Here is a 51272-nt window from a genome sequence, read left to right on the forward strand (position 1 = left end):
GCCCAGGCGCTGGGCTCGGACACCGACCCCGGCTGGTTCTTCGTCTTCGAGGAGCACGCCACCGCCCCGTCGTTCGGCCTCGACAACCCGCCGGACGGCGCCCGGCACGGACAGGCCCCGCAGACCTGGCAGGACGTCAGCTGGGCGTCCGTCACCCGCAGCGCCGACGACCTGGAGTCACTGATCCACCTGGGCGTCACCGTCCCCTTCGGCACCGGCGCCCGTCCGCTGTACCCCGGCGCCGACCGGCCCGAGGTGTCCTGGGGCCGCAACGCGGCGGCCGTCGCCCACATCACGCTCCAGCAGCCGGTCCGGGTCGCCCACCACGCCTCCGCGCTGCTGCCGGTGCACGGCCCCGGACTGCGGATCAGCCACGTCCGCACCCGGGTCCCCGGCGGCGACCGGTCCTTCGTCCGGGAGATCGCCGGACGGCACCCGGACGGGCGTTGGTGGCGGATGACCCGCGCGGAGGCGCTCACCGCCCTCGACGGCCGCCAGGCGCTCTACGTCGAGAGCACACCCGGCCACCGGGTCACGGTCACCGCCGTCGCCGACGGCCAGGGCGGACGGTACCTGCGGGCCGCGCCGGACGCGGAGCGCGACGACAATCTGCTCAGCCTGCCGGACATCCCGGACGAGGCGTACGCGACGGTGCCGGCGGCGCCGGGTGCCGCGCGGTCGGGCATGTAGGGGCGCGGCCGGGACCTGTATTCGGGGGCCCCATACCCGGAGCCCGTGGCCCGGCCTCGTAGCCGGACCCCGCGCTCGCGGCCCGCGCCCGCAGCTCGTGGCAGGCACCCGTCACCCGTGCCCCCCGCCGCATCCCTCCAGCCCGCCCGCTTCCTGACACCCGCTTCCTGACACCTGCCTCCTGATGTCCGCTTCCTGACGCTCGCTTCCTGACACCTGCGTCCCGCCACCCGCTTCCCGACCCCCGCCTCCTGGACGGACCACGATGACCACACCGCCGCCACCCGCCTGGACGCTCACCACCGCACTGCCCGTGGTGCTGCTGCCGGTCCGGCTGGAGACCCGCTTCACCGCCACCGAACTGCTCGTCCGGATCTATCCCGACGAACTCCACATCGACACCCACGAGCCCGAGCTGACCGCCGACGAGGAACTGCACGGCCGCCGCTACTGGCAGGGCGTGTGGGACGCCCGGGGTGACGGACCCGCCGAGGACGCCGCCTGGGCCGAACTCGCCGCCCGTTTCGGCCATGAACGCGCCGGCTGGATCGCCCGGGTACGGGAGCCGGTCAACCCGGCCCAGCAGCCCGCCCCCGGACGCCCGGCCGCCGCCCCGCAGTTCCCGCCGTCCGGGACGCCGCGCGCCGCGAGCTGGACCCGCCGTCCGCTGGCCCGCGCGCTGCCCACCCGCTGGTACGTCGTCGGCCGCCCCAAGGACCCGGCCGCCCCCGTCGTCACCCGGATCACCAGCCGCGTCGGCGGTCCGGCGGGCGGCCCGCTGCCGGTCGGCCCCGCGCCCACCGCCGACCTGGAGCACCTCGACCCCGCCGCACCGCCCACCGACGACGCCACCCGCTGGCTGATCGACTTCGCCGCCGCCGAGGCCGTCGGCATGGCCGTCCGGCTGCCGCGCGGCGACGGGTACGCCCAACTCCTCGTCCACGGAGTCCAGGAGACCGACCCCAAGGACGCCACCGCCGAACTCGGCGCCCTGATCGAGGCGCAGTACCACACCCGGGGCCTGGGATACGTGCCCGCGGGCGCCCCCACCAACAACACCTCCACCGCCACCTCCCGCTACAGCCGCAGCGACCCCGCCACCGGCGACAGCTACCGGGTCCGGCACAGCGACACCCAGCCCACCGACGCCGACACCAACGCCGTCACGCTCACCCGGGCGCTCGGTCTGCCGCTGACCGGCGCGGGACGCCCCGCACCGCTGGCCCGCGCCCGCGACGGCCGCCGCCGCGACCAGGCCGCCGTCCGCGACATGACGACCGCGCTGTGGGGCGCCACCTGGGGCTACTTCCTCAACCAGTTCGGCGAGGACCGCTTCTCCGAGAACAGCGTGCGCGGCGCCCGCGAACACGCCCGCCAGTACCTGCGCCCCGGCGGCCCGTTGCCCGCCCTGCGGATCGGCAGCCAGCCGTACGGACTGCTGCCGGTGCTGGACCTGGCCCGCTGGACCGACACCGAGGGCACCTCACTCGGCCTCCTGCGGCTCGACCCTGCCGTCCCCGGCTTCCTGCGCACCTTGCGCGCCCGGATCTGGTCGCCGTCCGCCGCCGACCCCCGGGCGGTACCCCGGATCACCCGGGGCGCCGCCGCCCAGGGCACCGTCGCCGAGATCCTCGCCATGGCGCCGACCGCCCGCCGCGTCCACGCCCGCAGCGCCCTCGGCACCGACTACGTCACCGCCCTGTGGCGCTTCGGCCCCCTGGAACTCAGCGACGAGTGGCGCACCGGACTGGCCGCCGAGATGCGCGGCCTCGCCGCCCGGCTCGGCCTGCCCGACTGGGAGTTCGGACCCGGCCGGGTCCTGTACGCCAAGGACGCCTGGCCCCTGGACCAGCCATGGGTCGTCGCCCCCGAGAACACCCCCGGCGGCACCCCCGCCGCCTATCTCGCCGCGCTCGGCGCCCCCCTGGAGCCGCCCGCCTGGGCCCATGTCCCCGGCCCCGCCGACCGGGGGAACCTGCCCTGGGCCCGCTGGTGGCACGACCTCGGCGGCGACCCCCGCACCACCCCGCTGCTCTACCGCCTCGCCCGGCACTCCCTGCTCGCCGAGTACGCCCGCGCCATCGACCTGGTCCTCAACACCCCGGCGGCCGAGCGGCGCGAGGCGGAGGTCGTCGACACCGACCGCCACGACGCCACACCGACCCTGTGGCGCCGCGCCGCCCGCCCGCGCCCCGGCACCACCATGACCGCGGCCGACTTCCTGTGGAGCCCGCAGGCCCGGACCCGACCCGAGGCGGGCCCCCTGCACCACACGGTGCAGGCCCTCCAGGACCTGGCCCCGCTGCCCGCCGAAGACCTGGAACGGCTCCTCGCCCAGCACCTGGACGCCACCTCCCACCGGCTCGACGCCTGGATCACCTCCCTCGCCACCCGCCGCCTCGCCTGGCTGCGCCGCCCCGGCACCCCCCAGGGCTGCCACGTCGGCGGCTACGGCTGGCTCCTGGACGTCACCCCCCGCCGCACCGCCCCGGCGGAGCTACCGCCCGAGCGGCGCCCCGAGGGCGAGCGCACCGACCCCCTGGCCCCGCCCGGCGCCACCACCCCCTGGAAGCTGTACGCCGCCACCGACACCGCCGGACCCGTCCACGCCCCCTCCCTCGCCCAGGCCACCACCGGCGCCGTGCTGCGCGCCGCCCAGCGCGCCCACGGCGACACCCCCGACGCGCCGACCGCCGTCGACCTGCCCTCCGCCCGCGCCCGCGCCGCCGTCTGGCTCCTCGACGGAGTCCGCCAGGGCCAACCACTCGGCGCGCTCCTCGGCTACCGCCTCGAACGGAGCCTCCAGGACCATCCGCTGCGCACCCTCGCCTCCTGGACGGACCGCTTCCGCGCCCTCGCCCCGACCACCGCGACCCAGGTCGGCCACGACGGCACGGTCAGCGAGAGCGATGTCTCCCACGAGATCACCGACGGCCTGCGCGTCCACCGGCTGCGGTCGGCGGGCCGACTCGACCTGGTGAAGGACCTGGGAGTCCCCGCCACCGCCACCGGTGAACTCGCCGCACTGAAGGCCGTACTGGACGAACTGGACGACCTGGTGGACGCGGTGGCGGACACGCTGCTGGTCGAAGGCGTCCACCAGGCCGCCCAGGGCAACCCGCTGCGCGCCGGAGCCACCCTCGACGCCATGGGCAACGGCGAGGCACCGCCACCGGAGCTGGAATCCCTGCGCACCCCGCGCAGCGGCGACGCGGTCACCCACCGGGTGATCGTCCTCCTGCCCGACTCCGCCCCCGAGGACACCGGCCCGCTTACCGGAACGCGTGCCCTTGCCGACTCCGCCCCCGAGGACACCGGCCCGCTCACCGGGACCCGGGCCCTTGCCGACTCCGCCCCAGTGGACACCGGCCCGCTCACCGGGACCCGCGCCCTCGCCGAACCCGCCCTCGACACCTGGCTCACCACCCTCCTCCCCGACCTGACCACCCTCGACTGCCGGTTCACCACCACCGACGGCACGACCCGCGCCGTCCCGCTCACCGGACTCCCGCTCACCCCACTGGACTGGCTCGCCCTGGCCCTGGACCCCGACACGCTCCCCGGCTCCGACCTCGAACGCCATCTGCTGCTGCACGCCGAGACCACCCTCACCCCCACCGACCCCCGCCTCACCGCAGTCGACCCCGGCGACGAGAACCTGACCCTCCTCCTCGAAACCGTCCGCGCCGCCCGTGACCTGCTGCGCTCCGCACGACCCCTGCGCACCCAGGACCTGGCCCTCCCCGAGACCGTCGACCCCGAAGCCACCGAACCGGCCGACCCACGACTCCCCGCCCGCGCCACCGCCGTACTGCACCGCACCCGGCGGATCGCCACCGACCTGGCCACGGGCACCGCGCCCCACCGCCACCACGCCCTGCTCGCCGCGAACCTGCTCGGCATCCCCGCAGCCGCCCCACCGCTGCCGCCCCGCCCCGGCGCCCCCGCCGTCGAGACCGAGGCGCACGCCCGTCACCTGGCCGACCTCGCCGACGCCGTCGCCCCTGAACTGACCCGCCGCCTCGACACCGCCGCCGCCCTCGACGCCGCCCGCTCGGCCGGTGACCTCACCGACCAGGACTGGGCCCGGCAGACCCTCACCGCCCTCCTCGGCACCGACCTCGTCCTGCTCCCGTCCTTCCCCGCCCCCGCGCCGGGCCCGCTGACCGACTCCCTCGCCCACGCCGACACCCTCTTCGCGGGCGACCCGCACGCCCCGGCGGGCTGGCTCACCCAAGTCGGCCGGGTACGCCGCGGCGTGGAACGGCTGGTCACCACCCTCGGCTACGCGGAAGCCCTGGAGACCGGCGACGCGCTGACCGCCGCCGTCGCCCAGACCCCCTACACCGCCCACCCCGAACCCGGCCGGGCACCGGACCGCTGGGCCGCCCTCCCGTCCGCCGACGGCGGCAGCCCCGGCCCACGCCTCTCCCTGGTCCTGCACCACCCCGGCGGCACCCCCGCCGACCTGCTCGACGGCACCCTGCGCGGACTGGTCGTCGACGAGTGGACCGAGGTGATCCCCCGCTCCCGGCAGACCACCGGAGTCGCCCTGCACATCGACGCCCCCGACGCCGCGCCCCCACAGGCGGTCCTCCTCGCCGTACCCCCCGACACATCACCACTCTGGACGCCCGAACTGCTGGGCGCCACCGTCGAGTCCGCCCTCGACCTCGCCCGGCTGCGCGCCGTCGACCACGAGGCCCTGCACCCCGACAACCCCACCGCCGTGGCCGACATCGGCCAGCTCGCCCCCGCCGCCCTCCTCGCCATGAACACGGTCGTCGAGGACGCGGTCGCCACCGACTTCACCCGCGGCCTGACGAGGTAACCACCATGTCTTCGATCACCAGTTGGACCCGGCTCGAACCCCGCGCCCGCACCGGCGACCTGCGCCCCTCCCTGGAGGGTCAGGTCCACGACCCCGCCTGGATGCTGGCCCGCCAGTGGCAGCTCGGCGAGTTCCTCGGCGACGACGCGGGCAGCCCCGTATGGGTCCGCGTCCGCGGCCACGCTGACCGGATCACCGCCTACCGCCCCGGCCCCGCCTCCGGCCCCGGCACCCCCTACGACGGCACGACACCACTGGAGGCCCTGGTGGAGGCCGAGCCCGGCGGCCCCCGCTCCACCACCGGCGACCTGCGCGCCGGGGCGGAGGCCGGACAGCACCTCCTGCGACTCCTGCGCGCCGCCGTCCCCGCCGACCGGGTCGCCGAGGCCCTGCCCCTGCTGCTGGACGACTACCCCCTCGGCCTGCTCGACACGGCCACCGCGGACCCGGCGACCCACCGCTACCTCTCCGTACTGCGCGGCCGGGTCCCCGACGGCCACGGCATCGCGTACTCCCTGCACGCCAGTCCCGTCCCGTCCGACGAACCCGGGTGGGGCCTGCCCCCCGAGGCCGGACCGGTCCTGTCGACATGGCTCGCCTGGTACGACGCCCGCCATCTCACCGCCCCCGAGGGCCCCCAGACCTGGGACCCGCAGCGCCTGGAACACCGCTTCTCGCTCGGTGTGAAGATCGGTGTGAAGGGAGACGGCCACGAGACCACGCTCATCGCCCCCGCCTACCAGGGCGGCACCCTGGACTGGACCGACTTCACGATGACCGGCCCCACCGGCCTCGCCCCCACCCCCGACCGCGAACCACTGCTCAGCACCACCTTCCCCGCCCCGGTGACCTTCCCCGGCATGCCCGCACGCCGCTACTGGGAGTTCGAGGACGCCCGGGTGGCCCTGGGCGGCGTCGAGGCCGCCCCGTCCGACCTGGCCCGCATGGTGGTCGCCGAGTTCGCCACGGTCTACGGCAACGACTGGTACCTGGTCCCGCTGGACGTCCCGGTGGGCTCGTTCACCACCCTCACCTCGGTGGTCGTCGGCGACACCTTCAGCTCGGCGCTCGGCGGCCCGACACTGCTACCGGCCCCCGGCACGGGCAGAGGCGACGCCCACTGGTCGCTGCACTGCCTGAGCACCGTCCACGGCACCCGGGGCGCGGGCCTGTTCGTCCCACCCATGACCGTCGGCACACTGGAGAGCGAACCCATCGAGGAGGTGCTCCTCGCCCGGGACGAGGACGCCAACCAGGCATGGGCGGTGGAACGCAGAGTCCCCACCCCGATCGGCACCCCTCTGGACCGCACACGCATCACACCGACCGCCCCCGCACCCCCCGAGGCCCTCACCTACCGCCTGCGGACCGACGTCCCCGACCACTGGCTGCCCCTCCTGCCCATCGAACTCCACCCCGGCGCCCACCGACTGCGCCTGGCCCACCTGGACACCCCCGACGGCATCCCCGTCCTCCCACTGGGCCGCTTCCTCAACCCCGGACCACCCACGCCCTACGACCTCTACACCGAGGAGGTCCCCCGCGAGGGCATCACCCTCACCCGCACCGTCCAGTACGCCCGCACCTCCGACGGCCGCACGGTCACCTGGACGTCCCGCCGCGCCCGCCCCGGCCGCGGCGGCACGTCCTCCGGCCTACGCTTCGACCAGATGGAAGGCTGAGCCATCTGGATAGATGGCTGGCTGACCGTCCCGCCCCCGTGTCACCCCCCGAGCTTGGCCTTGACGTCGGCGACCTCGGGACCGGTGTCCGTGCCCGGCAACTCCCACTCGTGCTCCGCCTCCGTACCGTCCGTGTAGACGAGCCTGCCGCCCTTCGCCTGCGCGGGGGTGAGGTCGAAGACCCGGGCGCGGACGGCGGTGTCGTCCGGCTGGATGGCACCGGAGGCGGGATACCCGTCGAGCGAGACCTGCCCGGCACTGCCCCCACCAGCGGCGACCACTGAACCATCCGCCCCGACCCACTGCCAGCCCCCGCCCGGCGCGGGCTCCTCGTCGGCCGGGTTCGCGCTCAACGACGTCTCGGTCAGCACGACGACCGCGAAGACCCCGTTCTGCGGCGCGACTCCACCGCCCTGCGCCCCGTACACGACGGTCGTCGGCGTGATCTCCAGAATGCCGATGGTCCCGGCTCCGACGGTACGCGCGGGCTCCCCCAGATCCCCGACGCCGGACGCGGCGCTGGCACTCGGCGTGGGGCTGGACGTGGACGTGGGCGAGGGCGAGGGCGAGGGCAGCGGGTGGCTGGCGGACGGAGACGGCTTGGTGTCTCCACCGTCACCGTCGTCCTCGAGCCCGGTCTCACAGGCGGTCAGGGCCAGACAGGCGGCGGTAACGAGACCGACGAGAAGCGGAGTTCTGCGCATGATGTCCCCCCAGGGATTCGTTGGGCAGGGGGACCGTAGCGCCCACAGGCACCGCACAGGAGCCCCGTGGCAGAGGCGGGACCCAACGGGTACGACGGTGACGGATCAGCCACATTCCGGACGGCGGGGGAGGGGTGGTGGCGAGTGGTCGAGGCGAAGGGCGGGTCAGGACGACGCCGACCGGGCCGCGGTGGAGCGCGGGCTCGACGCTACCCTTCCACCGCCCGCCGCTTCACTGATCCTGCGCGAGGAGTTCGGCGGTGCGCTCCACACAGCGCCGCCGGGCGGCCGACATGTCGTACGGCATCTTGCCGATCGCTTCGATCACGCTCATAGAGGCGTGCTCCTCCCCTCTCAGGTCGGCGTCGTACTCCTCGAAGAGCTGCTCCTCGGCCTGGTCGAGCCCGGCGGCCTCGGTGGCTTGGTCGACGGCCTTCTGGAAGGCGTATCGCTGGACGGCGATCTCTTCGACGCGTGGGTCGTCGGGGTCGACACTGTCGTCCAGGCCCGCCTCGGCCTCGTCGAGCCGGTCGGCCTCGGCGCGTAGCTCGGGGTCGTGGGCGAGCACGATGTACACACTCGCCTGGAGAGCGGCACCCAGCGGGCCGAAGATCCGTTCCGAGACCAGCAGGCTGTCCAGGTCGGACCGGCGCAAAGCACCCGTGGGGAGGTCGCGAAGCCGGTCGGTGACCAAGGGGGAGAGCAGGCCCAAGGGACTGCCCGCTTCCCGCAGTCGCCGCACGGTCTCACGGCGCTGCTGGAGGGCGGCCTGCTGGACGACCAGGTTCTCCTCCAACTGCTCCAGGGTCTCCTCGATGCCGCGGGTGCCGTCGAAGGCGGTCCGGATGTCCTCCAGACCGAAGCCCGCGTCCACCATCGTGCGGACCCACAACAGCCGGATCATGTCGTCATAGCCGTAGCGGCGCTTTCCGTCACCGCCCCGTTCGGGCTCCGGCAGAAGACCGATGGCGTGGTAGTGCCGGATCGCTCTGGGTGTGGTCCCGGCGAACAGGGCGGCGTCACCGATCCTGACACTGCGGGGGATCGCGAGGGGGAGTTCCATGAGAAGCCTTTCGTGCGGTGCTCCCTTCACGAGAACACATGACGCTGCGGCATGTGCAATGCCGCTGGTGGGACGGAGCCCATGTGCACCGGTCGCCAGGTGCTGACGTGTGACCCGTCCGGCTGGGATGGTCGAGCGGAATCGCATCCGGCCCGGCAACGCGGCAGTGCCCCCGCCGCGGGATCGGCGAGGGCACGTCCTGTCGTACCGGGCGACCGTCCCCGGCCAGCCGCATGAGCCGGGGACGTCGTCACAGTCCGGGAGGAAGGTTCTCCCGGATCATGCGGCCGACCCAGTACATCGCGGTCGTCACCGGTGCCAGCCACAGTCGGGTACGACGACGCACACCCCGCCAGTCGACCGGTGAGCATGGTGGTCGCTTCTTCATGATGTCCTCCACGGGACAAGGGGACCGGCCGAGTGCCGGACCCGGGGCCCCAGGGCCCGCCAGCCGGTCAGTCCCCCTGGTTGGGTTCATCAGCGGGAAGCATGAATGACCTTGTGCGCCGTCTGACGCACCCACCGGCCGTCCGTAGCGTCGGGCCTCGATCGGTCACTCACAGTCATGAGAGTTCCCTCGGCTCGCTGTTCCTGCCGTCAGCCTCGAACTGCCGCAGCCGGGACCGGCGATGCTGCTCCAGGACCAGGCGGCGCACCCGGCGGCGGACCTGTTCGCCGGTCGCGGCCGGGTCCGCCGCCCCGGCGTACCAGGCGGCGTCCGTCCAGGTCGCCACCCCGGGCCGGCTCCAGGCGAGGACGACCCGACGGTCGGCGGGAGGCAGGGCCCGCAGCAGGGCGGACAGACGCGCGTCGTCGGCGCGTGCGGTCTCGGCCGCGATGCGCAGGTCCGGGGAACTGGCGATCAGGTCGTAGAGGTTCACATTGTCACCGACCGGCCCCTCAGGAGCGGCGGAGCTGCCACTGAGGCCGAGCCGATGCCCTCGACGGGGTAGTCGGCGAGCCTCGCCCCGGCCCCACTACGAGAACGCGCCTCGCGTCACTCACCGAGCATGACCGCACAGTGACCTGACCGCATGTCCGCTACCGGAGAGGAATGAGGGAAGTGGCGTCGCCTGGATCGCCGGACAGGTCATCCCGGGCGAGTTCCTCCGCCACCCGTCGTCTGATGCCTTCGGGCGCGGTCTCGATGACAACCTCAACGCACTTCACAGGATTGCCCCGCCCGTATCCCCGCATCAGCCAGGCCAGGAGCAGAGCGCTGTCGTCACACTGGTAGAACCGGTGCAGCGCCGCTTCGTCTCCTGCCTCCGCATGTCGGGCTGCCCACCATCGGGACATGACTTCGGGGAGGTCGACCGCGCGATCCACGAGATCGAGATCGTCCTTCCTCATGTCCAACCGCAGGCGTCCGTCGTTCGTGACTCCCAGGACCAGGGCGCGCCTCTGCTCACCTACCCGGGGCCAGGCGCTCTCTGGCAACGGCACAGTGGAGAGGTATCCGCGATCGATGTATCCCGGCACCTCCCCGGCCACCCTGGTGATCAGTCCGTAGGGCCGATGCGCTGTCACGGTGCTGACGACGATCGAGTACCGGGGGAACCGCTGAGTGAGAATGAGAAGACCTTCGCCGTCCATTACGGCCTCCTGGGAACCGGCCGACTCCGTTGAGTTCTTCGAGCATCTCCCGAGCGATGCCGTACCCGATCCGACCGCCGGTCATTCCGGGCTATCCGTGGATCATCGAAGGCTGGGAGTTCGGTGCTCCCGGCTTCGTCTTCGAGCGGTGCGCCCAGGGCCACCAGATCACCGACAGTCGCATCCTGAGCGGAGACGCGGTGGCCCCTGCGGGCTACGGAAGATCCCCGTCGATCTCAACCAGGGAACCACCACGGACCCGCGCCTCTCTGCGGCATCGACCCGGCCCTCCCGTCCTGACGGACGACCCTGACGTATGTGGCCCTCCCAACGCGACGCGCGGACAACGACGGGTGACGGACGAGGACCGCCACGACGGGCTGTCACGTGAGGCAAGACATGGGCGCATATTCCCCTCACATAGGCGAATCTCCCTCTAAACCTGTCTTGACGCGGGCACTTCACCTCTAGCTGCTTCACCAGGAAGCCGCACGCGTGCCGTCGAGTGCGCACCCGCAACGGGGACGCGGACCGACGGCGACCGAGGGAAGGGACCAGCCATGAGCATGATCCAGACCGGCAGACTCCAACTCAGCTCCACCAGCCCGACGGAGGTGACCGGCGGCGTCACCTCGACCTTCACCCAGGTCACGTTCCCGTCGCCGTTCCCGAGCAACGCGGAGGTTGTCGTCTTCCCGTTCGTCCAGACGTTCAACGGGCCTGACACCCCGGGCCTGCGGATCGCCGATGTCACCCCGACGGGCTTCAAGATCCGTATGAATGAACTCGTCGGCACGGGCAGGCCGCTCTCCGACGGACTGCACACGGTGGAGACGGTCGGCTGGATCGCCAGCACGGTCTGAGTACCTGGGACATCCTGAGCCGGTCGCCGGTGTGGCCCGGCTCAGGATGCGCTGTCCTCGAAGCCACCGGGTGGGGCACCCCCGGTCACAGAGCGGACGATCGCCGGTACGGACTGCGATACGCGTGACCCCGTCTGGCTCTCCGGCGTCCGTGTCAGAGTGGTGGGGCACTGGTTTCCGCAGTTCAGGAGGCATACTCGGGGTGCTCCGCCGGGCGTCCGCCAGAGCGGCCCCGGGCACTATGCCGTCCCGTGTGTCCTGGGTGCTCCCGCCCGTCTCAGGCCGCTCCTGAAGCGGCGATGGTCGATTGTGTCCTCGGATCTCACATCCGGGCCCTCGCGAGCGTCTTCAGCGTGAGAGGGAAGGAAACGACATGAGGATGACGAAGACCACGAGGGCCACGGAGACGGCGGAGATCACGAAGACCATGGGAGCCATGGGCGTCACGGGGGCCACGGAGTCGAAGGCGACCCCGGGGACGACCAAGCACACCGTCGTCGCCACCCCGCTCGGCCCCGTCACAGTCGTTGCCTCGGGCGACGCGATCACGGGCCTGTACTTCGCCCACCACATCCGCCGCCCCGCGCAGGAGACGTTCGGCGTCGAGGTCCCGCCCGACGAGACGGACGGCCCGCTCGCGGAAGCCGTGGCGCAGCTGACCGACTACCTCGCAGGCAGGCGGCGCGGCTTCGACCTGCCCCTCGACGCCGCCGGCAACGCCTTCCAGCACCGAGTGTGGGCGAAGGTGGCGGCGATCCCGTTCGGGGAGACCACCACGTACGGCACGCTCGCTGAGCGGCTGGGGGACAGGTCGCTCGCGTACCAGGTCGGCCAGGCCGTGGGTGCCAACCCCCTGTGTGTCTTCGTGCCCTGCCACCGGGTCGTCGGCGCGAACGGCAGCCTCACCGGGTATGCCGGCGGTCTGCGGCGCAAACGGGCGCTGTTGGAGCTGGAGGAGCCCGTGCAGGCCGCCGCCGGTCGACTCTTCTGAGTCGACTCTGAGACGGTTCCTCCGAACCCTTCCGACCCCTCCGAACCCCTCCGAACGGATCTCACGACTGTGCCCCTTCCAGCGTCTTCAGCGAGATGAACATGAAGCAGCCGTTCGAATCAGTGGTGGCGTGCCACGGGGTCACCGTTCTGCGTGTCTGCCGTTCGCTTCTCGGAGCGGACGACGCGGACGACGCGTGGTCGGAGACGTTCCTCGCCGCGATGCGTGCCTACCCGGAGCTTCCGGAGACGGCGAACATCGAGGCGTGGCTGGTGACCATCGCGCGCCGCAAGGCCATCGACATCCACCGGGCCGCGCAGCGGAATCCGCTGGCGGTGCCGGAGCTGCCCGAGGGCCCGACCGACCTGGGCGTTCCCGGCGCCGGTGACACCGACCTGTGGGAGTTCGTCGCCCGGCTGCCCGAGAAACAGCGGCAGGCGATCACGTACCGCTATCTCGTCGGACTGCCGTACGCGGAGATCGCGGCGATCCTCGGCGGAAGCGTCGACGCGGCCCGCAGGGCGGCGGCCGACGGCATGAAGAGGCTCAGAGACATCTATCCGGGCGCGACCTCGAAAGGAGCAAGAACATGAGCGACACCCGCGACGACACCACCCGCGATCCCCGAGACCCCCGCGACACTGACGCCCCCCTCACTTCCCTCGCCGCCCTGTCGGCGCCCGTCGACCCGGAGAAGCTGGCCATGCTGCACCGCCGACTGGAGGCCGCCGCGCAGGCGGAGGGCCTCATGGACATCGCGTACACGACCGTCGACAGCCCGGTCGGGAAGCTGCTGCTCGCCGCGACCCCGCAGGGACTTGTCCGGGTCGCCTTCGCCAGCGAGAACCACGACCAGGTCCTCGAGGCGCTCGCCGCGAAGCTCAGCCCGCGCATCCTGCGCGCACCGCAGCAGCTCGACGCGGCGGCCCGCGAACTGGACGAGTACTTCGGTCACCGCAGGCAGCGGTTCGACCTGCCGCTGGACCTGTCGCTGTCGCGCGGGTTCCGCCAGCTCGTGCAGCGGCATCTGCCGGAGATCGGCTACGGGCAGACCCGCAGCTACAAGGAGATGGCCGAGATGGTCGGCAATCCGAAGGCCGTCCGCGCGGTCGGCACCGCCTGTGCCACCAACCCGCTCCCGGTCGTCGTGCCCTGCCACCGCGTGCTGCGCACGGACGGCACCCTCGGCGGCTACATCGGCGGCCTGGCGGCCAAGACGGCCCTCCTCGACCTGGAGGCGGCGGCATGAGCACCAGAACCAGCACCGGAACCAGCACCGGAACCAGCACCAGCACCAGCACCAGCACCAGCACCAGGACCACACGACCGGCCGACCTCTGGCGTGACCGCGTCGAGTCCGCCGACTGGCAGGCCGTGACCGACGAGATCGACGCGTACGGCGGGGCGCTCCTGCCCCGGCTGCTCGCACCGGAGGAGACCCGGGAGATCCGCGCCCTGTACGCGAACGACGACCTGTTCCGCAGCACCGTCGACATGGGTCGGCACCGGTTCGGGGAGGGGCAGTACAAGTACTTCCGGGCTCCGTACCCGGAACCGGTCGAGCGGCTGAAGCAGGCCCTGTACCCGAGGCTGCTGCCCATCGCCCGCGACTGGTGGACCAAGCTCGGGCGGCCCGCTCCCTGGCCGGACACGCTGGACGAGTGGCTGCGGATGTGCCATGACGCCGGGCAGAGCAAGTCCACCGCCATCCTGCTCAAGTACGGCGAGAAGGACTGGAACGCCCTGCACCGCGACCTCTACGGGGACCTCGTGTTCCCGCTCCAGGTCGTCATCAACCTGAACGAACCCGGCGTCGACCACACCGGCGGCGAGTTCCTCCTCCTGGAACAGCGCCCGCGGGCCCAGTCGCGCGGCACGGCGACGCTGCTGCCCCACGGACACGGCTATGTGTTCACCACCCGGGACCGCCCCGTGCGATCCGCACGCGGCTGGTCGGCCGCCCCCGTACGGCACGGCGTCTCCGCGATCCGGTCGGGCGAGCGGCACACCCTCGCCCTCGTCTTCCACGACGCCGCGTGAACCCCGTGGACGCGCCGCGCTACACGCTCACCGGGAGCGACGGGCGGCCCTACGTGTCGCCCGTCAAAGGCGCCTGGGGCGGTCACCGCGGCGCGAAGATCTACGGCCGCCTCGACTGCCCGGCCGCCCTGCGCACCCTCGCCCGCGGCGGCTATGTGAAGGACCGCGTCTTCTTCGCCGACGAACGAACCGCGCTCACGGCCGGCTACCGCCCGTGCGGAGCCTGCTGCCAGGACCACTACCAGGCATGGAAGAGCGCGCAGGAGAAGGGCCAGTCGTGGAATCCCTGACCAGTCCGCTTCTGCGCGGCACACGCCCAGCACCGGCCCCGGCCATGGTCACCGCGGCGGAGGTGGACGCACTCGTCGCCTCGGCCCGCTCCCGGGGCGCCCGGACGATCGCGCTGGGATCGGGCCGCGATCCGCTGACCCGCGCGTCCGTGCGCTTGGCGGCGAACGCGTGGCAGCGGTCCGGAGGCGAGGTGGCGCTGGAACTGACCTGGCCCGAGACAGCGGCCTCGTGGCTGCGCCAGGCCACCCGGTTCGCCGCCGCCGACACGGCACTGTGGATCATGCTGGGCCCGCCCCTCGGCTGGGCGCAGATGACCCGGCGCCTGCTGTGGTCCACACCGTGGCAGCCGGCCCGTACGCTCCTGACCGGAGCCCTCTCCGACCGCCCCGCACTCGACCTCGTGGGGCTCCACAACCTGCCCGGGATCGCCGGTGTCACCGCCGCGGGGGACACCTGGCAGCTCACGCCCGACAGCCGGATCATCCCCGTCACCACCACGAGGTCCTGACCCATGACGCTCTTCACCCCAGGGGGCATTCAGCGCCCCGGCCCCGGCGCGGCCCTCGTCCCCGCCTGGCTCACCCTTGACCAGCAGGCGTGGATCGTCGGCCAGTTCCACACCTGGGCGACAGGCCCCGTGCCGATCCGCGCGGCCAAGGTGCGGGGCCACGAGATGTCCGTCCGTACCGTCTGCCTGGGCTGGCACTGGCAGCCGTACCAGTACACACGCGAGGCCACCGACGTCAATGGTGCTCGTGTGCTGCCCTTTCCCGAGTGGATGGTGCGGCTGGGTCGCAGGGCGCTCGAGGAGACGGGGCACAGCGACGCCGAGGTGGCGGCGTACACCCCGGACACGGCGCTCGTGAACCACTACGACGCCGCCGCGCGCATGGGTATGCACCAGGACAAGGACGAACGCTCCCTCGCCCCCGTCGTGTCCCTGTCCATCGGCGACGCCTGCACCTTCCGCTTCGGGAACACCGAACACCGGAACCGGCCCTACACCGACCTCCGACTGGAGTCCGGCGATCTCTTCGTCTTCGGCGGTGCCTCCAGGCTCGCCTACCACGGTGTCACCCGCGTCCACCCGTCCACCGCTCCGGACGGCTGCGGCCTGGACGGCGGCCGGATCAACATCACCCTGCGCATGACCGGCCTCACCGACCGACAAGGACCCGCGACCCGATGACCCAACCCCTGCTCGCCGACCCCGGAGTCGTGCTCGGCGAGGACGGCCTCGCCCGACCCGCATGGGCGGCCTGCGACCCGCTCCTGCGGGACTACTACGACACCGAATGGGGCATGGCGGTCACCGATGAACAGGGTGTCTTCGAGCGTGTCTGCCTCGAAGGATTCCAGGCGGGCCTGTCCTGGGCGACGATCCTGCGCAAACGTCCCGCGTTCCGCGAGGCGTTCGACGACTTCGATCCCGACACCGTCGCCGGGTACGACGACCAGGACGTCGAACGGCTCCTCGCCGACACCGGCATCGTCCGCAACCGCCAGAAGATCCTCGCCACCGTCCGCAACGCGCGCGCCACGATCGAACTCCGGGCGGACAACGGACTCTCCGCGCTGATCTGGTCGTTCCAGCCCGGGACCACGCCCAGGCCCCGGCGCTTCGAGGACATCCCGACCACCTCACCGGAGTCGGTGGCCCTGTCGAAAGAACTGCGCCGACGCGGCTTCGCGTTCGTCGGACCGACCACGATGTTCGCCCTCATGGAGGCGATCGGGATCATCGACACCCACCTCCTCGGCTCCCATCGGCGCGGCACCTCGGGTGTCTGGCCGGAGTGAGCGGCGTACGCCGTCCGGAGCGGTGGTCGGCGACCGCCCGGTGGTGAGGCCCGGTCCGGCTGGTCCCGGACCGCCGGCCTCGTTCCCGGCGTCCTGACGAACGAACCGTCCGACGACCGGCCGCGCACCGCCCTCGCCTACGACCCGCGAGCGATGTCACCCACCGACGCCCCGGCACCCCGTGCGTGCAGTACATGCGCGTCCAGCGGGAGCGGGCTGTGGGACTGGAGTGTGAGGCCCGCGTCGGCCAGCAGTTCGGCGTAGTGGGCGGCCGTCCGTTCCCGTCCGCCGACGTTGCACATCATGTGGAGGTCCCAGGAGACGGCGAGGGAGGGGCTGCCGTCGGTGGGCAGCAGGCGTTCCACGATGAGCAGGTCCGCCTCGGGCGGCATCGCGCGAGCACAGTGCCGCAGGATCTCCCGGCACCGGTCGTCGTCCCAGTCGTGCAGTACGCGGGACAGGACATAGACATCGCCGTCCGGCGGTACGTCCCCGAAGTCACCGGCCAGAAACACGCACCGGTCGGCGCACCGCGCGGCGGCCAGCGTGCGGCGGGCCGCCTCGATGACATGGGGACGTTCGAGGAGGACGCCATGGAGGCGGGGGTGGGCGGGCAGGAGGTGGGCGAGGAGTTCGCCGTTGCCGCCCGCGATGTCGACGACCGTCGCCGGGGAGGCTGCCCCGGCCGCCGCGGCGATGACCGGGTGGGCCGCCAGCGGGGCGAACATCCGGCTGCTCGCGGCCATCGACCGGTCGAAGAGGTCGGCCAGGTCGGGACGGCGGGCGAAGTGGTCGAAGTGATGCGCGCCGAAGTGGTGGTCGAACGCGGTCCGCCCGGTCCGGACCGTATGGCCGAGCGCGGCGAACGACTCGTAGAAGGGACCGCCGTACAGCAGGGCCAAAGGGCGCAGGGAACCCGGGGTGTCGGAGCGCAGCAGGGCGCCCGCGGGGGTGAGGCGGTGGCCGTCGGGGGTCTCGGTCACGATGCCGAGCATGGCGAGATAGCGCAGCAGCCTGGTGAGGCTCTCCGGGTCGGTGCCGGTACGCCGGGCGAGCGGTCCGGCGGCGACGGGGGTCTCGGTGCTCATGGCGTCGGGGATGCCGAGGTGGGCGAAGGTGGCGAGGGCCTGGGTCGTCCAGGCGCCGGTGAGCTGGCGCAGGAGCGTTTCGGCGGGGGACGTCGGCGCTGCCGGCTGGGCCGCCTGGTCGTCGCCGCGCAGGTGACCCGCCAGCACATCCCGGTGGTCGCCGGGGACGTACAGCTCGATGCGCCGGTACCAGGTCTTCGCCTCGCTCGGCGCGGTGAAGTAGAACACCGTGCCGTCCTCGTGCGGGTTGTAGCCGCCCCCGTCCGGGCGCGCGCCCCGGTGGGCGAGGATCGCGCGCACGCCGTGCAGCACCAGCGGGTCAGGACGCTCCACCTCGAACGCCACATGCGCCTCGTGCTCCTCGGCGCGTTCCCGCGCGGCGAGCGCCGCGAGACCGCCCGCCGCCGCGTCGGCGCCCACCGTCAGCACGAACACCTCGACCATACGGTTCCTGCCGCACGGCCCCGGGACCGGTGGGCGCAGGATACGGACGTCCAGCGCGGCGGCGTCCAGCCGGTGGCGCGCGGCGAGCCGGTCGCGGACGACGACGCTGGGAGCCGGGGGCGTCGCCGGGTCGAGGGTCAGTCCGCAGGCGGCGAGTTGGGCGTGGAGCGCGGGCAGGTCGGGCGGGAAGACCAGCAGGGCGGCGTGCGCGAAGCGACAGTGGTCCACCAGGGCCCGCGTCTCGACGCCGTCGAGACCGGGGAGGAGTTGGGGGAGGAGGGTGGCGGTGTGCTGCTCGCGGACGAAGTCGGCAGCGGCGCGCAGCCGGGCCGGGTCGCTGGGGGCGGTGGTCGTGGCGGGCGTCGTCGTGGTCGGCGTCGTCGCGGTCATCGCAGGGGCGTCCTCAGAGTGAGTGGGGGGGGGAGGGGAGGTGACGGGTCTCAGCTGCCGACGTGCTGCTCGGCGGGGTTGGTGGGGGAGGGGAGGTGGCGGGTCTCAGACGCCGACGTACGGCGCGGCGGGGTTGGTGGGGGACGGGAGGCGGTGGTCTCAGATGCCGACGTACTGCGCGGTGAAGTTGGTGAGGGCAGGGAGGCGGCGACCTCAGACACCGACGTACTGCTCGGCGAACCAGTCCTGTTCCGCGCGTGAGGTACGCAGCGTGTCCAGGCAGGGGCGTCTCTGGAGCGGCGTGTGATAGGGCGACGGCTCGCTCCGGTCCCCGGAGTCGGAAACGGTGGTGGGGACGGTGTCGGTGGCGGGGGCGAGGTCTGGGACGTCGTGCAGGAGGCGGATCATCCACTGGGAGAATCGTTGCGCCTGACGGACATGGGTGAGGGCGCGCGCCGAGTAGCCGTCCAGAGCATCGGTGGAACCGTGCCGTAGCGCCGCGAACAGGGCGTCGGCGAGGAGTTCCGCCTCCAGCACCGCGAGGTTGGCGCCCTTGGCGGCGGACGGACTGAGCAGACTGGCGGCGTCGCCCGCGAGGAAGAGGGACCCATGGCGCAGGGGTTCCAGCACATCGGACTCCAGGTCGAACACCGCGCGCTGAAGGAAACGGCCCCGGTGCAGCGGCCCGTGGTCGGCGGCGCGCATCCGCAGCTCCAGCTCGTCCCAGAGCTGAGCGTCGGACCGGTCCACGGCGGCCGTGCCCCGGGCACACTGGAGGTAGTAGCGGGTGACCTGGGCGGTACGCGCCATGTGCCCGGCGAAACCCCGCGAGTGGACCGCGTATCCCACCGCGTCCAGACTCGGGGGCGCCTCGGCGAGCAGCCCGAGCCAGGAGACGCCGAGGTCGATCCGGTGGCGCCGGACCGCGCCCGGCGGGATCGAACGGCGGGCCGCGCCATGACGGCCGTCGCATCCGGCGACGTACCGGCCCTGCCAGCGGACGGGATCGCCGTCGCCGGTGCGGACGGTCACGGACGGCGGTGTGCGGCCCGCGTCGGCGTCCCGTACGGCGAGCGCCTCCGCCGCGAAGCGGATCCGCCCGCCCGCTCCCTCGTAGTGGGCGAGCAGATCGGCCACCAGGTACTGCTGGGGGTAGACGGTGTGCCCTTCGCCCCGGCCGAGACTGGCGTAGTCGAGCCGGAACCGGCCGCCGTCGGTGCGGAACTCGCAGGTGCTGTGCGGCTGGCCGTGCCGCCGCAGGCCGTCGGAGAGGTCGTGGCGGTCCAGGACCCGCACGGTGTTCGCGGCGAGGAATCCGGCGCGCGCCCGGGTACCGAGATCCGCGCGTGCGGCCCGCTCCAGGATCACGCAGTCGACCCCGGCCGCTCGGAGGATGTTGCCGAGCACCAGCCCTGCGGGGCCCGCACCCAGGATGATCACTTCCGCTGTGCCGTGCACGGCGCCCGCCCTCTGACTGTCCATCACAGCAGCGGATCGTATGCTTCCAAAGATCGCCGAATGCGCCAGGTTCACCCGTACGGCGGGAAAAGGGAGGGAAGGGGCGGACTCGGTTGCCGGGGGGTGGGGTGCTGGGGTAGTCGGGGGGTTCGCCGAGGGCCGACGGCCGTGGGGTGGTCATGGGCCGTGGGTCGTGGGGCGGTCGTGGGTCGTCGGGAGGTCGGCTCCTTCTGCCACCTGGCCTTGGCGAGGTCGGCCCGCATCTGCGCCTGCCGGGCTTTCGCCGTCGTGGTGATCCGACGCCGGGCGGGGGTGCCGTCGGTGCGTGTGCCGTGGTGCGTAGGTAGGGGTCTGGCGGTGTCTTCGCGGGACGGACGAGGCAGCCGCGGACGACGGTGACGGGCCGGGCGGAGGCTGTCGTCGGGGCCGAGCCCGTGCCGTCCCCGCCCTCCCGGTGTCCCGCTGGAGCCCCGCAATCCGACTCGGGTGCCCGCCGCCCTGAGAGGCGACGGGCACCCGAGTGGCCCCGATGCGGTGCGGTGGCTCAGGTGCGGCGGCGGAGCCGGGCCGCCGTCGCTCCGCACAGGGTGAGCGCGAGGACCGCGCCCGCGCCCGCGGTGACCGTGCCGATGCTCACCGGGCCGCGGTCCTCCCGCGCCACGGTCGCCCCAGTCGCCTCAGCCGACTTGGTCGCTTCGGCCGACTCGGCCGACTCGGACGTGGATTCCTGCCCGGCGTCGGCGGAGTAGCCACCGGCGAAGCCCTTCTTCGCGTAGCCGGAGCCCGGGAGTTTGTCGCCATACGCGTCCTGGACCCGAGCGCGGTAGGCGTCGAGGGTGGTGCCCTTGGCGCCGACCGCGCGCGCCGCGTCCTCGTCCAGCGGCAGCACCCTCGTCCCCTTGCTGACGAACCAGGCGTCGATCTGCGGCTCACGGAAGACCGTCCCGCCGGGGAGCAGGTCCGCGCCGCGCCGCGCGTAACGGAACTCGTCGTCGCCGGAGGCGATGTTGACGACCTGCCACCGGTCGTCCAGCGGTGCCGCCCACACGGACGCCTGCTGCCCGTCCGACGAGACCGCCTTGGTGGCCAGGAACTCCGTACGTGCCACGGCCGCGCCCGCCTTCCCGGCCACGAACTCCGGTGCGAGCGTCAGGACGGGCACCGTGGAGCCCTCGGCGCGGGGCTCGGCCGCGGACCTCGCGACCGCCCCGTCCCGGGCGAAGAACCGGGAGAGGGTCTCCAGCGTGGCGGGCGAGGTGGCGGCCTGTCTGGCGGCGGCCAGATCGGTGCTCGACGGCTTGCCCGTCGGCAGGACCGCCGTACCGCCGTCGTCGGCGGCGGCCGTGGACGCGGCGGTGAGGGTACCGAGCGCGCCGAGGGCGAGACAGGCCGCGAAGGCGGCGGCGACGGGCCGTCTCGAGGCGGCGCCGCTGACGGAACTTCTTGAGGTGGCCGAGGTCCGCTGCATCGCGTTCACGCCCCGATCCGGTAGAGCGAGTGGGTCCAGGAGAAGGAGTTGTTGTTCACGTACCAGGCGTGGGAGCCCCAGTTGTAGCGGCTGCTGGACGGCCAGGGGTCGGCCCAGTAGACCCAGCTGTCGGCGGTGTCGTAGCCGTAGATGACATGCATGTGGCCGCCGCCGCTGGACCACTGGATTCTGGTCTCGATCGGACGGTTCTGGTCGATGTCGGTCTGTATGGCCGGGTAGCGGAGCCAGTTGTTGATGTACGAGCCGGGGCGTACGCCCGTCCAGCTCAGTCCGGTCTGGACATTGCCCAGGGTCGCCTGGTTGTTGGGACACTGGGTGTTCTGGCTGCGGTTGAACGCCGCGTTGCAGAACTGGTTCTGGCTGTAGTTCCTGCCGAAGTAGGCGGCGATGGTGTTGCCGCCCGCCGCCCAGCACCAGTTCGTCTGGAGCTGGGCCTGCATGGTGATGTTCAGGCGCTTCGCGGCGAGGGCCGGAGTCACGTCCGTGGCGCCGGCGGCACGGGTGGTGGTGGCGGAGTCGTCGGCCGGGGCCGCGACGGCGGACGACAGGGGCACGGTGATGAGTGCGGCGAGTACCGCCGAGACGGTGCCGAGCCGTCTCCTGGTCTTGCGCATGGCGTTCCTCCCTGAGGGGATCGGTGGGGGTGGAGGAGCGCGTCCGGACGCTGCGATTTGAGCATCAGTCCTTGTCGCGGGCAGGTCAACGCGCTTCAATGCGGTGCACATGGCGCTGTGAACGCCTCGGCCCTGTTGTGAACGCATGTCTCCCGTGTCACCTGGACGGCGGTGCCTGCCCGTCCGCGTGGCCGGGCACTGTCGTGAACGTTCACCGGGCGCCGTGCCGGAGCACGCGCGGACGCGCCTGAAGCCGCTGGAGGTAGGTATGGGTCACACCGAGGCCGATCTGGTGCAGATGCTGCACACCGGGCCGTTCCATCTGGCGCTGCGTGCGGCGCTGTCGGTGCGCGGACTGCCGCTCCAGCGGGTACAGCACCATCTCGCGCACCGCGGCATCAAGGTCGGAGTCACCAGCCTCAGTTACTGGCAGCAGGGGGCACGCCGCCCCCAGCGCCCCGAGTCACTACGGGCCGTACGCGCCCTGGAGGAGGTACTGGAACTCCCCGCGAACTCTCTGACCAGGCTGCTCGGCGAGGAGAGCGCCCGCTCCACCGCCGAGCGGCCCGCCGCCCGTTCCTACCGTGCCCTGCTGGAGGTGTCCGCCACGGTCGAGGAGCTGCTGGCGGACCTGGAGAGCCCCTTGGACGGCGGGCTGCACACGGTCGGCCACCATGAGCGTGTGGGCATAGGACCGGCCCGTGAACTCCTCGGACGTGACTCGCGGCATGTCGTGCGCGCCCACCGCGACGGCGTCGACCGCTACCTCGCGATCCATCGCGGAGACCCGGGCTGCGACCCCTCCCGGGTCCGGGTCACCGCCCGGGACAACTGCCGTACCGGGCGGGTGCGCTGGCACCACGAGTCGGGAATCGTGGTGGCCGAGCTGCTCTTCGACGCGCAACTGCGCGCCGGTGAGACCTATGTCTTCGGCTATGGCTTCGAGGACGGCACGGGCGGCCCGAGCACCGAATACGTACGCGGCTTCACCTACGCGGGCGGTCAATACGTCCTCCAGGTGCGCTTCGACGACCAGGCACTCCCCGTGCGGTGCCGCCGCTTCGCCCAGGCGACCACGGGAGCGCCCAGGGGAGCCCGCACCGACCTCACCCTGAGCGGCCGTCACCGCACGGTCCACCTGGTGGAACAGGGGGTCCGGCCGGGCATCCTCGGCATCGACTGGGATTGGGACTGAGGCGGGCAGGCGGGGGGATTCAGGCGAGGGCCCGCAGCAGCATGGGCAGTGAGGCGTGGAACTCGCGCGACCAGTAGGCGGGGTCGTGGGTGCCCGGGTGGAATCGGGTGGTGACCCGGGCACTGGCCGCGCGCAGCACCGGAGCCAGCGCCTCGTTCTCCTCGCGCATGATCGCTTCGGTCGGTGACAGGATGTCGGGAGGGAACGGGGCGTCCGGGTCTTCGAGGCCGGGGATGTGTTCATCGGGCTGGGTGTCGGGCGGGTCCAGCGGGCCGAGCCGCCCGTCGCCGCAGGACAGCCGGACGGGGATTCCGGTGAGCCGGTGGGCGAGGTGGACGGGGTCGTGCGCCTCCCAGATGGCGCGCTGGTGCACCGGGTCTCCCCAGAGCGCCGTCCACTCCAGACCCAGGTAGTCCATGGCCGCCTTGACCGCGTGAGGATGCCCGAGCGGATGCACATAGCCGCTGTAGCTCGCCGCCGCCCGGAACATCCTTCGGTGCCGCGCGGTGTACGACAGGGCGCCGAACCCGCCTTGGGACTGCCCGGCCACCACCCGTCTGCTCCCGGCCCCGTATCGCCGCTCGACGAGCGGCAGTACCTCGCGCAGATGGAAACTCTCCACGGCCGGAGGGCCGCCCCCGCCGTGGTTCCACCAGTCCGTGCAGAATCCGAACAGCGGCATCTGAGGCATCACCACGAGCGTGTGTCTCAGCTCCGTAAGACTCTGGATCTCATAGTCCCGGGTCCAGGCCAGATGGTCACCGTCGCCGCCCGGCAGCAGTAGCAGTACCGGCCAGCGGTGCGCGGGCCGCCGGGCGTGCCAGCCCTCGGGGGTGAGCAGCCGCACCTCGGCCGGGTGTCCGAGCGCGGCCGACTCCACGACGAGATCGACGATCCGCTGCCCGGAGTACGCCTCTTGAATCACCTCCACACCGCTGCCGGACGCGCCCGCCGGCGATGCCACGGCCTGCCCGGCCCCACCGGCGACGGCGGCGAGAGCGAGGGCACCTCGCAGCAGAAGACGCCGCCCCGGATCGTCCGGCGGAAGAACAGTCATACGGTCACCTCACCTCTCGAACACCCAGGGACCAGATCCCCGGGCCTCATCGGTTCACTCCCAAGTCTCGTACGGCGCAGGCCGCGCGGACATCCGTCACATCCCTGACCCGCCCCGGAGTCGACCCCGCAGACGTATCGGGGGCGGGGGAGCCGGAGCCCTTACGTCTGGTCCAGCGGTCGGCCCCGGGGCAGGATGCTGATCGGCACCTCCGAGCCCAGCCGGTCGGCCCAGGGCAGGATGCTGCTCGGCTGTGGCGGATGCCGCGATCCGAGCGGGCAGCCAAGCTGCCGCTGGCCGGGTCTCGGCTGTACGGCGGAGGCGCAGCCGCCGCCACCACGACCGGCCAAGTACAAGTACAAGTACGAGTACGAGCACGTACGAGAGTTCGGATCACGCCAACCCCGCGAGGGCCCGCCGCCGCGAGGTGCCTTTGCCGCCCCGCGCAGGACGCCAAGACAGTCCCAGGTGGCCGGGAGGGCGCTGTTGACGGCCGGTGCGGCGGCTGTCAGCGTGCATCTCGCAAGTGACCATGAGGAGTCCCGCCGACACGGCGGGTGACAGGGAGGGGTCTCTCATGCATACCCGTACGCGCAGACACGCACTCGTCTCGTCCGTCGCGCTGGCGGTGTCGGGGGCACTGCTGACCGTGGGTGCCGTCGGCCAGGCGCAGGCCACCCCGTCCGGTGACCGGGCCCCGGCCGCCGCGATGGGGCTGCTGAGCGAGCCCACACCGGAGGAGCAGGAGAAGCTGCGGGAGATCGCGGCCTCCATCTGGACGCCGGAGCTGGCGGCGGGCTGGAACATGAACGCCGAGGTCGCCGACGTCCTCTCCCAGGCGACCGACCGCATCATCCAGTGTTCGGCGGCCTACGCGCTGGTGCCCAAGCCCCCGGGCTTCCGCCCCGGCCTGGGCTACCTCGTGTCGTACTGGAAGAACATCCGGGACTATTTCCTCGCGGTGCGCGGCGACCGCCAGTACAAGGCGTGCGTGGTCTCGACGGCGGCCTACTACCGCTCGATCATCGAGATGGCTTCCCAGGGCATCTGAGGGACCGTACGGCGGTGAGGGCGGCCCGGGTAACACGGGCTCGCGGGACTTTGGACGGGGTCGTCCTTGCCGCCGTATCCGGATCGACGCGGATGGGGGACGCCGTCCGCGCGATCGGCCCCAGATTCGTGGAAGTCGGCGCTGTGTCATCCCGGCGTGGTGATCCGCTCCGCGGCGTCCAACGCCAGGTGCCACGGGTACGCGCGCGGCTTGCCCTGTCCGGGCCGATTGGGGACGAACCCGCCCTCGCCGTAGAGCACCTCCACGCCCATCTCCCGCAACTCGGCGACGCTCCGTTCGAACTGCCGGTGCTGCACATAGGCGGCGTTGACGCACGGCATCGTCACCAGCGGGATTCCCTTGCCGATCCCCTCGGCGACCACCCCGACGACGAACTCGTGCGTGAGACCGTGAGCCCAGGCGTTGATCGTGTTGAACGTGGCCGGGGCGACGACGATCACATCCGCCTTCGGCCACACATCCGGCTGTCCGGGCAGCTTGTACCGCGACCGCACCGGATGTCCCGTCAACGCGGCCAGACCGTCCAGGCTGTCTTCAAGCCAGCACGCGGCGGTCGGCGTCAGCCCTAGGCACACGTCGAAGCCACGCCCCTGCGCGTCCTCGATCACCGCCGCCACATCGAACACCGGGGGCGCCGCACAGCCGAACAGGTACAGGGTCCGAGACGTCATACGGGCAGTGGATCACACGCAACCGCCCCCGACCCAGGTGGAACCGAGGGCAGACGTCTCACCCAGTCCCTGCTGCGCGGGTACCGTTCCAGATGACGAGTCAGGAACGAGGAGACCAGGATGCCCAACCTCGGTGACGACCACACCGGCTCCCGGATTCGGGAGCAACGCAGACTGGCCCGGCTCAGCCAACGCGAACTCGCGGACCGCATCCCCTACTCCTACAGCCTGTTGAACCAGGTCGAATGCGGCGCCCGCCCGGCAACCGACGAGTTCGTCGCCGCGGTCGCGCGCGCGTTGAACATCGACGCCGATCTCCTGACCGGACGGTCCCAAGTGACCGATGTACAAGGAACCCGGCTGGCCGAGTTGGTGCGCCCGATCCGCGAAGCCCTCGATCTGTACGACCTGGGACCCAACCCGGACCTCACCGTGCGGCCCGCGGCGGTCCTGATCGCGGAGGCGGACCGGCTCTGCGCCGAAGTCCGCGCCACTCGCCTGCGGAACTCCGCCCGCATGCTCCCCAGCCTGATCGCCGAACTCACTCACACGGCGTGGGATACACCGTCCACCGCTGTCTGGCAGGCGCTCGCCTCGGCGTACCGCACCGCCCACGACATCACCCTGAAGCTCGGGCACAGTGATCTCTCCTCGACGGCTCTCGACCGGATGGCGTGGGCGGCCGGGCGGGCGTCCGACCCGTGCCTGGCCGCGATCCGCCAGTACAAGCGGGCGCTCGTCTACTACCGGGAGGGCGAGCAGACCATCGGGCAACGGCTCATCGCCTCCGGCCACCACATGATCGAGCAGGCCGACGCGGGCCGCGACGCGCTGGTCGTGACCGGCCAACTCCACCTGGGCGGGGCAGTGATCTGTGGCCGGGCTGGGGACAAGGCAGCCGTGGCCCGGCATATCGCCGAGGCCCGGGGGATCGCGAAGCGCACCGGGGACGCCTCGCAAGTCCACTGGCTGTCCTTCGGCCCTACGAACGTCGCACTGCACCACCTGTCCGCCACGATGAAGCTGAGGGACTACGACAAGGCGCTGACGCAGGCACGGGCCGTCCAACTGCCGCCCAGGTTTGCGACGTCTCGACGCGCTGGATTCCTGATCGACCGGGCGCGAGTGGAGATGGAGACGGGGCACACCCAGGCGGCGCTCGATCACCTCCTGGAGGCGCGGCGTGTGGCCCCGGAGCAGACCCGCTACCACGGCAGCGCCCGGGAGACGATCCGCGGGCTGGTCCATATGTCACGCCGGACACCGGACGCCCTGAATCGCATGGCGGCCTGGATCGGCCTGTAGTTCACGCTCACATATCCGTGAGCGTTGTGGGGTTGCCTTGCTCCTAAGGTCTTGAGTGAAGGGATCACCGTGATCGTGGAGGCGTAGCCATGTCTAGCCAGAACGCGACCATCCTCCCCGAGGTGGTCGACCTACTCGCGCTCCCCGTGCTGGACGAACTGACGGACGCCCAGGCGCGCGGCGCGGTATGTGTCTGGGACCCCACTGAGGACCAGCTCACCGCCGAGACCGCGATCGACCTCGGCGAGCGACAGACCGACGGCGGCCACTGGTTCCCCCGCGCCTGCCGCCCGCACACCGCCCTGCGGATGCAGATCCTGCCACCCGTTGGTGAGGAGGCCACGGGATGACCTCTGCCCCGCTGGACCTTCAGACGATGCGCGCGGCCGTGCGGCAACTCCTCGGCAAGGAGGCATCCCTGCCAAGCGAGGGCGACCTGGAAACGCTCGTGCTCCAGCTCCGAGGCCACCTCATGCTCACCATCCCCGAGATCGAGCACCTCACCGCCCGCCTCCCCGAGGACGACATCCCCCGCGCCTGCGCCGCAGCCGGCGTACGCGAAGCCCGCCGCCGACTCAGCCTCGACCCACCCGGCCCCTTCCCCGCCCGGCTCGCCCACGCGCAGCGTTTGGCCCGCGCCGTCCACGCCCTCTGCGACCACTACGAGAACCTCACCAGCGACCACCAGACAGCCGCCCAGGAAACCCAACAGCTCACCGACGAAATGCCCGCCCTCCGCACCCTGCCCCCCCACCAGCGCACCGGCCAAGCCTGCGTCTGGTGCGCAGCCACCACCACCGCCATGCACCCCCTCGCCTTCGCCAGCGACCAACCCCCCGCCGCCTGCGACAGATGCTGGACAGCCCGTCGGCACGCGCTACGCACCTACCTCACCTGGCAGCAGCACGCCGACACCTGCTGGGTCTGCGCCACCGACCGCTGCGCCACAGCCGTACCCCTCGCCCAAGCACACCAACACGCCCGCGCCACAGTCACCGACCGGCCCCCGTACTGCGCCCGCTGCTCCGGCGCCCTACTCATCTCGAACCACCAGGTCATCCCCCACATCCGCGAGCGAGACACCGGCCTCCACCGCGCCTACACCCACGTCGGACTGTGCCCGGCCGAGCCGAGACTCTTCCGCGAGTAGACCGCCGCTCGCCCCTCAGGGGGCGGCTTGGTCTCCAGCAGGCGCGCCGCAACGAACCAGGCTATTCCTCCGCCGACTCCGGCGCCCGAGGCAGGCGGAGCTGGAAGCACGCCCCCAAGGTGCGGGACGCGAGGGTCAGGGATCCGCCGTGGCGGTGGGCCAGGTCGCGGGCGATGGCGAGGCCCAGGCCGGTGCCGCCCTGGTCGCGGGAGCGGGCGTCGTCGAGGCGGACGAAGCGTTCGAAGACGCGCTCGGCGTCCTCCGCGGGCACGCCCGGTCCGTCGTCGTGGACGGTGAGGACGACCCACGTGTCCTGGTTCCGGACGGTGATCTGGACGCGGTGTTCGGCGTGGCGGGCGGCGTTGTCGAGGAGGTTGCGCAGGAGTCGTTCGAACTCGCCGGGGGTTCCGTGTACATAGGCGGGAGCGGTGCTGTCGCAGGTGAGGGTCAACGCCCTTTCCACGAGGGGGTAGTGCTCGGTCAGGCGGGAGGCGAGCGCGGTCAGGTCGACGGTCTCCGGGTCGGCTACCCGCGTGCGGGTGTCGAGGCGGGCGAGGAGGAGTAGGTCTTCGGTGAGGGACTGGAGACGGCGGGTCTGGCGGGCGGCGGTGGTGGCCACGGCGGGCCATTGGGTGCGTTCCGGGTAGGCGAGCGCGACTTCCAGGCTGGCCAGGAGCGTGGTGAGGGGGCTGCGCAGTTCGTGGGCGGCGTCCGCGACGAAGCGGCGTTGCTGGGCGGCGGCGTTGTCGAGGCGTTGGAGGGTGGTGTTGATGGTGGTGGCCAGGGCAGTGATCTCGTGTCCGGTGGCGGGGACGGTGACACGTTCGCGGGGGTCGTTCGCGGTGACCGACGCGGTGAGGACACGGATGGCTTCGACTGGCCGCAGCGCGATTCGGACGGCGAAGTAGGTGACGCCGGCGATCAGTACCAGGCTGGCGATCCCGGCCTGGAGCAGCAGACGGTCGGTGATCTCGGTGATCGACTCGGCTGTGTACGGCAGTACGACCACGTAGATGCGTAGCTTGGCGTTGTCGCTGACGCCCAGGGCCGCGGCTGCCTCGCTGCTGAGGTCATCGGGTGAGACATCGGCGGCCATGACCCGTACGGTCCCGCCGGGCACACTGAAGTCGTCCCTGGAGTTGTAGTGGCGGTTCACCGGTATGCGGACGGTGGTGGGCGGTACCAGCGCGGCGATCCCGGTCGTCGGCGGGGCGGGCATCACATGGTGGGTGTCGGGGGCGAAGTCCACCATGCTCCCGCCGTAGGCGACAGCGGTGCGTCGGCCGGTCGCGACGACCTCGTACGGCACGGTGCTGATGGTGTCGGGGACGACTCCCCGGGTCAACTGTTCATAGAGCGAACTGAGCTGTGTCCGGGCGTGTTCCTCGGCGGTCTGGGTGGCCTGGCGGTAGACGTCGTGGTGTACCCACCAGCCGACGCCGGCCAGCAGGACGGCGGCGGTCGAGGCGGCGGCGAGGGCCGCCATGGCCCGTACCGAACGCGGCCACCAGCGGCGTCGCCGCTCAGCCGCGTTCACGGTCGTCCACCAGCCGGTAGCCGATACCCCGTACGGTCTGCAAGGACCGCCGGTCGAACGCGGCGTCCACCTTCTTGCGGAGGGCGCTGACACGTGCCTCCACCAGGTTGGGGTCCCAGGCTTCGTCGGGCCGCGCGTGGTACAGCAGATCCGCTTTGGAGACCGCCTGACCCGCCCGCCGGGCCAGCACCTCCAGCACGGCGAACTCCCGGGGGGTGAGTTCCACCCGGGTCCCGGCCCGGCGGCAGACCCGCCCGGCGACATCCAGCGAGAGGTCACCCACGGCGAGGACGGGCGGAGCGGCCGTGGCGCCTCGTCTGACCAGGGCCCGCAGCCGTGCGACGAGCACCGGGTAGGAGAAGGGCTTGGCCAGGTAGTCGTCGGCGCCCGTGTCCAGGGCCTCCGCCTGGTCCCATTCACCGTCCTTGGCGGTGAGGACCAGGATGGGAGTCGCGTTGCCCTCGCGGCGCAGTTGGGCGCAGACCTTGTAGCCGTTGAGTCCGGGCAGCATCAAGTCCAGTACGACCAGGGCGTATTCGCCGGTCCGGGCCATCCACAGTCCCTGTCGGCCGTCACGGGCGAGGTCGACGGTGTAGCCCTCGGCGGTGAGACCGGTGTGCAGGGTCTGGGCAAGGTCCACCTCGTCTTCGACCACCAGGATGCGCATGTCGTCCAGCCTCGCACAGCACCGGCCCGCCTTCCTGATCGGCCGGTCAGGTTGCGTCGGCAAGCGATCAGGGAGGTCCGGGCACGCTGGCGCCACATCCACATCCACATCGCCGCCGCCGCTGAAAGGCACAGTCCCTGATGTCCGTCGCGCAACGCAGCCCCGCCCTGGCCAGAACGGTCACCCCTCCCGTACCCGCCCGCCGTCGGCCAGCACCGAGCCGGGCCAGAGCCGTTGTCGTCCTCGCGCCGCTGGCACTGACCCTGGCTCTCGGGCTCTGGGGTATCCGCAGGAACGACACCATGTGGGGGGACGAGTCCGTCACCTACCAGCTCGCCCACCGCGACCTCGCGCAGATCTGGCTCACCGCCCAGCACATCGATCTGGTCCATGCCCTCTACTACACCGTGATGCATGGGATCTTCGGTCTCTTCGGCGGCGGGCTGCTGACCTTGCGGCTGCCGTCCGTGCTGGCGATGTCGGTGGCGGCGAGCGGAGTCGGGCTCCTCGGGCTGCGGCTGGTGGGACCGCGTGCCGGGCTGATGGCCGGGCTGGTGTTCGCGCTCCTTCCCCAGGTCCAGAAGTACGCGCAGGAAGGCCGCTCGTACGCCATGGTGTGTGCCCTGGTCACCTGGGCCACCTACGTGCTCGTGGTCAGCGTCCCGCATCGCGCGCGGTGGCGGTGGGCGGTCTACGGCTGCACCATGCTGCTGGCCTGTCTGCTCCATGAGTTCGCGGTCCTCGCCCTGGTGGCACACGGCGTCACCCTGGTCGTCTCCCGTGTGCCACGACCCGTGCTGAAGGCGTGGAGTGTGACGGCGGCGGGCGTGGTGGCGGGGCTGTTGCCGCTGGTCATCCACAGTGTGGGGCAGTCCGGGCAGGTGGCCTGGATCGGCGGACCGGTACGGCTTCCCGCTCTCCTCGTCACGACGATCCTGGCCGTGGCGTGTGCCCTGGCGCCGCTGGGAGCGAGGGGGCCGGTGCGGCTGCCCGCGCTGGCTGTGCCGATCGTGGTGCTTCCGGGCCTTCTGCTGCTGGTCGCCTCGCTGGTCAAGCCCCTTTTCGTCGACCGGTACGTGCTCTACAGCGGTATCGGGATCGCCCTGCTGCTGGGCGCCTGGTGGGACTACTTTCTCCGGCGGCGGCGGTGTTCCCGTACCGCGTGGATCGCGGCGGTCGCCGTACTGGCCGCGCTCGTCCCGCCGAGCCTGGCGCTGCGGACGCCCGAGAGCCGGAGCAACGACGTCACCGCCATCGCCGCAGCCGTACGCGAGGAGGGCCGACCTGGCGACGGGCTGCTCTTCCTCGCCGGAGAACACCGGATCCTGACCGCGGCCCACCCCGAGGACACCCGCCATCTCACCGATCTCGCCCTGGCACAGGACGCCGTCGCGTCGAACACACTGGCAGGTGTCGAGCTTCCCGCCGAGGACATCGCGGCACGCATGTTGACCTTCGACCGGATCGTCGTGGTCCGCGTGGCACGGCTGCGGACCCTCACCGGCCCGCAGGAGGAGGCGAAGACGCGCACCCTGCGGCGCTCCTTCCGGGAGGACGGGACCACTCATGTCAATGGGGCGCGTATCACCGTCTATGTCCGAGATCAGAGCCTGTCCCCGACAGGCGGTTCTGAATGACCCCCGGGCGGCGTGCGGCGGCTGCGGTGACGATGCCGTGGCTTGGTGTGGTGAAACTCCGCGCGCACCGGGGTGGTTGGGACAGAATTTCCTCAGGGCGTCGGAGTCGGGCGCGTCGGAGCCGGGCGCGGAGTTCGAGGGGGAAGCTGTGGACGCGGGAATTTCGCTGAGCGAGGCATTGCAGGAGCTGCGACGGGAGCTGTACGCGGCCCAGGACGAGGGCGTCGGCCAGCAGTTGCGGTTCGAGGTGGAACAGGCGCAGCTGACGCTGGAGGTGGAGTTCCGCCGGGACGGCCATGGTGCGGTGAAGGTCGAGGTCGGGCTTCCCGGCGCCAAGGCGGGCGCCGAGGCCGGGGGCGGTCCGGGGAGTACCCGCCGTCAGACGCTGACGCTCACGCTCCAGGTGCATGACGAGGCGCTGGGCGGTGAGCGGGCCAAGATCGGCCGGGCCGGCGGGGGCCTCGGTGGCGGGGACGACACCCAGGCGCGGAGCAGCGAGCCCATGTCGGCGGACGGAACTCCCGATGCCTCGAAGGGAGCCTCGCGGCGGCCGTGGGAGTCGTGAGGTGCAGCCGGAGCGCCTCGCCCTGGTCCGTACCGGCGTTCCGGACGGTTCGGGCTCGGGCTATCTCATCGGACCGCACCTCGTCCTGACCGCGCTTCATGTCGTACGCCCCGGGAAACGGTGGGCGGGCAGTGTCCAGGTACGGGTCGGGCATCCTCGCTACGGGGTCGGTCCGGTCGAGCGGACCGCGGAGGTGTGCTGGCCGGACCCCGAGGGACCTGAGGTGTCCGACGACGCGCCGGATGTGGCGCTGGTGTGGCTGCACGAGCCGGTGACCACCACCGGAGCGGAACCGGTGCGCTGGGGGCGACCGGGCGGGGTCGTACCCCTGCCGTACTACGGAGCCGGTTTCCCCGCCTTCGCCGCCGACGCCGCGAGCGCGGCCCATTTCGAGGACCTGCGCGGCGAGTTGCCCGCCGTCTCGACCTCGTCGTCGGGGTGGGTGCTGAACAGTCCTGTCTGGCCGGGCTCCGGTAGCGGGGGAGAGCGTCCGTGGGCCGGTGCGTCGGGGGCGGCGATCTTCTGCGACGGCCGTCTGGTCGGAGTGGTGGCCGAGGACGACCGGACCATGGGCTACCGACGCCTGCACGCCGTCCCCGTCCACGAGGTCCTGAGCCTGCCCGGCTTCGCCGACCTCGCCACCAGGCACGGACACCCCGGCACCACGACGGCCTTCGAGGACGTCACCTCCGACGGAGTCAGGAGCCGGGCCCCCTCATCGCCGTACATCCGCACCCATGCTCAGGAGCTGGCGAGGCTGCGGGGCAAGGGTGTGCCCCTGACCCAGGTGCCGTTCGTCAGCCCGAACGACGACTCCGACCCGAAACGGCTGTTCAGGCGGCTGGCCAGGCTGACTGTCTCGGCGTCGGAGCAGGACTCCAAGCGGGGCGTCCTGCTGATCGGCCCGGCGGGCGCGGGCAAGACCCGGACATGCTTCGAGGTGGCGAAGACCGCGCTCGAACAGCCCGAGCCCTGGCAGGTGCTGCACGTCGGCCGTTCTCCCGAGGTGTCGGTCGACACCGTGATGGCGGCTGTCCGGGAACAGACCGGACGGCGGCGCGTGCTGCTGATCTTCGACTATCTCGACAGCTATGACGCCCTGAACCTCGAAGCCCTCGGCGAGGCACTGCGGACGGACGACCCGGAGGGCCGCGTCGCCTGCGTCGCGTCCGTCCGGCCGGGCATGCTCGGCAACCTCAGGGACAACGGCGTCGCACTGCTGCTCAACGAGGTCCCCATCCGGGTCGACCGGGAACACACGGCGGAGGTGATCAGCCAGATCTTCGCGAAGGTCGCGCCCGGAATGCTGAGCGCCAGGGGCTGGGGCGCGGACCGGCTCGCGGAGGTGTGCGGACAGCGGCCGATCATCGCCCTGCTCATCGCCCGCGAACTCGAGGCCCGGCTCAAGGCCGGCGTGAGCGAGCTGGATCTCGTCCCACCCCGGCCGGAGGGCCTGCTCTTCTGGTTGCAGCAGCGCACCAAGCAGGACTTCGGCGCACCCGCGAGGGAGACACTGCTGCTGGCCTCGACGGTGGCGGCGGCCTCCTGCGAGCAGGACCAGGACGCTGTCGAGACGGCCGTGGAGCGCTTCCTCGCGCTCTGGTCGGACCCGACCTTCCGGGACGGACCCGAAGGTGTGGTCGGCGGACTGCTGCACCTGGGCTGGCTGGTGGAGTCCGGACGGGGCATCGACGCCCTCCACGACATCGTCACCGACGAGTTCCTGCGGATGGCCGTCCTGCCCGACGGCAACACGGTCCGCAGCGAGGTGCTGAGGAAGCTGCTGTCCGCGCTGCTCGGTGACGGTCCGACCTTCAGCGTCGCCGCACTCCATCTGCGGCGATGGACCGCCGACCTCGGAACCACTCACCGCGCTGCGGTGGAGCGGGCCTGCGCGCGCTGGCTCGCGGGCAGCACCGATCAACTGGCCGCCTTGGTCGCGGGCGAACCGAAGGTCGGCCGGTCCATCATGCTCACCATGCTGTCGGGCTCACCCTGGCTCAAGGGGATGAACGACACCTGGGACCGGCTGGTCGGACCCTGGCTGGAGGAGACCGAGCGGCGCGACCCCACCGCGGCGGCGACCGTACTGACCAGCGCCGTACGCAACTCCGCCGGTGAAGTGTCGCAGCGGCTCGTGGACGCCTGCCTGAAGTGGGTGAACGGGCAGTGGACGACGCAGGACGTGAGCCAGGTGCTCCGTCTGCTGCTGGAGACCGAGCGGATCTCCGCCGGGGACTGCGACAAGCTGGCGGAGCACACGCTCCGGTGGTTCGCCGAGCAGCGGACCCTGAACAGGCCGGGCGCCCGACTGCTGGCCGCCCTGCTCCGATGCGGCGACCTCGGCGCCGACCGCGCGGCCGATGTGATCGCCCTGTCCCTCACCTGGATGGAGCGGAGCAAGCGGAACCCTGACGCCGGTCTGGTGCTGCGGCCCCTGCTGCTCCGCAAGGATCTCGATGAGAAGTCTCAGGCCCGAGCGGTCCAGAGGGCCCTGGCATGGCTCGGCGCCCAGCCACCGCCCTCGTCGGCCGCGCTGGTCCTGGACGCCGTGCTGCGCACCGAGGACCTCCCGGCCGACAAGGCGGAACTCGTGACGCGACGCGCCCACGCGTGGCTCAAGGACAACGGGGCTCACATCGACGCCTCGTTCGTCCTGGAGCCCCTGCTGGCCCGCTGCCGTCAGGAGAACACCGACGCCCGCATGGCACTCAACCACGCCTTCGGATGGCTGGGCGTTCATCTGGAGACACGTCGGGCCACCTATGTGCTGGCCGAGGTACTGCTCCGCGACGACCTCGGCGCCCGGCGGGCGGCAACAGCGGTCGACGCCGCCCAGAAATGGCTGGCCGAGTACGGTACGACCAACGAGGCGAAGTTCGTGTTCAGCTCCCTGCTGGCCCGCTCCGACATCGACCGGGAGACGGAGCGGGAGTTGGGCGAGGACGCCGTGACCTGGCTCGCGCGTCACGGGCTGCACAACGGCGGCACCTATGTCATGGCCGCAGTTCTCCGCCCGGATGCCGTGGGCGGCCACGTCGTCAAGGCGGCCCGCACCGCATTGGCCCGGCTCGACGACACCTACGACCCCGGTCTGGTGCGGAGCACCCTGGCGCAGGTGCTGCGGTGCCACGGCGTCGGCCCCGATGTCCTCCGCGACGCGGTCGGCCGGGCACTGGACTGGCTGGAGGACGCCCTGCCCGCGTTCGAGGCGACGTACGTGCTCGGGCCGGTGCTGGAACGCCGCAGGCTCCTCCAAGGTCGGACCTCACGGGCGGTCGGCATCGCGCTGGACTGGCTCAGCCACCATGGAACACGCCAGGAAGCCTCCTTCGTACTGGAGCCGCTTCTCGGACTGAACGCCCTGACCGGTGTGAACAGTCCGACCGAGGACGAGACCGCGGCGATCGAAAGAGCGGCGTACGCATGGCTGGACGATCACCTGCCGTCCGAGGACGCCCGTTTCGTCCTCGCCCAGCTTCTCCAGCGAGCCGAGCCGGCCCTCGACTGGCCCGAGCCCGTCGAGACCCGCGCCTTCACTTGGCTGAGGCGCTACGGAGACCGCCCGTACGCCTCCTTCGTCATCGCCCCCCTGCTGCACCGGAGGGACGCCGACCGGCCCAGGGAAGTCGTCGAGAGTGCCTTGAACTGGCTCCAGGAGAACCCCACCGCCGAGGGCGCTCCCCATGTCGTGTCGGCACTGACCGGTGGCCGTGACGTCGACCTCGACCAGTACGCCCGCTCCATCGACCAGCTCCTGGCCCTGCTCGACGCCGGGTCCGGACCCGCTGCCGCCGCCGTGCAGCTCAAGGGGGTCCACTTCGTCCGCGAACTGGACGCCGTACGTGCCGCCCGCCTCGCCGAACATGCCCTCGGTGTCCTGGAGGACCGGGAGACACCGTCCGACCGCGGGCTGCTCATCGGCCTGCTGCGCCTCACGCTCGGCCCGGAGCACCAGGTCCGGGCCGTGCGACTGGCCCTGCGGGGATGGGAGAGCCCCGCGGGCCACGCCAAGCAGGTCGCCGTCCTGGAGGTCCTGCTGAAGCGCGACGACCTCCGGACGGACCAGATCGCCGACGCACTGGAGGCGGCCGGGTACTGGATCGACGAGGCCGACAGCAGCAACGCGGGACGGCTCCTGGCAGCGGTGCTCGGCAACTCGACGGTGGACGCCCCGTCCCGGGCCGAGGCCACCCGCCGGGCGCTGGAATGGCTCGTCCCGCACGGCACCCGCCCCATCGCCTCCCGACTCCTCGCCGTACTGCTCGACCGACCCGACCTCGCTCCCACGGACGGCGAGACCGCGGCGGCGTACGCGGAGGCGTGGTTGGCGGCGGCCGACAGCGAGAGTTGGGGGCGGCCGGAGGTGGAGGAGGCGTTGAGTCGGTATCGGGGGCGGGGGGTGGGGCCGTCGTAGTCGTGGTGTGGCGGGTCCTCTCCGGTGCTTGGAGGGCCGGGCCGGAACAGCTCGGCGGGCCCGCCTGGCGCTGGGGCCCGTGTCCGGATCACCTGGGCTCTCATCGGCGAACGCAGGGAACGGCGAAGTCTCCCCTGCCGGGAAGTCTCCTGTACTACCGTCGAGTTCGTGCGCGGACGGGTGCGACCCGACCCGGGAACAGGTGGGAGGGGGGCAGGGCACAGGTCCGGGCCGGATCGCGGCCAGGACCGGGAATCCGAAGACCTCCCTCCAGCGGGCGCCACCCCTGTCCGACCCTCACAGCCGACGAGGAGAAACCATGACGACCATCGGGCTGGCCGCAGCCATCGAGGAACTGCGGCAAGAGCTCTACCAGGCCCAGGCCCAGGGAGCGCGGCAGCAGTTCGCCTTCGAGATCGAGGGCGCGGAGCTGGAGCTGATGCTGGAACTGCGCGATGACGTCCAGGGCGAGGGGAAGCTGCACTTCGGGGTGGCGGCGGTGGGCGGGAGCGGATCGCACTCCTCGGCCCGAGGGCACAAGCTGACGTTGAAGCTCCAGGTCAAGGACCGTGCTGCGGGCGGAGCCAGCCCCGAGATCGGTGGGCGGCAGTCCGGCGACTGGCAGGACGAGGGCTGAGTTGGACCGTCGAAGGCTGGCTCTGATCCGAGGCGGTGACGCCGCCGGGTTCCGCCGCGTCGGTACCGGCTATCTGATCGGACCACGCCTGGTCCTGACGGCCCGCCATGTCGTCGAGGACGGCGACGGCACGTCATGGGCCCAGATCCGGGTACGGGTGGGGCATCCTCAGGACTCCGGCTCGCACCGGGTACCCCGTTGCCCGGCATCGGTGTGCTGGACCGACCCGGACGCACGCGATGTCGCGTTGCTGCTGCTGGACGACGGCGTCGACGTGCCCGGCATGGTGCGCTGGGGCCGTCCCGTCGGCAACACCCCGCTGCCCTACGAGGGTCTCGCGTATCCGTCGGCGACCTTCCGGGACGGACAGCGCACGGTGGAGTATCTGAGCGGGAAGCTGCCTCCCCAGGCCGGTGGCGTCGGCAGCCAGGATCTGTATGTGCTGGACCAGGAGTCCGCACCGGCCGTGCGCGCGGAGGACGCACAGGCATGGTCCGGAGCCTCCGGCAGCGCGGTCTTCTGCCGGAATCATCTCGTCGGCGTCGTCATCCACGACGACGCGGCGTTCGCGAACCGCCGCCTGCACGCCTGCCCGGCCCGCACGTTCACCGGCGATCCCGGATTCGCCGCACTCCTGCACCGCTACGGCGATGACATCCCCGACCTGGTCGACATCACCGCCGCGCCCGCGCCGTCCCAGGTCGCCCGTCTGCTGCTGCCCGAAGCGGCGCAGACGCTCGACGCACTGACCGTGGAAGTACCGCGTGATCCTTCCCGGACCATGGCGACCGCGCCCCTGGCCGTTCCGCAGCGCAGGGTCGTGGCGCAGCGGCTGCGGGGGCGCGAGGGGCTCGTGGCCACGCTGACCGGTGCGGTGACACGGCGGGTCGACGGTGACGCGGACGTGCCGGGCGTGTGGCTGCTGTGCGGGATGGGCGGTTCCGGCAAGACGACGATCGCCCTGGAGGCGGCACACCGGCTGGCGGCCTCCTCGACCCGGGTGTGGTGGGTGTCCGGAGCGGACGGTGAGGGACTGTCCGGGGCACTGCGCGCGGTCGCGTACTCCGCGGGCGCCAAGACAGCCGACTTCGTCGGGGCACATCCGGCGGACGTCTTGTGGCGGCACCTGGACACCCTCACCACGCCGTGGCTGCTGGTGCTCGACAACGTCGACGATCCCGCGGTCCTCGCGGCGGCGCCGTCACGGACCGCCGAGGGCATCGGCTGGCTGCGGCCACCCGCACACCACTGGGGGACCGTACTGATCACCAGCCAGGACTCCCGCACCGAACGGTGGGGGCAGTGGGTGCACACGATCGGCGTCGATCTGCTCTCCAAGGAACATGGTGCCCAGGTACTGCGTGACCTGGCTCCGCATCCGCAGGCGGGAACCGTGCAGGACGCCCAGGACCTCGCCGAGCACCTCGGCGGGCTCCCCCTCGCACTCAACCTCGCCGGCTCGTACCTGGCGCGGGCACTGGAGGACCCCTGGCCGTCCCCATCGACACCGGTCACCTTCGCCGGCTATCGCGGCACCTTCGACGCCCATCTGGCGGAGATGGCCTCGGACCCGGACGTGGACCTGGGGCCGACCGAGCGCAGCCGCCGGACCATACTCAGCACCTGGGAACTCTCCCTCGACCTGCTGCACCGCCAAGGCGCACGCCTGGCCCGCCCGCTCCTACGGCTGCTGTCCGCCCTCGGGCCCGCTCCCATCCCCTACCAGAACCTCCTCGACCCGGACCTGCTCGCGCACAGCGGGCTCTTCGAGGGGGCGACACAGCCAGGGATCAGCGACGCGCTGAAGGGCCTGATCGGTCTGAAGCTGATCACCATCGAGACCCCGCGGGACAGAGAGACCCCGCGGCACGGAGAGACCCAGCGGGACGGAGAGATCCCGCGGGACGGAGAGATCCCGCGGGACAGAGAGGCCCCGCGGGACGGAGAGACCTCGCGGGACAGACAGACCCCGCAGGGATCGGCGGTCGATCCGCTGAGATGGATCACCCTGCACCCGATGGTCCGCGCCGCCAGCCGCGGTCACCCCGACTTCACCGCCCGGAGGCCGCTGCTGCTCAGACTGGTCACCGCCCTCCTGCACCGCTTCACCGACCCGCTGACGGAGAACCGCACCGAGGACTGGCCGCTGTGGCGGGCGATCGCACCGCACTGCGCCGCGGCCCGTGTGCTGCTGCACGAGTGCGAGACCAGCGTCGGCACGGACACGGTCCTCGTCGCCGAGGCCACCGGACCCGCCCTACGCGCCGCCCAGTACCAGACCTACCTGGGGATGTACGGCGAGGCCGTCGCCGAACACACGTCGGTCGTCGAGGTCAGGGCGCGCCTGCTCGGTGACGAGGATCGTGCCACGATCGCCGCCCGGCTGTACCTGGCCTGGGCGTTACGCGAGAACGGCGACCTCGACACGGCCGACCGGCTCTACCAGGACGTGGGCAGAACCTGCGAACGCGCGCTGGAGAACGACCACCCCTACGCCCAGTCGGCGAAGACCGGCCGGGCCCGCGTACTGCGGGAGTGGGGCCGCTTCGAAGCCGCCGAGGCGGAGTTGCGTACCGCTCTCGCCATGCGCCGACGCGACCCTCAGTCGGGCCCGCGAGGCATCCTGCGGATCAGACACGACCTGGCGACGCTCGCCCACAAGCGCGGTCGTTTCGCCGAGGCGGTCGCCGAACTCCGGGCCACCACCCAGCAGCACGAGACACTGACCGGGCCCGCGGACCGGGACACCCTCGCCATGAGAGTCAGCCTCGTGCGCGCGCTGCGCGACGCCGGACAGGCCGCAGAAGCCGAGAACGCCGCCGAACACGTCGTACAGGTCTACTTGACCATTCTGCCGCCCGACCACCCCGAAGTGCTCCTCGCCCGTCATGAACGGGCCCGGGTCATCAGGGACCACGAGTCCGATCCTGGCTCCCTGGAGCGGGCACGGGACGAGTTCACCGACATCTGGCGGATCAACGAGCGCCGGTTCGGACCAGAACACCCGGACACCATCGCCGCCCGGCACGAACTCGCCACGGTCTGGCACCTGCTCGGACGCCCGAAGCAAGCCGCGGAGCACTACCGTGCCGCACTCGCGGCCGGCACGACACGACTGCGCAAAGACCATCCCGACGTCCTGCTGTGTGGACGCAACCTCGCCACCGTGCTCGCCGAACTCACCGCGCAGGAAGGCAACCCGATGGACGGCCCCCCGGAACCACAGGACGCCCTCACCCCCGATCTGACCGCGGTCACCCTCGAACAAGCCCTGTCCGACGAGCACGCGCCCGCCGCGAGCCCTGCCGCCGCCCGGCTCATGGACCGATACCTCCGCCCCCGTACCAGCCGCGGCGGAGCAGGGGAGGGGCCGGGCGGCTACTCCGGCGGCATGGGAGGCGGCGGGAGCGGGAGACCCGTCCAGTATCGGCCGGTCGTCAGCATCCGCACCCCGCAGCCCCCACCGCAACCGCCCTTCCCCAGCCCGGCCGACGTGCGCGATGTGGCGTACGGCACGGAGGACAGCTCGCTGGTCAAGCGCCTGCGGGCGCAGCAGCGCGGGGCACGTGCGGTGGTCCTGGCCGAACTACTGCGCCTGCTCCGCCTGACGGATGGGGCCACAGCCGCCTACCAAGGCGGGCTACCGAGGGTCGGCGAGGTGCGGGAACTCCTAGTGCGGGCCGAGCGCGCCGACGCCGAGGCGGTTGCGACGGTACTGCTCCACCCGTCCCTGGGACGTTGGCTGAGCAGCGCACTACGCGCGGCGCACACTCGGCCGATCGCGCCGCACACCGGAGCGACCACATCATCGGAGCACCTTTCCCACCTCCACGCGGTCGCGGCGGCGGCAGCCGTCAGGGCCGACATCGCGTTCACACTGCCCCTCCCCGTACGCGAGGGCCTCGTCGTCCTCCCCGGGCTCGGTGCCGCCGACTTCCGTGGCACCACGGCCACCACCGCGCACATCACGGCGAGGAGGGACGCGACCCTCATCAGATGCCGGGGAGCCGAAGTGCGCCTACCGAGCCCGGATGATCCGCGCCCGGCGGGCTGGCTTCCGCTGCACCAGGTGCGCACGCCCGTCGGACAGAGCCACTTCGATCTCGTCCTGGAGGACATGGACCCCTACCGGGAAGCCGACGGCTCGACGCCGCCGCGTCGCCTCGCCCCCGAGGACGTCACCCGGTGGAGACAGAACATCGGCGAAGCCGCGGACCTGCTCACCGCGGTCATCGGCCCCGAGCGGGCGGAAGCCCTGGCAGCGGGCCTCATCGCCCTCACACCCCGGCCCGAGTCCCACAGCGGCATGATGACCTCCGTATCGTCCAGCGAGGCGTTCGGCGGAGCCGTGCTCAGCACACCACCGGATGCCGTGGAACTCGCCGTCACCCTGGTCCACGAGTTCCGGCACATGAAACTCAACGCCGTGCTCGACTCCCTCGACCTGTACGACGACGAGGCGCCGGACGAGCTGTTCTACGCCCCCTGGCGCGACGACCCGCGCCCGCTCCCGGGCCTCTTCCACGGCGTCTTCGCCTTCCTCGGCGTCGTCGACTTCTGGCGCCGTCTGGCCCACCGGACGACCGACGCGAGCCTGCGCCGACGCGCTCAGTTCCAACTGCTGCACTGGCGAGCACAGACCTGGGAGGCGTACGAGGTGCTCCGATCGTCCCGCCACCTGACGAGGGCCGGCCGGCAGTTCACCGCCTGGATGGGCGCCGACATGGCGCAGGTCAGGAATCCGACGGTCGTGCCCGACGAGGTGACGGCCCTCGCCGAGGAGGCCGTCGTCGCCCACCGCATCCGCTGGCGACTACACCATGTGCAGCCGGACCCCGGTACGGTGACGGCCTTCGCCGAGGCATGGTCGTCCGGCGCGCACCGGCCACCCGGTGCGCACCTCCCCGGCGTGCTGACCCCTGATCCGGACACACCGCCCCTCCACGACTACACGGCACAACTGTGCCGCATCGCGGCCGACCCCTCCCGCCTGCGGCGAACGCCACCCGAGACAGAGGACCAAGCTGCCCACGACTCCTCCGACCTGGCCCGCCTTCTCGGCGAGACCGAAGCGGCCCACCGCCTCGCCACCGACCAGATCAGACAACGACCGCAACCATGCGAACCCTGGGCCCGACTCGCCCTCGCCCTGCGAAGGCCCGACCCCACGACGTCCGCTGGCTTCGGGGTCGCGGCGCAGGTACTGACCCAGCGCCCGGAAGCGGTCCGTGCCGTCTACGCCCGCATCGCCAGCCTCACCGGCACACCGCCGGATCCCACCGCCCTGGCCGAGTGGATCGGGGTCCCTGACCGACACTGATGGGCGTGGAGGTTCCGCCTCAGGGAGTACCTATGCCCGGCCAAGGTTCCCCTCGGGTGGGCGAAGTGCCAGAACGGACGGCTCACAGTTGGCTGCCCTCAGCGTCACGGTCGTCAGCATCAACTACCGGCTGGGCGCCCTCGGCTATCTGGCGCATCCTGACATCGGCAGCAACTTCGGTCTCCAGGACCAGATCGCCGCCCTGCGGTGGGTCCGGGGCAGCATCGTCCAGTTCGGTGGCGATCCCGACTGTGTGACGGTCTTCGGCCAGTCCGCGGGCGGTCACTCAGGCCCGGTCGGCGAGGGCGGCGGTGTCCCACAGCAGCTGACCTCCCGAAGTCACCTGCCGCCCTCGGGCCGATTCCACTCCAGCTCCAGCCTGATGTGCGCCTCCCCGGACCCCTTCGCCACGACCAGGCCCGCCTCCGCCGTCACCCGCAGTCCGAACTCCGCACGGATGTGATCAGGACTGCGTGGCAGATCCGCCAGCCGGGCCAGCATGGTCGCGGCCACCCGCTGCACCCGGGCCATGCCCGATTCGAACGTGTCGGCGGAAGTCTCGAAGAGCTCGTCGCCGCGACTTGCCCGGATCACTCCGGAACCCTGCTCGTCGGACAACTCGACGACGAAGACCTCACCGTCCTCGAAGGGGACACTCAAGTACAAGGCGACAACCTCTCTGCTGTCTGATGCGCCGTCAAGTCAGGTATGGATATGGGTAATTGCTGACTCATATCGGCCTGTCATAGTAGCTGCGATCGACGGCCGCGGTGCGTTTTCGGGTGGTCCCGAGAAACTGTGCGGCCCGGCCGCTCCGACGGCGCGGTGTCAGCGAGGCCGTCGCTGTACATGGCGGACACACGAGAAGATCGTGGTCGGCCTGCTCAACCGACCGTGGTCGTACTTCTCCTCCAGTCGGCTGTCGCCCAGGGGCCGAGGGCGAAGCGGTCACCGTCCCGTCGTACCTCCAGGGCGCCCGCGCCGCCGAAGTGGGCGGGGACGAGCAGCTCGCGGTCGTCGGCCGCCCGGCCGAGTATCCGGCGGCGGCTGGCCACCGCTTGCTCCGGGGCCAGGCAGGCGCCGCTGTTGCAGCAGGGGTCCAGGATCTGCACCGGGCTGTGCAGCAGATCGCCGACGAAGACCGCCCGGTCGCCACCGGACACGAGTCGCAGCACGGAGGAGCCGGGAGTGTGACCGGGCGCGGACTCCAGGGTGAGGTGCTCGTCGATGCGGTGCAGACCGTCCCAGAGCACGGCCTGTCCAGCCCGGTGGATGGGCGCGACGCTGTCTTCGTAGACGTGGCGGTCGGCCTCCTGTGCGCCGTTGCCGTACGCGTTGTCCGGACCGAAGTGGAAGTCGTCGGCGGCCGGGATGAGGTACTGGGCGTGGGGGAACGCCGGTACCCACTGCCCGTCCCTGTCGACGGTGTTCCAGCCGACGTGGTCGACGTGGAGGTGGGTGTTGACGACGACGTCGACGTCCTGCGGGTGGACGCCGGCCCTTGCCAGGAGGCCGAGGAAGTCACTTCTGGCCTGGTGGAAGGGTCCCATGCCCGGTCGTTCGCGTCCGTTGCCCGCTCCGGTGTCGATCAGGACGGTCCGGCCCGCGCTGCGCAGCACCCAGCTCTGTAGAGCGAGCACCACCAGGTCGCTGTCCGGCGCCCAGTGGTCCGGTGCGAGCCAGTCCTCGTTGTCCTGCCACACATCGGCCCCGGCTCCAGGGAACATGGCGGAGGTGGGCAGGAACGGCTCGTGCCACTCCACGACCCGTATGACCTCGACATCCCCCAGCAGCAGGCTCTGCTCGCGCGTGTTCTCCTTCGTCATGGGGTCGACCTTAAGGAAGATCAAGAGATTGACTCAATGTGTATATGGCTCAATGAAATACGTGTGCATCTCATCCTTCATGCGCCGGATACCGTTGACGGATGGATGTGGTGAGCGATGCGATATCGGCCGTGCACCTCGGGCACCCCTGGTCCCGCCGGCTGCGGACGAGCGGGGATTGGTGCGCGCGCCGGGACCCGTACGACGGCGCGGGCTTCTACGTCGTCCTCAAGGGCCACTTCTGGCTGCTGGCCGACGGCGGCGCGCCGGTATCCCTCGGTGCGGGTGACGCGGTGCTGCTGCCCCATGGCACGGGCCATGTACTCGCCGACTTCCCCATCGACGCGGCGGTCGCTGAGAAGAAGGCGGTGCCGTTCGCGCGGTGGGTCGTGGAGGCCGAGGGGCGTACTCGGCCCGATCGCCATGCGACCGAGTTGCTCTGCGGGAGTTACTGGCTCGACTGTAGCCGTATGCACCCGCTCATGGCCGAGCTGCCCGAGGTCGTCCACCTGCCCAGCCAGGTGAGCAGGCACCTCGAACTCCGTGCCGCCATCGACCTGCTGGCCGGTGAGCTGGACGAGCTGAGGCCCGGCTCCTGCGTGGCGCTTCCGAGCCTGCTCGACCTGCTCCTCGTCTACATGATCCGGGCCTGGATGACCGACGCCCCCAGCGGGGCCTGGCCCCGTGTGCTGGGCGACCCGGTGGTGGCCGCCGCCGTGCGGGCACTGCATACGGACCCGGCCGCGCCGTGGAGCAACGACCGGCTGGCAGCGGAGGCGGGTGTCTCCCGTCCCACCCTGGCGCGCCGGTTCACCGCTCTCGTCGGCCGCCCTCCGATGGCGTACCTCACCTGGTGGCGTGTGATCCGCGCGGCCACTCTGCTCCGTGACACGCCCGACACTCTGGCCACCATCGCCGCCCAGGTCGGCTACGGCAGCCCGTACGCGCTCTCGCACGCCTTCCAGCGGGAGTTCGGCATCACACCGGGGCGGTATCGGGCGCAGGCCGGGGAACGGTCCGGCGGCATCGGAGCGGACTGAGCCGGGCGGGAGTCGACCGCGGCCCACATTCGCTCTCTAGGACGGATGCCGACCTACTGGGTGCCTACGGTCACCGCTGACAGCCGACTTCGTCGAACGGACCACGATGCCCGAGCAGACCAATGCCGCACCGGCGGGCTACACCACCGTCGCACCCTGGGTCGTCACCGACGACACAGGGGCGTTTCTCGACTTCGTCTCCCAGGCGTTCGGGGGTGAGGAGCTGGGGCGGGTGTCAACCGAGGACGGTTTGATCGGCCACGGTGAGATCCGAGTGGGCGACACCGTCGTGCTGGCCTTCGACCGGCACGCGGACTGGCCGGTCATGCCGAGTCTGCTCCAGGTGTTCGTCGCCGACGCGGACCAGGCCTTCTCACAGGCTGTCGCTGCCGGTGGCCGGATCGTCACCGCTCTGGCGGACGACGCCTTCGGACAGCGCGGAGGGCGTGTCAAGGATCCCTTCGGCAACATCTGGTGGGTGGTCAGCCACATGGAGGACATCTCCGAGGACACGATGTGGGAGCGGCTCCAGGAGCCGGAGTACGCCGAGGCCATGCGCGTGGCGCAGGAGACACTCGACGCCGAGCTGAGCGGTCGACGTCACGGGAGCAGCAGCGCACCGGTCAGGGAACCCGGCTGATCACGCCGGACGGGCGGCCGGAGAGCGGTGCGGCTTGCTTGGGAAGCAGCGTGCCAGTGGTGCGGAGCCTGCCGTGGACCCTGTGCGCCGCTCACCCACGTGGCTCGGCGCGGAGTGGAGAGTGAGGTCGCTGTGCGCCACCCACGCACAGGGACGGGGCCCCTCGCCGTCCGAGGTCAGCCCTGGTCGGCCTGGGCGAGGGCCGTACGCAGCAACGTGGCCATCGACCTGCCCGCCACCCGCAGCGGCTCCGGGTCACGGGCCGCCCGGCTCAGCATGAACGCCCCCTCCAGCGTCATGACCATCGAGTACGCGAGGGACCGAGCCGTCTCCGGTTCGGCCACCCACCGGCCGAACCAGCTCGTCGCCGCGCCGACCCACTCCGCGAAGACCTCCGCCGTCGCGACCCGCAGCACCTCATTGCTGCTCGCGACTTCCAGGGCGACCGTCCCGATGGGGCAGGCGTCGGCGTAGTCGGCTGCCGCGAGGTCGTCCGCGGCTGCCTCGAAGGCGTGCAGCAGGGATTCCACGGGGTCCGGCACGCTGTCGAGCAGCGCCAGGACCATGTGGCCGTAGGCGGTTCCGGAGGTGCGGATCATGTCCTCGGCCAGTTGCTGCTTACCGCCGGGGAAGAAGTGGTAGATCGAGCCGAACGGCGCGTCCGCCTCTGCCGCGATCCGTTTCAGGCCGGTGGCCGAGTAGCCGTGCCGACGGAACAACACGGTGGCGGCACCCTGGATTCTGGCTCGTGTGTCGGACTGTCCCATTGCCTTTCACCCCTCTCCCGTCCAAGATTACAGTAGAACGTTCTGTCAAATGGGAGGTCGAGATGCCGAGAGTCGAGTTGTCGTCCGGACCGATCGACTATCAGGACACAGGTGGTGAGGGGCCTGTGCTGGTCTTCGGCCATGGCCTGCCGATGAACGAGACCCAGTGGCGCAAGGTGGTCCCGTTGCTGGCCGGGTACCGCTGTGTCCTGCCGACGCTGCCCCTGGGCGGCCACCGGCAGCCGATGCACCCGGACGCCGATCTGACTCAGCGCGGTGTCGCCCGGCTCCTGGGCGAGTTCATCGAGAGGCTGGGTCTGGAGCAGGTGACCCTTGTCCTCAATGACTGGGGCGGGGGCCAGTTCCTGGTGTCGGAGGAGCAGGGCCGACACATCGCACGCCTGGTGCTGGTGGCCTGCGAGGCGTTCGACAACTTTCCCCCCGGACCGGCCAAGGCCATGGCGCAGGTGTGCAGGGTCCCCGGCGGAGTCTGGCTCCTGACGCGCCTCATGCGCGTTCCCGCCTTCCGCGACAACCGGCGCGGATACGGCGGGATGAGCCTGCGCGGAGTACCCGACGAGATCATGGACGACTGGTTCGCCCCCGCCACCCGGAGCAAGGCCATCCGCAGGGACTTCGCCAAGTTCGCCACCGGGTCACCCGACCGCACCACCTTGCTCGCGTGGAGCGAGCGGCTGCGGGACTTCGACCGGCCGGTACTGGTCGTCTGGGCGACCGAGGACCGGCTGATGCCACGGGAGCACGGGCCCCGGCTGGCCGCGCTGTACCCGCAGGGGCGACTGGTCGAGATCGCCGACTCCTCCACCCTCGTCCCCGAGGACCAGCCCGAACGACTCGCCCAGGTCCTCACCGACTTCCTGATCGAGACAGGGGCAGAGCCCGCCCGGTCCACCTCCTGAGCGTGAGGCGGGCCGACTCGGCTACGAGGCGCGGTCCACCGGGATGTCACCGCTGAGGTAACGCCCCGGCGAGGTACCGACGGTGCGCCGGAACGCCGCGAGGAACGCGCTCGGCGTCGCGTACCCCACCGTGCGCGCGACCCGGGAGACGGGCTGGCCCTCGGCGAGCAGAGGCAGCGCGGCCCGCAGCCGTACATGGGTGCGCCAGCGATCGAAGGACATGCCGGTGTCGAGGGCGAAGAGCCGGGTCAGGGTGCGTCGGCTGACTCCGACGGCCCGTGCGTGCGCGTCCAGGCTGCGGGCGTCGGCGGGATCGCTGAGCAGCGCGTCCGCCACGGCGCGCACCCGGTCGTCGGTGGGGTGCGGCACATCGATGGGGGTCGAGGGCAGGGGTCGTAGCAGGTCCTGTACGACCCCTTCGGCGCGCAGCCGTTGGTCGTCGGGGAGGGTCTCGCGGCCGAGGTGGGCGATGAGGTGGGCCAGCAGGCCGTCTACGGCGACGGGGGTGGGGTCGGGCCAGTCCAGGCGGCAGCGGTCGGGCGCGAAGTACAGGCTGCACAGCGTGGCCTCGCGGGTCGCGCCGGTGCGGTGGACCACTCCGGCCGGCAGCCACAGGGCTCGGGTGGGCGGCAGCACCCAGTGGGCATCGCCGACGGCGACACCCAGCACGCCGTGCCGCGCCCAGGCCAACTGGTGGTGAGGGTGACTGTGGGGGACGAACCACTCCCCGTACGCCAGGGGGAAGTTCCCGACGACGATCGCCCCCACCCCGGGCGGTATGGCACCGAAGACGGCCTGAGTCATGGCGGCGAGTGTATGTCCTCCGTCGTCCTCGGCATGGGCCGCGCATGGCCTCCGTGTGTCCTCAACGCGATATGAACTGGCCCTGTGGCGTATCGCGGCCAAGAGGGGCCGGTGCGTAGCGTCGTCGTCATGTCGATCACTCACCCGTCACCGTCACTGTCACCGTCACTGTCACCGTGTCCTGTCCGCTGGCGCAGTTCGCGTCCGAGCATCGAGGGGGGCGGGGCATGACGTCCGTACCGGTCGCGTCCGGTGGCGCCGGGCGGCGTGGGCCCGCTCTGGTGGTGCTGTGCTTCGTGCAGTTCATGCTCGTCCTGGACGACAACGTGGTGAGTGTGGCGCTGCCGAGTGTGCGGGAGGATCTCGGCTTCGGCGCGGCGGGTCTGGCCTGGGTCGTCAACGCCTACTTCCTGGCGTTCGGGGGGCTGTTGCTGCTGTTCGGCCGGATGGCCGACCTGCTGGGCCGCAGACGGGTGTTCCTCGCCGGGGTGGCGCTGTTCGGTGTGGCGAGCCTGGTGTGTGGGCTCGCGCGGGAGCCGTGGCAGCTCGTGGCGGGACGGTTCGTCCAAGGCGCGGGCGCGGCGATGGCCAGCCCCGCCGCACTGGCACTGATCGCCCTGCTGTACCCGGGCACCCGGGAACGCGCGCGTGCGTTCGCCGTCTGGGGCGGCATCGCGGCACTGGGCGGCACGGCGGGTCTGGTGCTCTCCGGCGTGCTGACCGGCCTGGCGTCCTGGCGGTGGGTCTTCCTGATCAATCTGCCGGTGGCGCTGGCCGCCGTCCTCCTGCTGCCCCGGCTGGTCCCCGAGAGCCGGGCCGGGCGGGCGGTACGCCTCGACGTACCCGGTGCGATGCTCGGCACCGGTGCGGTGGTGTCGCTGGTGTATGGGCTGTTGCGGAGCGGGGAGTCGGGCTGGGCCGATCGGGTCGCGGTCGGCGCCCTCGTACTGGCCGTGGTGCTGGGCGCTGTGTTCGTCGCGGTGGAGACTCGGACGGCGCGGCCTCTGGTGCCGCTGTCGTTCCTGTCCTCGCGCTTCCGCGCCGTCGCCAACGGGGCGACCCTGCTGTTCTCGGCCGCCATGTACGCCATGGCCTTCCTGCTGATGGTCCATCTCCAGACCGTTCTCCACTACGGCCCGCTCACGGCCGGACTCGCCTACCTCCCCTATGGCGCGGGCATCCTCGCGGGCATGTGGCTCTCCTCCAGGGCCGTGGCCCGCCTCGGCACACGCCCCGCGCTCGTGGCGTCGTTCCTGCTCAGCGCGGTCGGGGTGCTGCTGCTGTCCGGTGTGGCGCCCGGCGACAGCTACGCCTCGGGAGTGCTGCCCGGAATGCTCGTCACGAGCCTCGGGAACGGAGTGGCCCTGCCCGCGCTGACCGTCGCCGCCCTCACCGGCACCACCGAGGACGATGCCGGGCTCGGCTCGGCCGTCCTCAGTTCGGTTCAGCAGGTCGGTGGCGCGGTGGGGGTGGCGGTGCTGGTGTCGTTGGCGGCACGCCACGGTGGCGCCCCCACCGAGGGTTTCCAGCTCGCCTTGAGCGCAGCCGCCGTACTCCTCGCGCTCGGCGCCGCACTTGTCGCCACATCGCTCGGCACGGGGCCGCGCCGACGGGATGTCCTGGGCGGGGCGCCTGGGGGGAAGACGGTCGCTGGGCGAGTCACTGGAGAGTACGAGGAGCATGAGTCGGCGGCCTGCCGAACGGAGACTGGAGAGGATCTTCGAGCGCGGCGCCGAGGAAGGTGATGGCGTCGGGCGGGAGGTGGAGTGGTGATGCCGGGTAGGGGGACCGTCCCGCGTGCCTCGGATGGTCGGCGGGGTCTGCTGAGGGGGTCGTGGCCCCTGCGGTGTCTGGGCGGCGGGGTCTGCTGAGGGGGTCGTGGCCCCTGCGGTGTCTGGGCGGCGGGGTCTGCTGAGGGGGTCGTGGCCCCTGCGGTGTCTGGGCGGCGGGGTCTGCTGAGGGGGTCGTGGCCCCTGCGGTGTCTGGGCGGCGGGGTCTGCTGAGGGGGTCG

42 protein-coding genes and 1 pseudogene (1 of these 43 only partly in view) are annotated in these 51272 nt (G+C 71.7%); 27 read left to right on the plus strand and 16 right to left on the minus strand.

The features are described from left to right. The 3 genes from AB0D49_RS29375 to AB0D49_RS29385 form a co-directional block, all read left to right on the plus strand. On the plus strand, positions 1-690 hold the final stretch of the coding sequence (locus AB0D49_RS29375) for a hypothetical protein (protein ID WP_362762820.1). Its footprint begins 4524 nt before the window's first position; only the last 690 of its 5214 coding nucleotides appear in the window; its start codon lies off the left edge, out of view; it ends in the stop codon at positions 688-690. A 265-nt stretch (positions 691-955) separates the two neighbouring features. Then, a complete protein-coding gene (locus tag AB0D49_RS29380) occupies positions 956-5521 on the plus strand; it encodes a hypothetical protein (RefSeq protein WP_362762823.1) in 4566 nt (1521 codons plus the stop codon). 5 nt (positions 5522-5526) lie between these two features. Next, the gene (locus AB0D49_RS29385; protein WP_362762825.1) at positions 5527-7203 is read left to right on the plus strand and encodes a hypothetical protein; all 1677 of its coding nucleotides are present in this window, start codon (positions 5527-5529) and stop codon (positions 7201-7203) included. A 41-nt stretch (positions 7204-7244) separates the two neighbouring features. On the opposite strand, the gene AB0D49_RS29390 is transcribed toward AB0D49_RS29385, so the two are convergent. The 4 genes from AB0D49_RS29390 to AB0D49_RS29405 all read right to left on the minus strand — a co-directional run bounded on the left by AB0D49_RS29390 (position 7245) and on the right by AB0D49_RS29405 (position 10566). After that, entirely contained in the window at positions 7245-7907 is a 663-nt protein-coding gene (locus tag AB0D49_RS29390; protein WP_362762827.1) for a hypothetical protein, read from the minus strand. A gap of 232 nt (positions 7908-8139) precedes the next feature. Continuing rightward, positions 8140-8970 carry a MerR family transcriptional regulator gene (locus tag AB0D49_RS29395; protein WP_362762830.1) on the minus strand — a complete coding sequence of 277 codons (831 nt, stop codon included), beginning with the start codon at positions 8968-8970 and terminating at the stop codon, positions 8140-8142. 563 nt (positions 8971-9533) lie between these two features. Further along, positions 9534-9851, minus strand: a complete 318-nt coding sequence (locus AB0D49_RS29400; protein WP_362762833.1) for a hypothetical protein — start codon at positions 9849-9851, stop codon at positions 9534-9536. A gap of 160 nt (positions 9852-10011) precedes the next feature. Then, the gene (locus AB0D49_RS29405) at positions 10012-10566 is read right to left on the minus strand and encodes a hypothetical protein (protein ID WP_362762836.1); all 555 of its coding nucleotides are present in this window, start codon (positions 10564-10566) and stop codon (positions 10012-10014) included. A gap of 560 nt (positions 10567-11126) precedes the next feature. On the opposite strand from AB0D49_RS29405, the gene AB0D49_RS29410 reads away from it, so the two are divergent. The 9 genes from AB0D49_RS29410 (at position 11127) to AB0D49_RS29450 (ending at position 16551) form a co-directional block, all read left to right on the plus strand. Further along, positions 11127-11429 (plus strand): hypothetical protein, encoded by a 303-nt coding sequence (locus AB0D49_RS29410; RefSeq protein WP_362762839.1) that lies wholly within the window; start codon positions 11127-11129, stop codon positions 11427-11429. 379 nt (positions 11430-11808) lie between these two features. Beyond that, complete coding sequence (locus AB0D49_RS29415; protein WP_362762842.1) at positions 11809-12420, plus strand: methylated-DNA--[protein]-cysteine S-methyltransferase; 612 nt, start codon at positions 11809-11811, stop codon at positions 12418-12420. 101 nt (positions 12421-12521) lie between these two features. Continuing rightward, positions 12522-13013 (plus strand): sigma-70 family RNA polymerase sigma factor, encoded by a 492-nt coding sequence (locus AB0D49_RS29420; protein ID WP_362762845.1) that lies wholly within the window; start codon positions 12522-12524, stop codon positions 13011-13013. Further along, positions 13010-13669 (plus strand): methylated-DNA--[protein]-cysteine S-methyltransferase, encoded by a 660-nt coding sequence (locus AB0D49_RS29425; RefSeq protein ID WP_362762848.1) that lies wholly within the window; start codon positions 13010-13012, stop codon positions 13667-13669. Before AB0D49_RS29420 ends, AB0D49_RS29425 begins: the two co-directional genes overlap by 4 nt. Then, entirely contained in the window at positions 13666-14460 is a 795-nt protein-coding gene (locus AB0D49_RS29430) for a 2OG-Fe(II) oxygenase (RefSeq protein ID WP_362762851.1), read from the plus strand. Before AB0D49_RS29425 ends, AB0D49_RS29430 begins: the two co-directional genes overlap by 4 nt. Beyond that, positions 14457-14750 carry an Ada metal-binding domain-containing protein gene (locus AB0D49_RS29435; protein ID WP_362762854.1) on the plus strand — a complete coding sequence of 98 codons (294 nt, stop codon included), beginning with the start codon at positions 14457-14459 and terminating at the stop codon, positions 14748-14750. The genes AB0D49_RS29430 and AB0D49_RS29435 overlap by 4 nt, the downstream gene beginning before the upstream one ends. Continuing rightward, positions 14738-15259, plus strand: a complete 522-nt coding sequence (locus tag AB0D49_RS29440) for a hypothetical protein (RefSeq protein WP_362762857.1) — start codon at positions 14738-14740, stop codon at positions 15257-15259. The genes AB0D49_RS29435 and AB0D49_RS29440 overlap by 13 nt, the downstream gene beginning before the upstream one ends. A 3-nt stretch (positions 15260-15262) precedes the next feature. Then, on the plus strand, positions 15263-15940 hold the full coding sequence (locus AB0D49_RS29445) for an alpha-ketoglutarate-dependent dioxygenase AlkB (RefSeq protein WP_362762860.1): 678 nt from the start codon (positions 15263-15265) through the stop codon (positions 15938-15940). After that, entirely contained in the window at positions 15937-16551 is a 615-nt protein-coding gene (locus tag AB0D49_RS29450) for a DNA-3-methyladenine glycosylase I (protein WP_362762863.1), read from the plus strand. The genes AB0D49_RS29445 and AB0D49_RS29450 overlap by 4 nt, the downstream gene beginning before the upstream one ends. A gap of 137 nt (positions 16552-16688) precedes the next feature. Here the strand turns inward: AB0D49_RS29450 and AB0D49_RS29455 are convergent, their stop codons facing one another. The 4 genes from AB0D49_RS29455 to AB0D49_RS29470 all read right to left on the minus strand — a co-directional run bounded on the left by AB0D49_RS29455 (position 16689) and on the right by AB0D49_RS29470 (position 22034). Beyond that, a complete protein-coding gene (locus AB0D49_RS29455; RefSeq protein WP_362762866.1) occupies positions 16689-18473 on the minus strand; it encodes a methyltransferase in 1785 nt (594 codons plus the stop codon). Positions 18474-18686: 213 nt separating this feature from the next. Further along, positions 18687-19955: a 4-hydroxybenzoate 3-monooxygenase gene (locus AB0D49_RS29460; protein WP_362762869.1), complete on the minus strand. Its 1269-nt coding sequence runs from the start codon at positions 19953-19955 to the stop codon at positions 18687-18689. A 520-nt stretch (positions 19956-20475) separates the two neighbouring features. Then, a complete protein-coding gene (locus tag AB0D49_RS29465) occupies positions 20476-21408 on the minus strand; it encodes a hypothetical protein (protein WP_362762872.1) in 933 nt (310 codons plus the stop codon). After that, complete coding sequence (locus AB0D49_RS29470; RefSeq protein ID WP_362762875.1) at positions 21405-22034, minus strand: papain-like cysteine protease family protein; 630 nt, start codon at positions 22032-22034, stop codon at positions 21405-21407. The genes AB0D49_RS29465 and AB0D49_RS29470 overlap by 4 nt, the downstream gene beginning before the upstream one ends. 268 nt (positions 22035-22302) lie before the next feature. On the opposite strand from AB0D49_RS29470, the gene AB0D49_RS29475 reads away from it, so the two are divergent. After that, positions 22303-23229, plus strand: coding sequence for a hypothetical protein (locus tag AB0D49_RS29475; protein ID WP_362762878.1), 927 nt, complete (start codon positions 22303-22305; stop codon positions 23227-23229). Positions 23230-23248: 19 nt separating this feature from the next. On the opposite strand, the gene AB0D49_RS29480 is transcribed toward AB0D49_RS29475, so the two are convergent. Beyond that, positions 23249-24286, minus strand: coding sequence for an alpha/beta hydrolase-fold protein (locus AB0D49_RS29480; protein WP_362762881.1), 1038 nt, complete (start codon positions 24284-24286; stop codon positions 23249-23251). A gap of 577 nt (positions 24287-24863) precedes the next feature. On the opposite strand from AB0D49_RS29480, the gene AB0D49_RS29485 reads away from it, so the two are divergent. Next, the gene (locus AB0D49_RS29485) at positions 24864-25337 is read left to right on the plus strand and encodes a hypothetical protein (RefSeq protein WP_362762884.1); all 474 of its coding nucleotides are present in this window, start codon (positions 24864-24866) and stop codon (positions 25335-25337) included. Positions 25338-25483: 146 nt separating this feature from the next. On the opposite strand, the gene AB0D49_RS29490 is transcribed toward AB0D49_RS29485, so the two are convergent. Further along, a complete protein-coding gene (locus AB0D49_RS29490; protein WP_362762886.1) occupies positions 25484-26029 on the minus strand; it encodes a flavoprotein in 546 nt (181 codons plus the stop codon). 120 nt (positions 26030-26149) lie between these two features. Between AB0D49_RS29490 and AB0D49_RS29495 the strand changes: the two genes are divergently transcribed. The 3 genes from AB0D49_RS29495 (at position 26150) to AB0D49_RS29505 (ending at position 28484) form a co-directional block, all read left to right on the plus strand. Beyond that, positions 26150-27334: a helix-turn-helix domain-containing protein gene (locus AB0D49_RS29495; RefSeq protein ID WP_362762889.1), complete on the plus strand. Its 1185-nt coding sequence runs from the start codon at positions 26150-26152 to the stop codon at positions 27332-27334. Positions 27335-27423: 89 nt separating this feature from the next. Beyond that, positions 27424-27684: a hypothetical protein gene (locus AB0D49_RS29500; protein WP_362762891.1), complete on the plus strand. Its 261-nt coding sequence runs from the start codon at positions 27424-27426 to the stop codon at positions 27682-27684. Then, on the plus strand, positions 27681-28484 hold the full coding sequence (locus AB0D49_RS29505) for a DUF6415 family natural product biosynthesis protein (protein ID WP_362762893.1): 804 nt from the start codon (positions 27681-27683) through the stop codon (positions 28482-28484). Before AB0D49_RS29500 ends, AB0D49_RS29505 begins: the two co-directional genes overlap by 4 nt. A gap of 61 nt (positions 28485-28545) precedes the next feature. Here the strand turns inward: AB0D49_RS29505 and AB0D49_RS29510 are convergent, their stop codons facing one another. Together AB0D49_RS29510 and AB0D49_RS29515 are read right to left on the minus strand one after the other, a co-directional pair. Further along, a complete protein-coding gene (locus AB0D49_RS29510) occupies positions 28546-30021 on the minus strand; it encodes a HAMP domain-containing sensor histidine kinase (protein ID WP_362762896.1) in 1476 nt (491 codons plus the stop codon). Then, the gene (locus AB0D49_RS29515) at positions 30008-30688 is read right to left on the minus strand and encodes a response regulator transcription factor (RefSeq protein WP_362762898.1); all 681 of its coding nucleotides are present in this window, start codon (positions 30686-30688) and stop codon (positions 30008-30010) included. The genes AB0D49_RS29510 and AB0D49_RS29515 overlap by 14 nt, the downstream gene beginning before the upstream one ends. A gap of 140 nt (positions 30689-30828) precedes the next feature. Here AB0D49_RS29515 and AB0D49_RS29520 point away from each other — a divergent pair, with 140 nt between their 5' ends. The 6 genes and pseudogenes from AB0D49_RS29520 to AB0D49_RS29545 form a co-directional block, all read left to right on the plus strand. Beyond that, positions 30829-32325, plus strand: coding sequence for a glycosyltransferase family 39 protein (locus AB0D49_RS29520; protein WP_362762901.1), 1497 nt, complete (start codon positions 30829-30831; stop codon positions 32323-32325). Positions 32326-32473: 148 nt separating this feature from the next. Next, positions 32474-32890 carry a trypco2 family protein gene (locus AB0D49_RS29525; RefSeq protein WP_362762904.1) on the plus strand — a complete coding sequence of 139 codons (417 nt, stop codon included), beginning with the start codon at positions 32474-32476 and terminating at the stop codon, positions 32888-32890. Between the two features lies 1 nt (position 32891). Continuing rightward, positions 32892-37307 (plus strand): hypothetical protein, encoded by a 4416-nt coding sequence (locus AB0D49_RS29530; RefSeq protein WP_362762907.1) that lies wholly within the window; start codon positions 32892-32894, stop codon positions 37305-37307. A 319-nt stretch (positions 37308-37626) separates the two neighbouring features. Further along, positions 37627-37944, plus strand: coding sequence for a trypco2 family protein (locus AB0D49_RS29535; RefSeq protein ID WP_362762911.1), 318 nt, complete (start codon positions 37627-37629; stop codon positions 37942-37944). 1 nt (position 37945) lies between these two features. After that, a complete protein-coding gene (locus AB0D49_RS29540) occupies positions 37946-43264 on the plus strand; it encodes an HEXXH motif-containing putative peptide modification protein (protein ID WP_362762914.1) in 5319 nt (1772 codons plus the stop codon). Next, positions 43173-43493 (plus strand): annotated as a pseudogene (locus AB0D49_RS29545) (carboxylesterase family protein); the annotation flags it as partial. The gene AB0D49_RS29540 and the pseudogene AB0D49_RS29545, both read left to right, overlap by 92 nt. A 110-nt stretch (positions 43494-43603) precedes the next feature. Here AB0D49_RS29545 and AB0D49_RS29550 read toward each other — a convergent pair. Both AB0D49_RS29550 and AB0D49_RS29555 read right to left on the minus strand, forming a co-directional pair. After that, on the minus strand, positions 43604-43930 hold the full coding sequence (locus AB0D49_RS29550; RefSeq protein ID WP_362762917.1) for a CU044_2847 family protein: 327 nt from the start codon (positions 43928-43930) through the stop codon (positions 43604-43606). Between the two features lie 218 nt (positions 43931-44148). Beyond that, positions 44149-45090 (minus strand): MBL fold metallo-hydrolase, encoded by a 942-nt coding sequence (locus AB0D49_RS29555; protein ID WP_362762919.1) that lies wholly within the window; start codon positions 45088-45090, stop codon positions 44149-44151. Between the two features lie 101 nt (positions 45091-45191). Here AB0D49_RS29555 and AB0D49_RS29560 point away from each other — a divergent pair, with 101 nt between their 5' ends. Next, a complete protein-coding gene (locus AB0D49_RS29560; RefSeq protein WP_362762921.1) occupies positions 45192-46130 on the plus strand; it encodes an AraC family transcriptional regulator in 939 nt (312 codons plus the stop codon). Positions 46131-46236: 106 nt separating this feature from the next. Beyond that, positions 46237-46770 carry a VOC family protein gene (locus AB0D49_RS29565; protein WP_362762923.1) on the plus strand — a complete coding sequence of 178 codons (534 nt, stop codon included), beginning with the start codon at positions 46237-46239 and terminating at the stop codon, positions 46768-46770. Between the two features lie 176 nt (positions 46771-46946). Here AB0D49_RS29565 and AB0D49_RS29570 read toward each other — a convergent pair whose 3' ends face one another. Continuing rightward, positions 46947-47492 carry a TetR/AcrR family transcriptional regulator gene (locus AB0D49_RS29570; RefSeq protein ID WP_362762926.1) on the minus strand — a complete coding sequence of 182 codons (546 nt, stop codon included), beginning with the start codon at positions 47490-47492 and terminating at the stop codon, positions 46947-46949. A 107-nt stretch (positions 47493-47599) separates the two neighbouring features. Here AB0D49_RS29570 and AB0D49_RS29575 point away from each other — a divergent pair, with 107 nt between their 5' ends. Next, the gene (locus tag AB0D49_RS29575; RefSeq protein ID WP_362762929.1) at positions 47600-48457 is read left to right on the plus strand and encodes an alpha/beta hydrolase; all 858 of its coding nucleotides are present in this window, start codon (positions 47600-47602) and stop codon (positions 48455-48457) included. Positions 48458-48478: 21 nt separating this feature from the next. On the opposite strand, the gene AB0D49_RS29580 is transcribed toward AB0D49_RS29575, so the two are convergent. After that, positions 48479-49261, minus strand: coding sequence for a helix-turn-helix transcriptional regulator (locus AB0D49_RS29580; RefSeq protein ID WP_362762933.1), 783 nt, complete (start codon positions 49259-49261; stop codon positions 48479-48481). A 227-nt stretch (positions 49262-49488) separates the two neighbouring features. On the opposite strand from AB0D49_RS29580, the gene AB0D49_RS29585 reads away from it, so the two are divergent. Further along, positions 49489-51006: an MFS transporter gene (locus AB0D49_RS29585; protein WP_362762936.1), complete on the plus strand. Its 1518-nt coding sequence runs from the start codon at positions 49489-49491 to the stop codon at positions 51004-51006. Positions 51007-51272 lie beyond the last annotated feature (266 nt).

Source organism: Streptomyces sp. NPDC048290 (genome assembly GCF_040652095.1).
Classification (GTDB): domain Bacteria; phylum Actinomycetota; class Actinomycetes; order Streptomycetales; family Streptomycetaceae; genus Streptomyces.

Excerpts from the sequence above, each read along its gene's own strand:
- AB0D49_RS29580 (WP_362762933.1), bottom strand. The coding sequence starts at position 49,261 with ATGACTCAGGCCGTCTTCGGTGCCATACCGCCCGGGGTGGGGGCGATC.
- AB0D49_RS29520 (WP_362762901.1), top strand. The coding sequence starts at position 30,829 with ATGTCCGTCGCGCAACGCAGCCCCGCCCTGGCCAGAACGGTCACCCCT.
- AB0D49_RS29490 (WP_362762886.1), bottom strand. The coding sequence starts at position 26,029 with ATGACGTCTCGGACCCTGTACCTGTTCGGCTGTGCGGCGCCCCCGGTG.
- AB0D49_RS29495 (WP_362762889.1), top strand. The coding sequence starts at position 26,150 with ATGCCCAACCTCGGTGACGACCACACCGGCTCCCGGATTCGGGAGCAA.
- AB0D49_RS29500 (WP_362762891.1), top strand. The coding sequence starts at position 27,424 with ATGTCTAGCCAGAACGCGACCATCCTCCCCGAGGTGGTCGACCTACTC.
- AB0D49_RS29565 (WP_362762923.1), top strand. The coding sequence starts at position 46,237 with ATGCCCGAGCAGACCAATGCCGCACCGGCGGGCTACACCACCGTCGCA.
- AB0D49_RS29395 (WP_362762830.1), bottom strand. The coding sequence starts at position 8,970 with ATGGAACTCCCCCTCGCGATCCCCCGCAGTGTCAGGATCGGTGACGCC.
- AB0D49_RS29470 (WP_362762875.1), bottom strand. The coding sequence starts at position 22,034 with ATGCGCAAGACCAGGAGACGGCTCGGCACCGTCTCGGCGGTACTCGCC.
- AB0D49_RS29505 (WP_362762893.1), top strand. The coding sequence starts at position 27,681 with ATGACCTCTGCCCCGCTGGACCTTCAGACGATGCGCGCGGCCGTGCGG.
- AB0D49_RS29455 (WP_362762866.1), bottom strand. The coding sequence starts at position 18,473 with ATGACCGCGACGACGCCGACCACGACGACGCCCGCCACGACCACCGCC.
- AB0D49_RS29555 (WP_362762919.1), bottom strand. The coding sequence starts at position 45,090 with ATGACGAAGGAGAACACGCGCGAGCAGAGCCTGCTGCTGGGGGATGTC.
- AB0D49_RS29560 (WP_362762921.1), top strand. The coding sequence starts at position 45,192 with ATGGATGTGGTGAGCGATGCGATATCGGCCGTGCACCTCGGGCACCCC.
- AB0D49_RS29420 (WP_362762845.1), top strand. The coding sequence starts at position 12,522 with ATGAAGCAGCCGTTCGAATCAGTGGTGGCGTGCCACGGGGTCACCGTT.
- AB0D49_RS29480 (WP_362762881.1), bottom strand. The coding sequence starts at position 24,286 with ATGACTGTTCTTCCGCCGGACGATCCGGGGCGGCGTCTTCTGCTGCGA.
- AB0D49_RS29390 (WP_362762827.1), bottom strand. The coding sequence starts at position 7,907 with ATGCGCAGAACTCCGCTTCTCGTCGGTCTCGTTACCGCCGCCTGTCTG.
- AB0D49_RS29380 (WP_362762823.1), top strand. The coding sequence starts at position 956 with ATGACCACACCGCCGCCACCCGCCTGGACGCTCACCACCGCACTGCCC.
- AB0D49_RS29460 (WP_362762869.1), bottom strand. The coding sequence starts at position 19,955 with ATGGACAGTCAGAGGGCGGGCGCCGTGCACGGCACAGCGGAAGTGATC.
- AB0D49_RS29385 (WP_362762825.1), top strand. The coding sequence starts at position 5,527 with ATGTCTTCGATCACCAGTTGGACCCGGCTCGAACCCCGCGCCCGCACC.
- AB0D49_RS29415 (WP_362762842.1), top strand. The coding sequence starts at position 11,809 with ATGACGAAGACCACGAGGGCCACGGAGACGGCGGAGATCACGAAGACC.
- AB0D49_RS29425 (WP_362762848.1), top strand. The coding sequence starts at position 13,010 with ATGAGCGACACCCGCGACGACACCACCCGCGATCCCCGAGACCCCCGC.
- AB0D49_RS29450 (WP_362762863.1), top strand. The coding sequence starts at position 15,937 with ATGACCCAACCCCTGCTCGCCGACCCCGGAGTCGTGCTCGGCGAGGAC.
- AB0D49_RS29585 (WP_362762936.1), top strand. The coding sequence starts at position 49,489 with ATGACGTCCGTACCGGTCGCGTCCGGTGGCGCCGGGCGGCGTGGGCCC.
- AB0D49_RS29405 (WP_362762836.1), bottom strand. The coding sequence starts at position 10,566 with ATGGACGGCGAAGGTCTTCTCATTCTCACTCAGCGGTTCCCCCGGTAC.
- AB0D49_RS29515 (WP_362762898.1), bottom strand. The coding sequence starts at position 30,688 with ATGCGCATCCTGGTGGTCGAAGACGAGGTGGACCTTGCCCAGACCCTG.
- AB0D49_RS29485 (WP_362762884.1), top strand. The coding sequence starts at position 24,864 with ATGCATACCCGTACGCGCAGACACGCACTCGTCTCGTCCGTCGCGCTG.
- AB0D49_RS29575 (WP_362762929.1), top strand. The coding sequence starts at position 47,600 with ATGCCGAGAGTCGAGTTGTCGTCCGGACCGATCGACTATCAGGACACA.
- AB0D49_RS29535 (WP_362762911.1), top strand. The coding sequence starts at position 37,627 with ATGACGACCATCGGGCTGGCCGCAGCCATCGAGGAACTGCGGCAAGAG.
- AB0D49_RS29445 (WP_362762860.1), top strand. The coding sequence starts at position 15,263 with ATGACGCTCTTCACCCCAGGGGGCATTCAGCGCCCCGGCCCCGGCGCG.
- AB0D49_RS29430 (WP_362762851.1), top strand. The coding sequence starts at position 13,666 with ATGAGCACCAGAACCAGCACCGGAACCAGCACCGGAACCAGCACCAGC.
- AB0D49_RS29410 (WP_362762839.1), top strand. The coding sequence starts at position 11,127 with ATGAGCATGATCCAGACCGGCAGACTCCAACTCAGCTCCACCAGCCCG.
- AB0D49_RS29475 (WP_362762878.1), top strand. The coding sequence starts at position 22,303 with ATGGGTCACACCGAGGCCGATCTGGTGCAGATGCTGCACACCGGGCCG.